Here is a 57,671-nt window from a genome sequence, read left to right on the forward strand (position 1 = left end):
GAAATCTAATGCCCGCCTCATCCTTGGCTATGTATAAAGAAAGGCGTCTTTCCTTTCTTGAGATCAACGGCAGGCAGACTATTTGAATACATTGAAGTCAATCCCGCGTTGACGTCCCCGCTCCTCGAACCAGCTTGCCTCATTCTCAGGGGGAGACACCAGCTCTTCCGGGGTCTTGTGAATCAGTTCAATGGCCTCGGAAGGACAGGTGCTTACACAAAGACCGCAGCCGATGCATTTTTCACGGATGACTTCGTAGTAATCCTTTCTTTCTACAATAGCGTTCACCTGGCAGCGTTCATCGGCGCAGGTGCCGCAGGCGGTGCATTCGTCCGGGTCTATCCTGGCGTAATAGTGAGAATTAACGACGTCTGACGCATTGATCCCCAATTTAGTGATGCCATTTAAAACGCCGCAACAGCACCCGCAGCAGTTGCAGATATAAAACAGGCCAGTCTGCATATTGTGGGTTAGGTGCACGAGTCCGGCCTCTTCGGCTTGATTAAGAATGGCGTAGGCTTCCTCCCTGGAGATAACGCGGCGGCCTTTGCCTGGATCATCGAAAATCCCTGGCACCGGAGCGAAGCCCATGCAGACATTGATGGGATTATCACAGCCCTGTCCCAGCATATGCTTTTCTTTTTTACAGATACATTCTTGAACAAAAAAGGATTTACTGTTTTCAATGAGATTGGAAACCTGCTCATATGGCAGGGCCTCCTGTTTGTTGGGAATCTCTTTTTCGATGGGTATAATCTGGAATTGCTGCGGCTGGTTCTTGAAGAACTGTGGACCAAAGATAGGGTAGTACTCCTCGTTCAGCTCCACAAGCTCCTGGTCAAGGTGAGGAAGCTGCATCTCAAAAATTCCAAAAAGCCAAGGCAGCATCTTGTAAAGCTTGACATCACCCAACGTGAGTCCCCAGAGCTGTCCTCGATCCACCATTGAAGATAATATCTTATCCAACCCCTCCAGGGGACGGCCCGTGCGTTCGGCGATCTGCTCTGCGGTCTCAAAGGTCAACCTCATGTCGCAAAAGAGATCGGCTGCCTCAGGGGTAAAAATTTTCTTCAGCAGCTTGATCTCTATGCCGCTTTCAGTGGAAGGGAAACCGTTTGGAAGAGTATCGAGGACCTTGGCCAGCTTGTGATAAACTTCGTCATTCATGATTTATTACCTTTCTTTATTTGAGGGTTATTAAATTAAATTTTTTTCTTTATCCTTCAGTTTTCAAACATATAAATAAATTGCAAATGATGTGTCCGAGACATCAGGGCCTGGGGCCAAATAGTCACTATTTTCTCAAGGAAATTCATTAATGGCGTTTCTTTGGAGGATACTTCATGACCATCTGCCAGGGGTCAATGGCACTGGAATCTAAATTGTTGCTTCAAGGATATAAAGAAAATTAGAAAAAACGACGTCTCTTGTCAAGCCTATTTAAGTTCACACCCGAAGCTCTCTAGAAAAAGAAGAGTCAGCGGCGGCTGACATTTATATGGAAATTCTTCCGAAGACTTGGCCTAGAGCGAACAATAAGACATTGCCTGCAACGGACTTTTCGGCCAGGACCGTTTTTGCCTTGACCTGATATTATTGGCCGATCCTTGAGCGGGGCCGCTAACAGAGAGTCATGGCTGAAATGTTAAATCAAAGGCTGAGTATTGTCCGAATTTTAAAAAGAAATTGATTTTCAAGATGGATTTTGGGAGAATAGGTCATTATATAAGGTCATAGAAGGTAAACTTATGCTGGAAAATGTATATACAAAATTAGCCTCCCACATGTCTGGCCTAGCCATCGGCCCTCCGAATAATGACTATCTCGTAAAGATTCTTCAGGAGAGCCTGAGTCCAGAAGAGGCCGAGATCCTCCTGACCTTACCGACCGGGATCCCGCCTTTCGAGCCGGTTGCTTTAAACGAAATTACCATGCATATAGACTGCTCTGAGCATGAATTGAAGTTAATTCTGGATAAACTTGCAGCTCAGGGGATGCTGTTCAAAGGTAATGACGGCCACGGTAAAAAAGGATACGCCCTGCACCAGTTCGGTTATGGAATGCCGCAGGCCATTTTTTGGCCAAACGAGGACACGGTATATGCCCGCAAGATGGCGGAGCTTAGCATGAAACATTCAAGTCCGGAAGTCCTCATTCAGGCCTTCGGAGGCCCTGATTCCAAGGTCTACCGCTGGATTCCTATAAACAAGAGCGTTGAATTCAACAAGCAGTCAGTATTACCTTACGCCAGCCTGGAGACAGTAATTGCGAAAACCACAGCTATCGCGGTTGTTAATTGCAATTGCAGAGTCATGTCCCGCCTCAAGGGTCGCGCTCCCTGCAAATACCCTCTCGACGTATGCATGAAATACGACGACCTGGCACAGTACGTTATTGATGTCGGAATCGGACGCCTGGTTTCTAAAGACGAAGCAATGGCCATCAACCTCAAGGCTGAGGAAGCCGGATGTGTTCACTTTGCTGACAACGTCATGGAGGGAGAAATCAAGCATGCTTGTAATTGCTGTCCCTGCTGCTGCTGGTCACTGGGCAATTTGAGTCGTCGCCGTATCCCTCGAGATCTGTTAATGGCCTGCCAGTTTATCCGGGCGACAGATTATGATAACTGCACTGGATGCGGGGCTTGCGTTGACGCCTGCCCCGTTAAAGCTGTTGAGATGAACGATGAGCGGCCGAACGTAGATAATGACTGGTGTATCGGCTGTGGTGTTTGCACCATGTCCTGTCCTAGTGGCGCCATCAGCATGGTCCGCCGGGAGGATATTGAAAAGCCGCTCTCAGATTTCAAGACTTTGAGTCAAAGACGTTTATTGGAGAAGGTTGAACTGTAAATAAGATCAGAATTTAAAAGCGCTACTCACCCAATATCCTGCTTTTACCTTTGAAAAAAAATGGCGGAAGTGCATGGGAATCGAACCCACCGCGGACGTTTCCAGCGCCCGCCACTGGATTTGAAGTCCAGGAGCCCCACCAGGGAACTAAGCACTTCCATATAGTAAGGTTACAATTTCAACCGACCACTGTCAATGCCCACCTACAGCTGACTTTGGATTGAATATCTTAAGGCAATGGTCTATGATAAAATCAGTCCCTGATGATAAGAATTATACTCAAAATGTTCATAATTTCTAAGCGTAAGCCATAACTCGTTTTTTGGTTCCTGGCGCTGCCCGGTCAGGTTGATTACTATGAATACTCATGGATTCAAACTTGGGAGCTTAAGCCTTGATAATCCCCTGGTTTTGGCTCCCCTGTCTGGAGCGACCAATCTTCCTTTTCGCCTCCTGGCCAAGCAGTATGGTGCGGGCCTGGTGGTGACCGAGATGATCAGCGCCGCAGGTCTGTGTCAGGGTGGAGCTAAGACAATCAGGCTCATGCAGAGTGTTCCAGAGGAGCACCCCCTGGCGGTTCAACTCTTTGGAACCAGGTCGGGATGGATGGCTCAGGCAGCGGCGCTGGTTCAGGAGGCCGGAGCGGATGTTATAGATATTAATATGGGCTGTTCGGTGCGAAAGCTTGTGCGCCATGGCGCCGGCGCGGCCTTGCTTAAGGATTTTGGTCTGATCAAGGAAATCCTGACCCAGGTCCGTCAAGCCGTGACTCTACCACTCACGGTCAAGACCCGAATCGGGTGGAAGCCAGGGGTTGGTGAAATCTTCGATCTGGTGTCCATCCTGGCTGACTGCGGCGTGGACGGGATAACTCTGCATGGCCGCTGGGCGGTCCAGGGATTTTCCGGGAAGGCGGACTGGTCCAAGATCGCTCGGCTGGTGGAGCTTTTTCCCGGCCCGGTCATCGGCAACGGTGACGTAACCTCTCCTGACCAGGTCGTTCGAATGTTAAGTCAAACCGGGTGTGCCGGTGTCATGATCGGCCGGGCCGCGCTTGGCAACCCCTGGATATTTCGTCAATCTCTGGCCCGGCTGGAAAACCGGCCGATGATGGAGCCTGATCTTAAAACTCGTTTCAGAACGGCAGGAGAGCATGCCAGGATGCTTCGGGATCACTTTGGTCTCCCGAAAGCTGTCTTTATGTTGCGCACGATTCTGATGTGGTACACTAAAGGCTTGAGGAATTCAGCGGCCTTTCGAGATCGGATCAATCAGGTCAAGGATTTTGAAGAGCTCATGAACATCCTAGACGAATATTTTGTCGAGCTCGAGGCCGGTCAGAAAATGGATGCGGAGGCCGCGGCGGGATGAAGATTAAGCTGGCCAAGACTTCGGGCTTCTGCATGGGGGTCCGCCGGGCCATGGAGATGATATTGGAGGCCCTCAACAGGCGAGAAGGCCCAATCTACTCTTACGGTCCCCTCATTCACAACTCTCAGGTCCTGGAAATGCTTGAAAATAAAGGACTCATGATCCTTGAGCCTGGCACGGACTCCCTGGCCGAGGTTAATGGTGGTTCCGTTATCATTCGAGCTCACGGCATCCCGCCCGGGGAAGCTAAAGCCCTTGAGGCCGCGGGTTTATCAATCATTGACGCCACCTGCCCTCGGGTGATTCGCGTCCAGACCATCATTCACAAGCAGGCGCAAATGGGCTATACACCCATCATCGTTGGCGACGCTGATCACCCGGAAGTGATCGGTCTGCTGGGGTATGCGGACGGAAAAGGGCATGCGGTGAAAAGCAAGGCCGAAGTCGAAACGCTTCCGGATTTCGATAAGGTGATTGTGGTCGCCCAGACCACCCAGACTAAACGACTTTTTGAGAAGGTGGTCGAGGCGGTGAAGGCCCGCTGGCCCGAGGCCTTGATCTTTACGACCATTTGTGGAGCTACACATCGTCGTCAGGAGGAGGTTCGACGCCTCGCTCATGAGGTTCAGGCCATGGTCGTGGTGGGAGGGCACAATAGCGGCAACACCGCACGCCTGGCTGAAGTCTCCCAGGCAGAGGGCCTGAAAACCATTCATCTCGAAACCGAGGACGAGCTGGATCCTGGCTGGCTGGCCAACGTGGATACAGTCGGGATTTCCGCCGGGGCCTCGACCCCCAACTGGATGATCAAACGGGTCGTCCGGGAGCTGGAGCGGGTAGCCAGCAGTCGGGAGTTATCCTTGCGCAACATTTCTCGCCGCATACTGCGCGTTCTGCTCTTAAGCAATATTTATGTGGCCTTGGGCGCAGGTTCGCTCTGTATGGCCGGGGCCTTGCTTCAGGGTCTGTCCGTCAGCCTTGAGCTTTTCGCCGTAACCTTTTTCTATGTCCACGCCATGCACATGCTCAATCTCTTCCTGGATAAGGAAGCCGGGAAATATAATGATCCGGACCGGATTCTCTTCCTGGAATCTCATAAAATTTTACTTATTAGCTTGGGCATGTTTTCCGGGCTGATTTGTCTGGTGCTGGGTTTTAAGATCAGCCTTGGTGTTTTTATCCTTTTTATGGTTACAGGCGCTGTCAGTTTTCTTTACCCCATTCGGATTATGCCTCGTTTTCTTGGGTCCTATACCAGGGTGACCAAACTGAAGGACATCCCGGCATCCAAGACCTTATCCGTCTCGGCAGGTTGGGCCTTGAGCCTCAGCCTCATACCGGCCCTGGCGCCCGGGGGAGCGGTGACCTGGTCTACGGTTTTGGTCGCTGTGGTTATCTTCCTTCTGGTCTTTATCCGGAGTTCTCTGGGTGGGATTTTTGATATCCAGGGCGACCGGATCGTAGGCCAGGAGACAATTCCCATCATTGTCGGCGAAGAAAGAACCCTGTCTCTCCTGACCGTGACGAATGGTCTCTTAATTGTGGTTCTGGTCGGAGGTTGGCTTTTGGAGTTTATGCCTTCACTGGCCTTATTTCTTCTGGCTTTACCGGCATACGCCGCCTTTTACCTGGCTTTGTACCAGCGGGAGAGGCTCGTTATTGGAACCTTTTTTGAGGCCTTGGTGGATGCCGATTTCCTCCTGGCCGGACTGGTTTCCTGGGTGTGGTGGTTAACCGGATGAGGTGAATGCAAACCTCGTTTAATCCTTTGGCGCTCGTGCAAGATCAACAGGAGGGATACAATGGATATCCATGAGTTAATTCGGTCTCGGCGCTCGGTCCGCCGCTTTCAACCAAAGCCTGTGCCTCTTGAGGTCCTGAAGAAAATGGTGGACGCAGGCCGCCTGGCCCCGTCCGGGGCGAATTTCCAGCCGCTTCGTTACCTGGTTGTAACCGAAGAAAAAAAGCGGGCCAAGATTTTTTCGACCCTCAAGTGGGCGGCTCACATTCGTCCGGATGGCGACCCGCCGCCGGGACATGAACCCGCGGCCTATATTATTCTTCTGATAGACGAGCGGGTGGGGGCCAAGGCAGTTTATAACTATGATGTGGGGCTTGCGGCCGAGAATGTGCTGCTGGCCGGTTTAGCCGAAGGCGTGGCCGGCTGCCTCTTGCTGTCCTTTGGCCGCAAGGAAGTAACGGAGCTCTTCAATCTGCCAGAGCATCTCACGCCGAATCTCGTGATAGCCTTGGGATACCCGGATGAAAAACCGGTGTACGTGGACAGGTCAGATACCTATCGGTACTGGCGGGATGAGAGTGGCGTAATCACCGTGCCCAAAATCCCCCTGGATGAGGTTATGTTCATCAACAAAGTTAAAGCTTAGAAGCGTTGTCTTAATGTCCCCTGCGGTCAGCGTCATTATTCCGACTTACAACCGGGCCGAAATGCTGCCCCGGGCCATAGATTCGGTCTTAAGCCAGACTTTCAGGAACTTCGAGTTGATCGTGGTGGATGACGGGTCAACGGACCGGACGGCTGATGCCCTGGCCGCCTACCAGGACCGTGTGATCCTGCTTACCAGGCCGCACCGCGGCGTGAGCGCAGCCAGAAATCAAGGTCTGACTGCGGCTAGAGGTGAGTTTATCGCCTTCCTGGACTCGGATGATTACTGGCTCCCGGAAAAACTTACGGTGCAGGTAGATTTTTTCCGTCAACATCCTCGATCCTTTATCTGCCAGACCGAGGAGGTCTGGTATCGCCGGGGACAAAGGGTAAATCCCGGGAAAAAGCATGCCAAGCCTTCGGGCGATATCTTCCTTAGTTCTCTGGAACTCTGCCTCGTCAGTCCCTCAGCGGTGATGATCAGGAAAGAGCTTTTTGACCGCGTGGGTGTATTTGACGAAAGCCTTCCGGCCTGCGAGGATTACGATCTCTGGCTGCGCATCGCGGCGCACTATCCGGTCTATCTCCTGGATGAGCCGCTGGTCGTTAAAACCGGCGGTCACTATGACCAGCTTTCTCGGACTACCCCGGCTCTTGATAAATACAGGGTTCAGGCCATACTCAAGCTTTTAAGATCCGGGACTTTATCCCTTCCGCAGGCCAAAGCAGCGCGAGTCGAATTGATCCACAAGGCCACGATCTACGGCCAGGGCTGCCTTAAACGAGGCCGAACTAGGGAAGGACATGAATATCTTGAACTGGCCGCATGGGCGCGCCAGGAATCTGATTCGGCTATTTCAAATTTGGTGGTATAAGCAGGAAGATGATACTCTGCCAGGAAAGCTGTCTGACCTTTTACCGTTTCGAGCTATATGACTCATTCCCCGGATTGGTTCATGGAGTGACTACCAGGGTCGGTGGGATTAGCCCCCAGGGTTTAAACCTGGCCTTTGGGCCTCACGATTCCGCGGCTAACGTTCAAGCCAATCTTGATTTGGTGAGCAGGGCGGTGGGTTTTGACCGTCTGGTTTGTGCCAAACAGGTTCACGGCGACCGGTCCCTGGTGGTTGGAACGGAGTCGGATTGTGATTCCGATTCTGGGGGCGAGGCGTTAGGCGGATTCGACGCGCTCATTACGGCTGATCGAGGCCTTGGACTGCTGGTTACTCTGGCGGACTGTCAAGGAGTGGTGCTTTTCGACCCGGCGAGAAATGTAGTGGCAGTGGTTCATAATGGGTGGCGGGGAAGCGTGGCCGACATTCTGGGCAAAACGGTATTCAGGCTGAAGAAGGATTTCAGGGTCCGGCCGGGAGATCTTTTAGTCGGAATCAGTCCTTCGCTGGGGCCATGCTGCGCTGAGTTCGATAATTATACTGAGGAATTGCCTCCAGAATTCTGGAAGTACCGCATCAGGGACCAGCACTTTGATTTCTGGGACATCAGTCGGGATCAACTGACGGCCGCCGGTGTGCGGTCGGAAAACATCGAAGTCGCTGAGGTATGCACCGTGTGCGATGATGCGTTCTTTTCTTTTCGACGAGAAAAGCTCAGCAACCGTTTCGGCCTGATGGCAGGCCTGGCTTAAGGGGAACAAACTTGGCCGAGGTATTTATCAAAGTCTGCCCCGTGCTGGAAAATCAGCGTTTGGCGGAGCGAACTTTTCTGATGAGGCTTCAGGCTCCTGAGATCGCGGCGGTGGCAAAGCCGGGCCAGTTTATCATGGTTCAGACCGGACCTGGATGGAGGCAGGGCGGCCCCCTGCTGCGGCGACCTTTTTCCTTGCATCGGCTGGGTCCATCGGGTGAAATTTCTCTGCTTTATCGTGTGGTCGGGATGGGGACCAGGCTGATGGAAAGGATGGACCCTGGCGACAAGCTGGAGGTTGTGGGTCCTTTGGGTCGAGGCTTTAATCTGCATCTTGGGGATACTCAGGCCTATCTCGCGGCCGGGGGAATTGGTCTGGCGCCGATGATCGCCCTGGCAGAGGCCCTTACGGGTCAGCCAAGTAAATTCTTTTATGGCGCCCGCACCTCAGATGAGGTGGACGCCTTTCTGGGGCTGCTCGGACAAGCTTCTTACGCCGGGGAGATAATTGTAATATCGGAAGATGGTCTTCGTTTCCCGAAAGGCATGGTGACGGAACCCTTGGCTGCGGCCTTAAAGGCCGGTCCTGCCTCAATTTTTGCTTGCGGCCCCCGGCCTATGCTGGCTCAGGTCGCTGTCTTAGCCAGAGAAGCCGGGTCGCCGGCCCAGGTTTCTCTGGAGGCGCATATGGCTTGCGGACTGGGGGCTTGCTTAAGTTGTGCGGTCGAACTGGCGTCGAGCGGGCGGGACGAGCCGGTTTACGCTCGGGCCTGCGTTGAAGGGCCGGTCTTTTCGGCTGAGGAGGTTAGATGGTAGCTCGACCTGATATGAGTGTGGATCTGGGGAGGCTAGTGCTCAAGAACCCGGTCCTGGCCGCTTCAGGAACTTTTGGTTACGGTCAGGAGCTGGCGGATTTTTGCGATCCTGCGCTGCTGGGGGCCGTGGTGGTCAAGGGCCTATCACTCAAACCCTGGCCTGGGAATCCGCCGCCTCGCATTGTGGAAACCACGGCCGGGATGCTCAATGCCATTGGTTTGCAAAACGTGGGCCTTGAATCCTTTTTAAAGGACAAGCTTCCGTGGCTGGTGGAGCGGGGTGTGACCGTGGTCGTCAATATCTTGGGAGAGTCGGTTAAAGAATACGCTGCCTTGGCTGAAGGGCTTGGAGAAGCCGAAGGGGTGGCCATGATCGAAATCAATATTTCCTGTCCCAACGTGGCCGCCGGGGGGCTGGCCTTTGGCGCCAGCCCTGAAGATACGGCCCGTGTGGTTCAGGCTGTGGTCGAGGCAGCCAGGCAGCCGATCATGGTTAAGCTGACTCCAATGGTTTCAGATATTGTGACAGTGGCTCAGGCCGCGGTTGAGGCCGGGGCTGATGTTATTTCCTTGATCAACACCATCCCGGCCATGGCCGTGGACCTTGAAAACCGGCGGCCCGCCTTGAAAAACGTGGTTGGCGGCCTTTCCGGGCCAGCCATCAAGCCCGTAGCCTTGCGGCTCGTGTGGCAGGTGGCGCAGGCCGTGCATGTGCCGGTGGTCGGAGGCGGAGGCATTATGACCGCCGAGGATGCGCTTGAATTTTTACTGGTCGGGGCCAGGGCCGTCCAGGTTGGCACGGCCAGCTTCGTTGATCCCCGGTCCCCACTCAAGATACTGGAAGGGATAGAAGCCTATTTTAGAAAAAACAATATTCCCGAACTTTCCGTCTGGGCGGGAAGTCTGAACATGGAATAGCTTCGAAACATCTCCGGCTTAAAGGACGATTTTTTTCAGATGGAGTTTTTAAACGGCATTCTCTCTGACGCGCTAAACCGACTCGCCACTCGGGCCGACCTCACTCTTTGATTATCTGGCGCAGGAAAGGTAATAAATCGTTTTTGCAGATCATGTCCCAGACATAATGGCGCATTATATTGCGGAACATATGGTGTGTCTGAATATGGTCCAGATATTCAATAATCCGGCCGGAAATAGAGAGCGGCGGGTCATCCAGTCCAAAGAAACAAATATTTTTTCCCACTTCTTTAAAAGCCGGGATTTCTGAGCAGGCGATGGGCAGCTTTAAGAGGCCCGCTTCAAGGAGCGGTAGCCCAAAGCCCTCGTCTTTGCTCGTCATAAGAAGGAGATCGGCCAGGAGGTAGAAATCGCGGACGATAGCATGCGTCGGGGCCTCAATTTTTCCGCCGTCAGACATTTGTTCGGCCAGGAAGATAATATTGTCATTAAGGCTGAGTTCATTGATCCAGTATTTAAGACGGCGATAGTAAGGTAGAGCCTTGACTTCGTGGGGATCATAGGCCCCGGTCAGGAGGAGAAGTACATTAAGGCCCATTTTCTTAAAGCCGTAAATAATGTGGATTGATAGCTCAATGTCCTTACGAGGCGTTATCCGGGCAGGTTGGATGATGACGAGGTCGCGGGAGAACAGCTCAAATTTTTCCATAATCCTCACGGATTTTGGATCCAGGTAGAAAAGGGTCCTCGGGTCTATCCCATCGCTGATCACCTTCCAGGAGCCTCCGCTTAGTTCTTTGAACATCCGTTTTCGTGACTCTGATATGGTAACGTAATATATGTCTGGATGGATCTGATTGAGGATCGCCCACGGTGGATGGCTCAAAAAATCCGGGGGCGAGGAACTGAAGTATGGGGAGTCGTGGGCCCAGCTAACCACGAGCGGGCTGGTTTTTGAGGCGGCCAAGCGCCTCAGAGCCAGGGCAAGCGGAAGGTTGAAAGGCATCTGAAGGACGTTGTGGGCCAGGATCACGTCAAGCTCACGGGACCAGTCCAAAAGGATTTCATGGATCATAATCGTGGGCTGCTTCAACTCGCTGTGATGTCCGGCCCAGGATTGTTTATGCGCTTTGTTGATTTGATCATTTTGGGAACCGAGCAAGGGTTCGATGCGCACCGGGCAGCCTTGGCACGAGTCCCCGCCCATGCCGGCCAGGATGGAGACCGTCTGGTCTTTGCGGCTGAGCGCTGAGGCCTGTTGCCTGATTACTTCTTCGACGCCGCCTACCACCGGCGGGCAGGAGTAATGCAGGATGCCTATGCGCAAAGTCCTTTCCACCGTCCTATTCACTATCCCCTGGGTTTATGGGTCTGCAAAAACAGCATTTCGATCAAAGGCAGGAGCTTTTTCTCCAGAACCTCATAAGAAAAATATGTTTGACCGAGCTGGTAGTTCTTCTCCAAAAGCTGGTCCAGGTTTTTTTGATCTAGAAATTTCTTGATCTGGTTCACGATTTTTTTGGTGACAAAGGCGTTGAAAGAGATAACTTTAAAACCGCACGGTTCGATGTCTTCGATAAAGATGGTATAGCGATTGAGGACGAGTGGCTTCTTGAAGTAGATAGCTTCTATAAAGGCGTTACCAAAGCCTTCGTAACCTGAAGGGTAAGTCACCAAATCGGCAGCCTGATAGACATCATCAATGGTGTATTTCCCATGAGACCTGGAGTTAAAACACCGGGTTGAATCAACCATGTCACCGATGCATTCCATTTTCACTTTTAAACGCTGGGCGTATTCCATGACCCTTTGCATGTATTGATCCCCTTCGTCACCAATCTTATGTGAGACAATCAGGCGGGGACGTTTTAAGTCCATGAGACTTACCATTTCAATCGCCCGTTCGATCCACTTGCGCGGCACAACCCTGGTCGGCTGAAGCACAAAGAGATCATCATCCTGAAATCCGAGCTCCTCACGGAGGCCTTCCTGCTTGGCTGAGGGTTGAGGCGGGTTGCCGAAATCAAAGACGTTAGGGATAACGACGTTGCTTATTCCGCGGCGATAACTCAGTTCCCGGGAAGCCTTGGAGTTGATAACCACGTGGCGAATGCAGTTGTGGTTTGGAGGGAAAGAATAATCAATGTAATCCTGGACAGCGTTGATTAGAAACCTGTCCCGCTCCCAGGCGAAATCATGGTGATGGGCCACGGTCGGCATGCCTGTTTCGGCAATAAATTCAGTGAGGGCCATGCCTAAAGGGATATGCATCGGAATGGTGAGGGCGTTTTCTGCGATTAAAAGATCAATGTCAAATTCGCGGCAGAATTCGTAAAGCCTCTTCTTAAGGAAATTCCTCAGCTTATGTATCTTCCCGGATAAAGTGGACTTACGGGTCGTGGGGCCGAAACAGTCATCATGCAATTCCGCGATTTCAGGATCGGCAAAATGGGCCTTCGGTTCCAAGAAGGAGTGGTCAGGAGGAGTGTCCAGTTCCCCGGCAAAGGCAAAGCATTCGTATCCATTTCGTTCAAGGACCTGCGTCCATTTGAAGGCTTCCAGAGAAACGCCGTCTGTGCCTGCAAGACGTGTGGAGACGAATCCTATCTTTCTATTCTGCATCACTATTCTCCTTGGCTGCTGCGAGGCTCAATACCTCTGCTGCAAAGCAATCTATTGAGCTGAATTTATAAAGATAACATGAAATCGCGGTCCGGTCAAAAAATCCTGGTCCGCTGGCCCGCCGCATAATCCCTGCCAGCGCTTACCAGTCACTGCCTGCCTTCCTTGCGCAGGATCCGGGTGTCACCCACGCGCATGGTTAGTCCCTGAGCGTCAAAATACTCAAGCAGGGGGATGAGGTACTTGCGGGTAAGACCGGTTATCTCTTTGAACTGCGGCGTGGTTAGTTCTTTGTGGCGTTGAAAATGAGTCAAGAGCTGTTCCCGCGCCTTTACGATTGCCTTGCGATGGAAAAAAAGGTCTGCCTTAACCCTTACCAGGAGGCCTCTTTTCAGCAACAATTCCAGGACCTCCTTCCGCTGATCCGGCGTACCGGGGAGGCTGCGGGAGACATCTTTGTAAAAGGGCGGGGTGAGGCCGGTCTCCTGGTACGCCTTTAATAACCGGGTTTCTATCTCCTGATGTTCTTCGGCCAAACTCGGAAGATGGCCAGCCAGATGAATCTCGTCCCGGTCAACGCCCACCGCCCCGCTCTGGAGCAGGTGATCCAGGACAAAGGTCAGGAGTTTGTTGTCCGCGAGGGGTGGGACGCGAGTTTTCAGTTCTTCCTTGTTTAGTCCCGGACGTAAAGGAAACTCTTCATGGTAGCCTTTTAGTATGTTCAAGACCTGACCGGTCAACCCGTCAAAGGCCGTCCGACTCATCATATTGCCTTGGGTCTTGTCATAGACAATGGCTTCCTGTTGAGACAAAATCTGATCAAGGGCCGTTTTGATTTTTTTCGCTGGAAGATCAATCAAAGCGGCCAGGTCCTGCTCTGATATTCCCTTTGTTCCCGTACCATCAATAAGACTCTTGAGGCTCTCCACCGGGTCACGTTTTTTCAATGTGGCCAGATTTTCCAGGATGGGATCCTGGAAGCGTTTATGGCGCGAGGCATGGGGATGCAAGATCTCGCCACCGGCAATCGTCTGGATCGGGGAGTAACTGCGCATCACGAATCGGTCCCCGGAGAGGGCCGCCGCTTCCTGCTCCAGTTGGATTTGAGCCATTCCAGACTGACCAGGGACCAGTTCTTCGGTGTCAAGAAGAAGGAGGATACCCAGGATTTCGGCGGTGCCCAGGTGAAAGCGCACTCTGGTCCTGTTCTTGAGAGGTTTCTCATTGCCAGACAGGTACTGAACCCACACATCCATCCTCCGGCTCGTGCGCAGGGTATTCGGATGAGCCAGGACCTGGCCTCTTTGAACCTCGTTCCGATTGAGCCCCTGGAGGTTGATGGCCGTTCTCAGACCAGCGCTGACCTGAGAAACGCTCTGGTTATGAACCTGAAGTCCCCTGACCTTGCTCGTCTTTTGACCGGGATAGATCATAACCGTGTCTCCCAGCGACAAGGTGCCGGAGACGGCCGTGCCTGTGACTACCGTGCCGAAGCCCTTCATGGTAAAGACCCGGTCCAGAGGCATCCTGAACAGACTGCCCGCCTGCCGTTCTTTCACCCGAGGCACTACCTGGGAAATGGCAGCCAAGACTTGGTCGGCTCCCTGACCGTTTACCGCAGAAAAATAGACCAAGGGTGCATTTTCCAGGAAAGTATTGCTCACGAATTCACGGATATCCTCCTCCACCAACTGGAGCCATTCTTCATCAGCCAGGTCCACTTTGCTCAGGACAATCAGGCCGTGATCTATCCCTAGAAGCTGACAGATGTCCATGTGCTCTCTGGTTTGAGGCATGACGCCCTCATCAGCGGCGATGACCAGGGCGACCAGATCAATGCCCGTGGCCCCGGCGACCATGTGCTTGACAAACCTTTCATGGCCTGGGACATCAACAATCCCCACCAGCTGGCCGTTTGGCAGGTTCAGGTGAGCAAAGCCCAGTTCAATGGTAATTCCGCGAGCTTTTTCTTCCTTAAGCCGATCGGTGTCAATACCGGTCAGGGCGTAAATCAGGCTGGTCTTGCCATGGTCAATATGCCCGGCCGTACCAAGAATAATGGGTTTAGTCATGCCCGTTGGACTCCCTTAATGTATGATCTTCTGACTTCTGATCTTTGATTTTATTATAATTCCAAGATATAGGGGGTCAAGAGGGAATTGGCAAGTCACTTGCCAAGGAGACGCTGAGGTGTTAGAAAAATCAATGTCAATCCTTTTCCAGGCGGCCGGGCCCGTTATGAAGGCGCCCGCAGGGAGGGTTTTTTGAAGATTATGGGTTTAGATCCCGGGTCCAAGCGGGTCGGAGTAGCCTTAAGCGATGAACTGGGTATGATCGCCTCGGGCTTAACCACCCTGACCTGGGACAGCCAGGAACAGCTCCTGGCCGGGATTCAGAAACTGGTGGCTGAACATAAGGTCGAGAGAATCGTCGTCGGTCTGCCCCGGCGCATGGATGGAACTCTGGGACCTGCAGCTGAGGCGGCCTTGTCTCTGGCTGAAGCGCTCAAGACCATCCAGGGTCTGGAAGTCCTGACCTGGGATGAACGCTTTTCAACAGCGGCCGTGGAACGTGTCCTGATCGAGGCCGACGTGAGCCGCAAGAAGCGGAAAGAGGTTCGCGACAAGGTGGCCGCGGCTTACATCCTGCAAGGATATCTCGATTCCCTGAATGTTTTTTCTTGATTATCGGAGGAATTCCAGATGCGCCGCTTCCTGCTTTGGGCCGGGATAATAAGCCTGATCATACTGCTGGCAACATCCGGTCTGGCGTGGTACCAGGTGAATCTCCTCCTGTCCCCGGTTTCGAGCAACAAGAAGCAGGTGCTTGTGACTATCCCCAAAGGGGCAACGCCAGGCGAGATGGGGAGGCTGCTGGAGGAGGCGAAGGTGATTCGCTCGGCCAAGGCCTTCCGTTACCTGGTGGCCTGGAAAAAGGCGGGCCCCAGACTTCGGGCTGGTGAGCATCTGCTTGATCCCAGTTTTAACACCTCGGAAATCATAGAAAGCCTGATCAAAGGCCGGTTGAAGATGCACCGGCTGACCCTGGCTGAAGGCCTGACCATGGCTCAAATTGCAGTGATGGTCTCCAGGGCCGGGTTGGCCGGGGAGGACAAGCTGTTCAGCCTGTTCAACAACACTGAATTCATCGCCTCCTTGGGGCTCGATGTCCAAAGCCTGGAAGGTTACCTTTTCCCTGAGACCTACTATTTTACTGCCGGAGCTTCTGCCTCAGATATCATCCGGGCCATGGTAGACAGATTTTGGGAGGTCTGGAGCCGCTATGAAGCCCAGGCGCAAACTACGGGCATGACCCGGCATGAGATCGTTACTCTGGCTTCTATCGTGGAGAAAGAAACCGGAGATGGGTCTGAAAGGCCCCTCATTGCAGCCGTATTCCTCAACCGCCTCAAGAAGGGCATGCGGTTGCAAAGCGACCCGACCGTAATTTATGGTCTCAAGGATTTTGATGGAAACCTGACGCGCAGACACCTCGAAGCCTATACCCCTTATAACACCTACCAGATCAAGGCCTTGCCTCCCGGGCCTATTGCGAACCCCGGCGAGGCCAGTCTCAAGGCCGTCCTGGAACCGGCTAATGTCAATTACTTCTATTTTGTCTCGAAAAATGATGGGACACACCATTTTTCTACTACTTTGACTGAGCATAACCGGGCGGTAAATCTTTATCAGCGACGTTATCGCCGCCAGTAAGGCCCGTAAATATCTTCCTTCAGTAAGTCATACCCCCCTCTTTTTGCTTCATTTTTGACACATCTATACATGATGTTGTGGTTTGATGCATTATATCTCCTATATATCGTAGTTTAATTTTCAGCAAAAAATTTAATAATTTCTAAAGGTTCAGTGAATTTTTTCCTTGACAGGTGGGGAAAAGAGGCATAAAGTGGTTCATTAAAGGCACAGAGTGGAAAAAGTTGGCAGAGAGGGGGACCTTGCCCCCAAGGTATGATCAATGTTCAAAGGCAATTTTCAACACACGATTGATCCCAAGGGCCGGATGTCCGTCCCGACGCGGTTCAGGGATTTGATCCCGGATGATGGACACGGGAAACAGCTCGTTATCACCTGGGGGATGACCGGCGAGTGTCTCTGGGCTTATCCTCAGGAGGACTGGGAGGAGATCGAGGAACAGATCAGGCGCACGAAATCCAGCCCTCAGAAAGACGCCTTTGTTCGTAACTTCATCGGGAACGCTCATGAATGCACCCTGGACAAGATGGGTCGTATCTTAATTCCGCCGACATTGCGTGAAAAAGCTGGTTTAAAAAAACATATCGTGGCCGTGGGCGCGTTGCAGAAGTTTGAGATCTGGGACCAGGAACGTTATAAAGCCTTTGAGCAGGGCGAGGTTCCGCAAACCCTGGCCCAGGAGTTTTATGAGTCTGAAGAGATCAGGATATGATTGCACATGAATTACAGTCATCTTCCAGTGATGCCTTTGGAAACGATGTCCGCCCTGAGTGTCGAGGAGGGTGGTCAGTATATAGATGGAACGATTGGTGGGGGGGGGCACGCCCGGTTGATCCTGGAGCGTATTGGACCCAAGGGCCGTCTCTTGGGTCTGGACCGGGATCCGGACGCTATCAGCTATCTCGAGGAGGTGCTCAAGCCTGCCGCATCTAATTTAACGTTGTATCATGGGAATTTCTCCCGGCTGGACATGATCCAGACCAAACTTGGATGGGGGGCCGTGGACGGCATTATCCTTGATTTAGGCGTAAGTTCTTATCAGCTCGAGGAAGCGAACCGTGGGTTCTCTTTTCTGCGGGATGAGAAATTGGACATGCGCATGGATCCCACTTCGGGAGAACCGGCGTCGGTTTTAGTCAACCGGCTTTCGGAAAAGGCCTTGGCCGACCTGATCTTCCGGTATGGAGAGGAGAGGAATTCTCGCCGTATCGCCCGGAACATCGTTCGTGCCCGGGAAAAGAGACCGTTGATCACTTCGTTCAGACTGGCCGAAGAGGTCCGAAAATCTTTTGCCAGGCCGGGAGGCCGAACCCGTATTCATCCAGCCACCCGCACCTTCCTGGCCCTGCGCCTCGCCGTTAACAATGAATTAGAACATCTGGAAAAGTTCCTCGCCCTGGCACCGCAACTGATAAAAGCGGGCGGGCGGTTGGTGGTCATCAGTTTTCATTCTTTGGAAGATCGTCTTGTCAAGAGAGCGCTTGTTCAACCGAAGCGAGCTCGGGAGGGGGAGGCATATTTGACGAGGCTGTATAAAAAACCAATTAGACCCACACCCGAGGAGATCGCCCGCAATCCCAGAGCCAGGAGCGCCAAACTTCGGGCTGGTGAGCGTGTTTGAGGCGTTTGAATGTCAACCGGCGCTTTACAGCAGGCCAGAGGCGGCTCCGTTACGATCCGGAAAGGAAATCGGAAAAAAGCGGTTTCTTTCTGGGCCAAGGGCTACCGGCTTTTCCTCGCCCTTTCGGTGGGGTTTTTAATAACCGTCTTTGCTTTTGCTTTCGTCTGGATTAATCACCAGGCGGTCCAGATTGGCTACGATATCACCAGGCTCAACCAGCAGCAATTGAAGCTCATTGACCTGAACCGGAAGCTCAGGGTGGAGTTGGCCAACCTGACCTCCCTGGATCGTCTGGAGCGCCTGGCCAAAAAAAAGCTCGGTCTGGTGGCTCCCAGGCCGGAGCAGGTTGTGGTTGTGGAATGAAACCGTTTCAAGCCAGATGGACCAGGTTCAGGATTGTGCTGGTTTTTTGCGCCTTTCTGCTGGCGTGGGGTGGTCTGATCTGGCGGGCGGCCGGTCTTCAGATTCATAACCGGGATCGGTTGGTTGGCATTGCCGAACAGGAGTATCTCCGGAAAATCAAGCTTGTTCCTATTCGGGGGGATATTTTTGACAGACACGGGGAAAAGTTGGCCGTGAGTCTTAAGGTGGATTCGATCTATGCGGAACCGATCAGGCTTGATAACCCGGCCGCCCTTGCAACTCAATTAGCTCGTATTCTGGATCTTAATCGGGATTTTATTTTAAAGAAGCTGAGCAGTAAGGCTCATTTTGTCTGGGTGAAACGGCAAGTTGATCCGGACGAAGCGGCTGCGGTCAGGGCTCTTGAAGTAAAAGGAATCGGGTTTATCAAGGAAAGCAAACGGTTTTATCCCAATCTCGGCCTGGCCGCACATGTCTTGGGGTTTGTCGGTGTGGACGCTCAGGGTCTGGAAGGTCTGGAAGTGGCCTATGACGATTATTTTCGGGGTGAGGCGACCTCCCTGCCGGTCATGCGTGACGCCCTGGGCCGCACCTTTCAGGATCGGCTTTCCCGGAGTCGGCCCTGTGTCAAGGGGGCCAGCCTGACCTTGACCATAGACAGGCACATTCAGTTCGTGGTTGAAAAGGCCCTTGGCCGTGCCATGAAAGACTACAACGCCAGCTATGGAATTTCTATCGTTGTTCGGCCCCGGACGGGTGAAGTTTTAGCCCTGGCTGTAGCTCCGGCATACAACCCTAACGCTTACCGCCGTTACAAGCCCAGGCATTGGCGCAATATAGCACTGACGGACATGTTCGATCCGGGTTCGACCTTCAAGATCTTCCTGGTGGCAGCCGCTCTGGAAGAGGGCGCCGTCACGCCGCTTGATCGGTTTAACTGCGGGAACGGCTTTATGACCGTGGGCTCCCGTCTGATTCACGATTCACGAGCCTACGGCTGGCTCACGGTTAATAAAATCGTCAAGTATTCCTCGAATATCGGGGCGGTCAAGATCGGCCAGACGCTGGGTTCGGATCGTTTCTACCGCTATCTCAGCCGGTTCGGTTTTGGCTCCAGGACAGGAATTGACCTGCCCGGTGAGTCGGGGGGCCTTGTCCGGCCTTACGATAAATGGACGGAGATTGACGCCGCCAATATCGCCTTTGGACAGGGAATTTCCATTACGGCCATCCAACTGGTCATGGCCATGTCCGCCCTGGCTAACGACGGCTTGCTCATGCGTCCATTCATTGTTTCCAAGATCATTGATTCTTCTGGAAAAGTGATCAAAAGATATGGACCTCAAATTGTTCGTCGGGTCGTTTCGGAACAGACAGCCAGGGAAGTTCGGGAGATGCTGAGGCTGGTGGTTGAAGAGGGAGGTACAGGGACCCTGGCTGAGCCTGATGGCTACCCGGCCGCGGGCAAGACCGGTACCGCTCAGAAGCTGGACCTGTCCACCCGCAGGTATTCCAAACGGAAATTTGTCAGTTCTTTCGTGGGCTTTATGCCTTACGACGATCCGGAACTGGCCATCCTGGTTGTCCTGGATGAGCCCTGGCCCAAATTCTTCGGCGGCTTGGTTGCGGCTCCGGCCTTTAAAGAGATTGGTGAGAAGGTCCTGCCGATCTTAAATGTAGCTCCCCGGTCCAGACCGTCGGTGTTGACCAGTTCTCTTGAAACGAAAAAGAAAGTAAGGGTATCGGCTCAAAGGAAACCGTTCCTCAGCTTAAGCCCGGGAAACAAATCCTCAAACACCAAACCCATGTCAGGCATTACTCATGTCCACACTCCGGTCCGGGTGTCGCATCCCGGGGCTGAAGTATCGTCCAGGCCGACTGATCTCTCGCGGTGGACCGGCTTAACGCCTCATGGTTAAATCGGAATGGGTTCGAGTTAGAGCCATGAAACTGAAAAAGCTCATAACTGCCAATGAAATTATAGATTTTAACGGTGATCCGGAGACAGAGGTTTCATCAGTCGCCTATGATTCCCGGGCTGTAACGCCAGGGTCTCTTTTTATCGCTGTCAAGGGTCATCTCGATGATGGACGTCGTTATGTGAAGGAAGCGGTGAAGGCCGGAGCGATGGCGATTATGGTTGACGAGCCACTGAGCCAGGACCCCGGAGTGCCTGTGATTATGGTTTCAGATACCAGGCGAGGTATGGCTCTGGCCGCGGCCGAATTTTATGGACATCCCGCCGAGAAGCTTGTCATGATCGGGATTACCGGGACCAAAGGCAAGACGACCACGGCCTTTTTGCTCGAATCAATCCTGAAGCAGGCCGGTCAAGCCACCGGGCTTATGGGAACGATCAAAATCAGTTACGCCGGAAAGGAACGGCCGTCTGTTATCACCACTCCCGAGGGTGTAGATTTACAGAAATACCTCCACGAGATGGTGCAGCATGGCGTGACGCACACTGTATTTGAGGTCTCCTCCCACGCCCTGGCGCTGTCCCGCGTCGCTGGCTGTGAGTTCGATGTCGGCGTCTTTACCAACCTTGGCCGGGACCACCTCGATTACCACCGGGACATGACTTCCTATTATGAGGCCAAACGGCGCCTGTTTTACGAGTTTTTAACCGGCGTGCACCTGGATGGCGGACCCAGAGCCGTCATCAACGTGGATGATGAATGGGGCCGGAAGATGGCCGCTGAGATGGGTCCTGAGGTCATCACCTTTGCCATAGAATCGGAGGCGGACCTGACGGCCCGAGAAATTAAAAATGATCGTCTGGCCCTCTCGGCGCAGCTTGTCATCCCGGCCGGTGAGCTTGAGGTTCATACTCACCTGCTTGGCAGTTTTAATCTCTATAATCTTCTGGCTGCCTCGGGTGCAGCTTTGGCTTTAGGGATCGAGATGGAGCATATTGCGGCCGGTCTGGAGTCAATAGCGAGCGTGCCCGGCCGGCTGGAGAGGATCGGCCATAATGACGATTTCCTGGTCCTGGTTGACTATGCTCACACCACGGAAGCCCTGATCAAGGCCCTGGAATCCGCTCGGGAGCTGGCTCCGGGAAGATTGTTCACTGTTTTCGGCTGCGGTGGGGATCGTGATAAATCCAAGCGGCACCACATGGGCCGGGCCGCCGGAAGGCTGTCCGATCTGGCCGTCGTCACAAACGACAACCCCCGGACCGAAGACCCGGCGGCCATCATTAAACAGATCGAACCCGGGCTGCTCGGTTTGGATCTTCACCGCTGGGAACCCGGCGAAACCAATAGCAGCTATCCCCCGGGTTCTTATGCAATCATTCCGGACAGGCGGAAGGCGCTGCAGCTCGGTGTTCGTCTGATGCGTTCTGGAGATATCCTGCTCGTGGCCGGTAAGGGTCACGAAAGTTACCAGATCATGGGCCGGGAGAAGATTCACTTCGATGATCGAGAGGAAGCCTTGATGGCCTTGAAAATGGAAGGCAAGACTTGAGCGGGTTCAGTCTCACCCTTGCCGAGGTGGCGCAGGCTCTGAGGCTTGAGTCTGAGGCAAACTATGCCCGGCTTACTTTTCCCGGCGTGAGTACGGATACCAGGAATCTAAAAGGCGGTGAACTATTCGTGGCCCTGAAAGGCGAGCGATTTAACGGGCATGATTATCTGAAGCAGGCTTTTGATAAAGGAGCGGCGGCGGCTGTGGTTAATCGGCATGGGGAGCTGAAGGGCCGCCTAATGCTGAGAGTACCTGACACCCTGCGGGCTCTGGGAGACCTGGCGGCTTACCTCAGGCGGCGTCAGACCCTCAAGGTTGTTGCCATAACCGGCTCCAATGGTAAGACCACCACCAGAGAGATGACGGTCAGGATTTTAAAACAGTCATTCAACGTCCTGGCGGCGTCGGCTAACTTCAATAACCTGATCGGTCTGCCGCTGACCCTGTTTAACCTCAGGCCGGAGCACCAGGTGGCCGTTCTGGAAATGGGTACGAACAGGTTTGGAGAGATCAGCCGCCTGACGGAAATCGCCGACCCGGACGTAGCCCTGGTGACCAGCATTGCCCCGGCTCACCTCGAAGGGTTGGGCGGTCTTGAAGGAGTGGCTCGTGCCAAGGGTGAGCTTTATGATGGGTTGAAAAACGGGGCCGTGGCGCTGGTCAACCTGGATGACCCCCTGGTAGTCCGGATCGCCGGGACTTACAGCGGGCCGCGTTTGTCTTTTGGTTTCAGCCGCCAGGCCGAGGTGCAGGCTCGAAAACTCAAGCATCGAGGCCTTAAGGGCTCCGGCTTCGAATTGGTGACCCCCAAAGGATCAGTAACGGTCAGGCTTCCACTGTACGGTCGGCATAATATCAGCAACGCCTTGGCTGCAGCGGCAGTGTCCCTGTCCATGGGAGTTACGCCGGCTCGAATTCGAGACGCCCTGTCCGGGATGAAGCCTTTTCCCGGGAGATTGGAGCTGAAACGGCTATCCGGACCGATTTACCTCCTGGATGACACGTACAATGCCAATCCGGTCTCGGTCGAGGCGGCCCTGTCCGTGCTCAAGCGCCTGAAAGGCCGGGGACGGGCGGTGGCCGTATTGGGAGATATGTTCGAGCTGGGAGCCGAGAGCGAAGCCGAACATGCCCGGATAGGTCGAGTGGCGGCAGAAACCGGTTTGGACCTGCTGGTCGGAGTCGGTCCGCTGGCCAAGGTTCTCATCGGCTCGGCCCGCCGGACTGGTTTGTCCAGGGACAGACTGCACTGGTTTGAAGATCAAGACCAGGCCGGTCTTTGGCTCAAGGCCGAATTACGCCCCCTGGACCGAGTGCTAATCAAGGGGTCCCGAGGCATGCACCTGGAAAGAATTGTCAGCTGTCTTGAAAGGCAGGAAGGAGGCCAGGGGTGATCTATCATATCCTCTATCCGCTCCATACCGTTCTCCCGGTTTTTAACGTCTTTCGTTATATCACCTTCAGGACCATTTATGCCTCCATGACCGCCCTTCTGATCAGTTTCATCATCGCTCCCTGGTTTATTCGGAAGGTCAAACAATATCAGATCCGCCAGTACATTCAGGAGGATGGCCCGGCCGCCCACCAGAACAAGGCCGGAACCCCAACCATGGGCGGGGTCTTTATTTTATTTTCATCCCTTGTGGCCGGCCTGCTTTGGGCCGATCTGACCAATATCTATATCTGGCTTTTGATCTTCGTGGCGCTCGCTTTTGGATTGATCGGCTTTTTAGACGATTTCCTCATGCTCCGCCGCAAGAACAACAGGGGCCTTTCCGTGCGGTCTAAGATTTTCTGGCAGGTTGTTGTCGCGCTGGGTGTGGGGATCTTCCTCTATCTTTATCCTGATTATGATACCCGGTTCGCCGTTCCCTTTTTCAAAGGAGTTCAGCCCGACTTGGGTCTGGGTTATGTACTGCTTGCGGTTCTGGTTATCGTCGGCGCCTCTAACGCCGTCAACCTGACCGACGGACTTGATGGGCTGGCCATCGGGCCTTTCCTGATCGCCATGGGCACTTACCTGATTTTTTCTTATCTCGCCGGGCACGTGAAGATCGCAGAGTATCTGCAGATACCATTTTCTCCTGGCGTCGGCGAGGTCACAGTCCTCTGCGGGGCTCTGGCCGGGGCAAGTATCGGCTTCCTGTGGTTCAACACCTATCCGGCTCAAATCTTCATGGGCGATGTCGGTGCTCTGCCTTTGGGGGCTTTGCTTGGTACGGTGGCATTGCTGGTGAAACAGGAATTACTGCTTATTTTAGTCGGCGGCATTTTTGTCATCGAAACGATCTCGGTCATTATGCAGGTTGGGTTTTTCAAGGCCACTAACGGCAAGCGGATCTTCCGCATGGCTCCGGTGCATCATCACTTTGAGCTCAAGGGTTGGGCTGAGCCCAAGGTTATTGTCAGGTTCTGGATCATTGCCGCAATTTTGAGTCTGATTGCCATCAGCACCTTGAAGCTGAGGTAGAGGGATCAATGGTCAAGGGAATTCGTCTGTTCTGTCAACATTTCTTCAACCCGTTGCATCTTTACTGCCGTTTTCTTGACCTGGGCCTGCCGCCGAGTTTATCACGGCGAGTCTGCTATCTGTATGAACGCTTGCTCATAGCGCGAGGTCGTAACTTGTGATGGTTGAACTCCAAATAGAGACTGCATCGGATCTGGCCGGCCGGCGGGTGGTGGTGGTAGGCCTGGCCCGGACCGGACTGGCCGTGGCCGAGTTTCTGCTCAGCCAGGGTTCAGAAGTGGTGGCCACCGATATTTTGCCTGCCGAAAGATTGGACGAACAGATCAAGACCCTGGCCACGAGGGGCGCGGTCCTGGAACTGGGAGGTCACCAGAATGAGACCTTCCTGGAAGCGGACTTGATTGTGGTCAGCCCGGGCGTGCCGCCGACGATCCAGCCGCTTCAAATGGCTTTGGCCAAGGGTGTGCCCGTCATAGGGGAGCTGGAGTTTGCTTCATTTTATGTTACCGCGCCTCTCATCGCAGTCACCGGCACTAATGGCAAGTCCACCACGACCGCCCTCATCGGCGAAATACTGCAGGCGGCTGGCAGGAGGGTCTTTGTCGGTGGAAACATCGGGAACCCGCTCATGAATGCCGTCAACAGCAGAGAGAAGTTCGATCTGGCCGTGGTTGAGGTTTCCAGTTTTCAACTGGAAGGTGTGGAATCATTCCACCCGAAGGTAGCCCTGCACCTGAACCTGACGCCGGACCATCTGGATCGTCATGTTCATTTTAGCGCCTATGCCGAAGCCAAGGCCCGCCTTTTTTCTCGTCAGACTACGGATGACACGGCGATTTTGAACGCAGACGATGATCAGGTCGCCGCGATAAGGACCCGGGCCAGACGCCTTATGTTCAGCCGCAGGCATGAGCTTGGAAACGGGGCCTTTATTAAAGAGGGAAAGATCGTCCTGGCTCAAGGCGGCCGCCCGCTCGGGGAGCTGCCGCTTGAAGAGCTGAGCCTAACGGGCAGCCATAATCATGAAAACGTCATGGCTGCCTTGCTGGCAGCCTGGGCTTTGGGAATCGAAACAGAGACCACCCTTGAGGCTGCGGCGCGCTTTCAGGGGTTGCCTCACCGGGTTGAATTCATCGGTCGGTATGGCGGCGTGCGTTACTACAACGATTCCAAGGCCACGAATGTCGGAGCGGTTATCAGGTCTGTGGAAGGTTTCAGCGAGCCGGTTATCCTCATTGCCGGAGGGCGGGACAAGGACAGCGACTTCACTTTGCTTCGTCCGGCAGTCCGGGGGAAGGTCCGGTTCATGATTCTCCTGGGTGAGGCTCGAAAGAAGATGGCTCAAGCCCTAAAAGGCACAGGTGATTCCTGTTTTGCCCGGGACATGGCTGAGGCGGTCGCCTTGGCCAGGAAGAAAGCGAAACCCGGAGAGGTGGTTCTTCTTTCACCGGGCTGCGCCAGTTTTGACATGTTCACTGACTATGCTCACCGGGGCCGGGTCTTTACTGATCTGGTCCGGCGCGGGGACGCTTGATGGTTGAGAAGAAAACAGCCGGGCAATGGGATTATATTCTATTGCTGACCACACTGGTCCTGGTAGGCGGAGGTTTGGTCATGGTCCTCTCCGCCAGCTCCTTTATCGCGGAAAAGCGTTTCAACGACGTTTACTTCTTCTTCAAGCCGCAAGTGTTTTATATGCTTGGCGGCCTGGCCTTGATGCTGATCTTGAAAAACATTCCCTACCAGTTCTTCTGCCGCCTCTCGTATTTCTGGCTCCTGCTGGCTGTCATCGGTCTGGTCCTGGTTTTCGTTCCCGGGGTGGGGCATAAAGTCAGCGGGGCTTCCCGCTGGTTGCGCCTGGGCATATTCTCTGGACAGCCATCGGAGTTCGCCAAGTTCGCCCTGGTGACCTTTCTTGCCTCTTCACTCGCGGCTAAAAGGGACAAGGTCAAGAGTTTTGCCTATGGGCTGGCGCCTCATTTAATCATTTTAGGGATACTGGCCGGATTGATCGTGGTCGAACCGGACTTGGGCACTGCTATCACCCTGGTCATCATTACCATGATCTTGTTATTCGTGGCTGGAGTTCGTGTTTCGTACCTTCTCTCCCTGCTCGGTCTGTCTGTTCCGGTGATCGCCTTTTTCATCATGCGGCACGGTTATCAGCTCAAAAGGATTTTCGCTTACATCGCCCCTTGGGACGACCCCTTGGACGCCGGTTATCACATTATTCATTCCTTTTACGCCTTTGGTCTGGGCGGGCTGACAGGAGTCGGGCCTGGAGCGGGCCGTCAGAAGCTGTTTTTTCTGCCCGAACCTCACACCGATTTCATTTTTTCCGTAGTCGGTGAGGAACTGGGTTTTATCGGGGTAGTGGCTCTTTCTCTCCTTTTTCTGTGCTTGATCTGGAGAGGCATCGTCATCGCCTTGAACGCCTATGAACTGGAGGGGACCTATCTGGCCTTAGGGCTGACTTTGATTATCGGAGTTCAGGCCTTCCTGAACATGTATGTTGTGACCGGGCTTTTACCGACCAAGGGAATGGCTCTGCCTTTTTTCAGTTATGGGGGCTCTTCCTTGATTATGAGCTTCTGCTGCGTCGGGATCATGATGAACGTGGCTTCTCAGGGGAAAAGGGTGAGGGGAACCGATGTTTAGGCTGCTCATGGCCGGAGGCGGAACAGGCGGGCATCTTTTCCCGGCAGTAGCTGTGGCCGAAGAATTCATGCAGCGCCGGGCGGAGATAGAGGTCCTTTTCGTGGGCACTGGCCGTCCGGTGGAAAAGGAAGTCCTCGGTCCACGCGGCCTGGCCGTTCGTAAAATCATTGCCTCAGGATTCATGGGCAAGTCCTTCCCGGCCCGTTTTCTTTCACTGGCTCAAGTGCCTGTCGGTCTAATCCAGTCCGCGTATATTCTCCTGAGTTTCAGGCCGGACCTCCTTTTTTGCCTCGGCGGCTATGCTTCAGGGCCGGTAGGTCTTACCGGCCGAACCTTGGGCTTCCCCACGGCCGTTCACGAACAGAACTCCATTCCGGGAGTGACCACTCGATTCCTGGGCCGCCTGGCCGACTTGATCTTCATCAGCTTTGACTCCACCCGGAAGTTCTTCCCGCCGGACAAGACCTATCTGACTGGTAATCCAGTCCGGCAGGAGATAGCGCGGCTGGGCGAAGTCGAGGAAGAAAATAAACCAAACGGCTTCAGCCTGCTGGTTGTCGGCGGAAGCCAGGGAGCTCACGCCATCAATGTAGCCGTGATCGAATCTATGCGCGTGCTGACCGAGAAGCGGGCGGCTCTCTCCATCGTCCACCAGACCGGTACGGCGGATTATGAATATATCCACCGCGCTTATGACGCCATGGGACTCGAGGCAGAGGTCCATCCCTTCATCCATGACATGGGGCAGGCTTACCGGAAAGCGGATCTGGTCGTGTGCCGGGCCGGGGCCCTCACGGTGGCCGAAGTGACGACCCTGGGTCGGCCGGCCATCTTCATTCCTTTACCGACTGCGATCAAGAACCACCAGGAGATCAACGCCTTGTCTCTGGTTGAGGCCGGGGGAGCCGAGATGATCAGGCAGGGGGACCTGACCCCGGAATTACTGGCTCAGAAGCTGACCGGTTTTATGGACGATCGGGCAAGGCTGAAAAGGATGGGGCAGCAGGCCCAAAAGTCGGCCAGGCCTTTTGCGGCGCGTGAGATTTATGACATTTGCATGAGATACCTCGGAAGCAGGAAGGGAGGCCGCAAGGCCCGCTGAGATATGTTTAACAAGAAACAGCACATCCACTTTGTGGGCATCGGCGGCATCGGCATGAGCGGCATTGCCGAGGTCTTGATCAATCTGGGTCACCGTGTCAGCGGCTCTGACCTGAAGGAGTCTGAGAGAACCCGCAGCCTGGCTGCTTTGAAGGCTGAGATCAATTATGAACACCGACCTGAGAATGTGGCGGGGGCGGACGTGGTCGTGGTTTCTTCTGCCGTGAGCGAAGACAATCCCGAGGTCCAGGCTGCACGGCGTGAGTTTATTCCGGTTATTCCTCGAGCTGAAATGCTGGCTGAATTGATGCGCTTAAAATACGCCGTGGCCGTGGCCGGTTCCCATGGCAAGACCACCACCACCTCCCTCATTGGGACCATCTTTGAGGCAGCCGCTCTGGACCCGACACTGGTTATTGGAGGCAAGCTGGCCAGCATTGGCTCCAGCGCGCGGCTGGGTAGCGGCGATTTTCTGGTGGCCGAGGCAGACGAGAGCGACGGGTCTTTTCTCCTCCTTTCGCCAACCATAGCGGTCGTAACCAACATTGACCTGGAGCATCTGGATTATTATCAGGACCTGGATCATCTCAAAGAGACCTTCTTGGCCTTTGCCAACCGCGTGCCGTTTTATGGCGCGGCTGTACTCTGCCTGGATGACGCCAATGTCCAGAGCCTGATTCCCAGGCTCAAGAAGCGCTATCTGACTTACGGCTTCTCCGCCCAGGCCGACATTCGGGCCGTTGATCTCGTTTCCCAGGGCCATCGCAGTAGTTATGAGCTTGTTTTCAAAGGTGAACACCTGGGCCGGATTGCTCTGAGCCTGCCCGGTCGGCATAACGTTCTCAACTCCCTGGCCGCCGCTGGAGTGAGTCTGGAGCTGGAAGTTCCATTTGAGGCCATCGCCACGGGGATGGATCAGGTGGGGGTCATTCATCGTCGCTTCGAGATTAAGGGCGAAGCAGGCGGCGTCGTGGTCATTGACGACTACGGTCATCATCCCACGGAAATCAGGACCACGCTGGCGACCCTGAAAGCATGCTATCCGAATCGTCGGGCCGTGGTCGTCTTCCAGCCGCATCGGTACTCCCGGACCAGCGCCTTGTTTGAGGAGTTTACGACGGCCTTTAACCAGGCCGACCGGGTCATTCTAACAGAGATCTATGCGGCCGGTGAAAAACCAATCACGGGGATAACCGGGCTGGCGCTGTTTGAATCTATTCGCGCCCATGGATATCGGGAGGCGCTCTTTGAGCCGGACCTGGACAGGCTGGCGGCCGTGGTCGTGTCCGGCCTGAACTCTGGTGACGTGGTCCTGACGCTGGGAGCGGGCAGCATCTCCCGCACCAGTGATGAAATCCTGAGGTTACTCAAGGATGAGGCAGGAAGATAAGATGAAGCTGAGTCAGCTGGCGCCGGGTCATGTGAGGTTCGACGTGCCTCTGGCCCCTTTGACGACCTTTGGCCTTGGCGGGACAGCCGGGGCGCTGGTGGAACCGGATTCAGTCTCAGAATTGACTGAAGTTCTCAAGCTGGCGCAAAGCAGGCGCTGGCCCGTTTTTTTGCTCGCAGCCGGGAGCAATGTTCTTTTTCGGGATGGAGGTTTTCCCGGTATGGTCGTCAAGCTGGGCCCCGATTTTTCAAAGCTTGCGGTTTTTAAAGTCGAAGGCGATCAAGTCCTAGTCGAGGCCGGTGCAGCCGTACCTCTGGCTCGCCTCATTAATCTGGTTCAGGAGGAAGGTATTTCAGGTCTGGAATTCTTGGCCGGTATTCCCGGGACAGTCGGCGGCGCTCTGGCCATGAACGCCGGGGCCTTTGGCGGCGAAATCGTTGGGTCCGTGTCCAGGCTGGAAATCCTGAACCCGGATGGCCGCGTCGAAGAGCGGCCTCGAAGCCAGATCCGCGCCACCTACAGACGCCTTGACCTGCGTGAGGGGTCCATCATTCTCAAGGCCTTTTTTAACCTGACCCGATCCACACCGGATCAGGTTAAGGCCAAAATCCAGGAGTGTTTGGAGCGTCGTTGGGCGGTTCAGCCGACTGGGGTAAGGAGCGCCGGTTCCATCTTCAAGAACCCGCCTGCTGAACCTGCTGGCAAATTAATTGATAAGGCCGGACTTAAGGGCCTGAGTGTAGGCAAGGCCTGGGTCTCCGAGAAGCACGCTAACTTCATCGTTCACCAGGGGGAGGCCAGGGCCAGCGATGTCATTGAGCTGATTAATCAGGTGCGGGGTGAGGTGAGGAAGAGGTTCGGGGTGGATCTCGAGCCTGAGATCAAGATAGTGGGTGTGGACAGGGAGGTCGAGTCAGGATGAAACGCACCCAGACAGGATTTGACTTTTTCGGCCGATACCGAGCCAACCAGTACAATGGCCGGAAGGCTAAAAGCATAACGTCTCAACATCCGGTCGCCAGGTTTTTCATCGGCCTCTGGAGGCTCGGAAAGATTGTTTCCGCCGTCTCTTTCGGCCTGGCTGCAGTGGGGGCTATTTCTTTCATCCTGATCCTGGGCTACCACCAGGTAGTCCATTCGTCTTACTTCCAGGTCAAGAAGGTGATTCTAAAGGATTTGAACCAGGTCAGCCAGAAAGAGGTCCTTGATCTGACCGGCCTGGATAAGCCGGTTAATATCCTGGCCTTGAAGTTGAGGAACATGGCTGAAAATCTTCGGAGCCATCCATGGATTAGTGACGTCAATCTGGCTCGAAAGATGCCCGATACGATCATTATTGAGGTTGAGGAACGCCGGCCCATGGCGCTGATCCGCCTCGGAGAGCTTTACTATCTGGACAGATCTGGGACTCCCTTTCAGAAGGTCAACCCTGAAGACAAAATCGTTCTTCCGATTATTGCCGGATTCTCGCGGATGGATTTCGTAAAGCGACCGGAGTCAGTTCATCAGGAGCTTCAGGATGTCTTTCAGTTCCTGGTCGTCGTGGGGGAGAGAAACGACCGATTTCGTCTGGAGAATATCGCTGAAATCAGCTTTGATTCGGTTCGAGGACTGACCCTTTTTACGCGGGAGCCCAAGCTCGAGGTCAGGGTAGGGTTCGGCGATTATCAAATAAAATTCAGACGCCTCGGCCGGGTCCTAGCCTATCTCAAGATCAGGGGGCATGAGCAAGGACTGGTTTATGTGAACCTGGAATGCGGTCCGCGGGTCATCATCCGCCGTACCGTAAAAAGCTGATGAAATTAAAGGGGGAGAAAATGCATCAGAACAAGCGTCCTTCCGGAACCATGACAGGTTTCGGTCGGAAGTCGGATACCTCTTGGAAAGGGGGTGGATCACCTTGAAAGAGCAACTTATCGTCGGGCTGGACATCGGCACGGTAAAGATTTGCTGTGTCGTTGGTGAAGTAAGCGTTACCGGAGTTGATATTGTGGGCATCGGCATGCATCCTTCCGTGGGTTTGCGCAAGGGAGTGGTGGTCAATATCGAGAATACGGTTAATTCCATCAAGCGAGCGGTCGAAGAGGCGGAATTGATGGCTGGCTGCGAGATCTCCAGTGTTTACGCTGGCATAGCGGGGGGACATATTAAAGGCTTCAACTCACACGGGGTCATCGCCGTCAAGAACCGTGAGGTTGCCAGCCAGGATATCGAGCGGGTCTTGGAGGCGGCCGGCGCAGTGGCCATCCCCATGGATCGCGAGGTGATCCATACTATCCCTCAAGAATACATCGTTGATGATCAGGGCGGCATCATGGACCCCCTGGGGATGGCCGGGGTGCGCCTGGAGGCCAAGGTCCATATTGTCACCGGAGCGGTTACCTCGGCTCAGAATATCATCCGCTGCGCTCACAGTGCCGGGTTGGATGTCTGCGACATCGTACTGGAGCCTCTGGCTTCTTCCGAGGCCGTTCTTTCCCCGGAAGAAAGGACGCTCGGGGTGGCCTTACTGGACTTTGGCGGGGGAACCACGGACCTGGCTATTTTTTCTCAGAACAGCATCAGACATACAGCGGTTCTGGCGCTCGGCGGGCAGAATTTGACCAATGACATTGCCATTGGTCTGCGCACCCCCTTGAAGAATGCTGAGGAAGTAAAGAGGAAGTATGGCTGCTGTTTGACCAGTATGATCAAGAGTGATGAAGTCATTGAGGTGGTCAGTGTCGGGGGGCAGAAAAACAATACCGTTTCGCGGCAAATACTAGGGGAGATTCTCGAGCCGCGGGTGGAGGAGATCTTTACACTGATCAACCGGGAAATGCTCCGGTCTGGATATGAAGACGAGGTCACCGCCGGGCTGGTGGTAACCGGTGGTTCGGCCATGCTGGAAGGGGTGCCTGAAGTGGCTGAACAGGTCTTTAATCTTCCGGTCCGCCGGGGTTATCCCATGGAGGTAGGCGGGCTGAGAGATGTGGTCAACAGCCCTCAATTTGCCACGGCCGTGGGCCTTGTTCTCTATGGGGTTAAGCAGGAGAAAGAGAAGGTTGAGAAGTTCTTCCGTATTCGGCAGAGAAATCTCTTCAACCGGGTATCCTCCCGGATGAAGAGATGGTTCAAGGAAGTAATATAACCAGGTATAACAGGGGAGGGTAAATTATGGATTTTGAGTTTGTAGAAAACCAAAACATGGCGAGAATTAAGGTGATTGGTATTGGCGGTGCTGGCAATAATGCGATCAATAATATGATCACATCAGGCCTGGCCGGTGTGGGCTTCATAGCGGCCAACACAGACCTTCAGGTTCTGGAAAACAACAGCGCTCCTGCGAAATTGCAGCTAGGGCAGAATTTGACCAAGGGGCTCGGATGCGGCGCTAACCCTGAAATCGGAAGGGACGCCGCCCTGGAGGACGTGGACAAGATCCGGGAGATCTTGAGCGCCTCTGATATGGTGTTCATCACGGCCGGCATGGGCGGCGGCACCGGGACGGGAGGCGCGCCAGTGGTGGCTGAGGTCCTCAAGAATATGGAACCGTCACCCCTAACTGTGGCGGTGGTTACCAAGCCCTTTCATTTCGAAGGCAAGAAAAGGCTTCGCCAGGCTGAGGAAGGGATCGAAAAACTCAAGGGATTTGCCGACACTATCATTACCATTCCCAACAATCGTCTCATTTCCATGGCCCCCCGGGGATGCGGGTTGAAAGAGGCCTTCAAAATGGCGGATGACGTCCTGCTTCAGGCGGTAAGAGGAGTTTCGGACCTGATTTTAGTTCCGGGTTTGATCAACCTGGATTTTGCCGATGCGCAGACGGTTATGGCTGCCAAAGGCATGGCTATGATGGGCACCGGTACGGCTTCGGGTCCGGATCGAGCCACGGTAGCGGCTGAAAAGGCCGTATCAAGCCCGCTGCTGGATGATATCTCTATCAAAGGCGCTCAGGGACTTCTCATCAATATCGCCAGCGCAGAGAATAATATCGCACTGGATGAAGTGGATGAAGCATGCACCAATATCCAGAAGGAGATCCATGAAGACGCTACGGTTATCTTTGGTGTGGCTTGGGATAATTCCCTGGGTGACAATATCCGGATCACGGTTATCGCCACCGGTATCGGTGGGCAAAAGGAAGATGGGCTAAGACTTAGTATCCAAGATGCCAAGGCCGAAAGAGGACACATCCCCAGCCTGGAAGATGTTCACAAGGACAGGACGGGAGAGTATGATCGCCCCGCCGGTGAGCGGGCAGCCAAAGGAATTGGCAGCGCCTTCAAGCAGCCGCGCTACAGCGATTATGACAATGTCTTCCCCGAAGCGGAAGAAGACCTGGAGAGGCCGACCTTCATGCGCCGTCAGGCGGATTGATTCGGTCAGCTGACATACTGACTTCACTGGCGGGCGTTTAGGCATGGCTTGGAGTATTATTACTCAATACCGTCAACTTCTCGATCAGGAGCGCGGGACTGTGGTCAAGGACTGGGGCGGGAGGATTCCTGTCGCCTTGGCTTTTCCCAACACCTATTACTCCGGTATGTCCAACCTGGGTTTTCAAGCGATCTATGGCCTGTTCAATGCCAACCATGATGTAGTTTGTGAGAGAGTATTTTTGCCCGAGGCAAATCTGGCCGCAGAATATGCCCGCACTAGCACGCCCCTCCTTTCCCTGGAATCGCAGCGGCCTGTGACAGAGTTTGAGCTAGTGGCCTTTTCTTTGTCTTATGAGAATGATTATCCGAATATTCTTAGGATGTTGAGTCTGGCAGGCCTTGCCTGGCGCAGCGAAGATCGCAAGGAAAATGATCCTCTTGTTCTGGCCGGCGGGGTCACCATGCGGTTAAACCCTGAACCTCTGGCCGAGTTCCTTGATCTGATTTTTATTGGCGACGGGGAACTCCTGGTCCCGGACCTGCTCCGGGTCTGGCGCGAGGTGCGATTGGAACCCCTCCCCAAAAAAGAGCGCCTTTTGCACCTGGCCCGGAGCATGACCGGGGCCTATGCCCCGGTCTTTTATGAGGCGGCTCTGGACTTGCGGGGCCGTCTCAAATCTTTTAAGCCCATTTCTGAGGACCTGCCCGAAACGGTGACCACGGCCCGAATTCCAGAACTTTCTCGACCGGCCTTAACCACGCAAGTTTTAACTCCCCAGACGGAATTTTCTTCAACACGGCTGATAGAGGCTGGCCGGGGCTGCGGGCGCGGCTGCCGCTTCTGTGTGTCCGGCTTTGAGTATCGCCCCCCGCGGCTGGTCTCCTTTGACAACATCCTGACGACCCTGGGCCCGCCAGGGCCGGCCCCGGAGCGTGTTGGCCTGGTCGGTTCAGCCGTGGGAGATCACCCGGAAATAAGCGGAATTGTTAAGGCCCTGACCGATCAGGGGCGGGAAGTTACGCTTTCATCCCTGCGAGTTGACGCCCTGACCGCGGATCTGGTGGAGTCCCTGGCAAAGGGGGGCCTCAAGAGCGTGGCCATCGCTCCCGAGGTTGGATCGGAGAGGATGCGGCAGTTTATCAACAAAGGCATAACAGAACTTCAGGTTCTTGATGGGACTCAGCTGCTCGCCGAAGGCGGCATAAAAAGGATCAAGCTTTACTTCATGATCGGCCTGCCTACCGAGACCGATGAGGATATCCGAGCCATCGTGGACCTGGTTAAAAAGATCAAGGACCGTCTCCGGCGCACCACTCGGGGCCGAAGGCTCTTACCCGAACTGACACTCGCCATTAGCAGTTTCGTCCCCAAGGCCTCCACCCCTTTTCAGGCCGCACCTATGTCTGAGGTCAGAGAGCTTAAGGCCAAAGCCAAACTCATTCGAAATGCGCTTAAAGGAACCAGAGGGCTGCGCATACACTTTGATGTGCCCAAATGGGCTTATCTTCAGACTATCCTGTCTCGCGGGGACCGGCGGGTTTCCACCCTGGTTGAAGCCCTGGTACACTCGCAAGGCAGCCTGGATCGGGCCAAAAGAGAAGTCGCCTTCAATCCCGATTTCTTTGTGACCCGTCCCTGGGAAAAGGAAGAACTCTTTCCTTGGTCCTTTATTGACCGCGGTTTTTTCCCGGATTATCTTCAGAAGGAGATGGATCGGGCGCGGGCTGGAAAGATCAGTTCAAACTGCGACCTCGAGTCCTGCCATCGCTGCGGCTTGTGTCCGCCGCGAACCTAAGGTTCGATTCGGGCGCCGAGGATATTTTTCATCCTTTTCAGCGCAAATTCGTGGCTTTCTGGATCAAGATCAGCCACGGCTTTTTCGTGAACGATAACCGGATAATCCCGGTTCCTCAGATCGGACACGGTTTCCATCACACAGATGGAGGTGCAGACCCCGCTGAGATGGACCTCGGAGACGCCCTCCATCTTTAAAATATTTTCCAGGTTTGTGCCATAAAAGGCGCTGAAGCGGGTTTTGGGCACCAGATATTCTCCGTCTTTGGCCTCAAGTTCCGGGATTAGGGCGGCGCCAGGAGTTCCGGCGATACAATGCGGAGCAAACATCTCGAACTCCTTATCGTCCGGCTTATGGCTGTCCATGGGGAAGATGATGATAGCATCTGACTGACGCAGCTTTTCAAGCAGGTCCTTCACCGTGGGTATTATCTTCCGGGCCTCGTCCCCACAGTAAAGAGCCCCGGAAGGGTCTAAGAAGTCGTTAAGCATGTCAATGACCAGGAGGGCTTTGCGACTCATTTTTGTCTCATCCTCTGCATGAATTCGATGATTAAAAGATATCTGATTCATGGATTATGTCAATAGCGCTTCTATGATAAATTATATTGATTGTCAGGGCGTACTCGGATTATTCTTTAGAGTGGCAGGGTCAGGACAGAGCGCTTGGCTAGAGGGTTTACTGCAGCTGATCTAAGATTTATACCCGCGGCGTGGCACAGAGCTGGCCTTTGGCCCATGAGGTGAGAGAGTGAAACGGTATTATCGGTCAAGAGGGTTTTCCCGAGCTGACCGTCCGCCGGTGCGGTTCAGCCTGATTCTCTTGCTCGTGTTTGTCATGCTCATGAGCGCCGCAGCCGTTTGGTTCAAGTTTCATCCCCAGGACTGGGCCGTGCTTTCCGAAAGGATCTGGCCGGTCAAGCCAGTCGTGAAATACATGCAGGTAGAAGTTAACGGCCGTGAGATGGTGCTCAAGCCCGGGGAGACCATGCACCTTCATCCAAATGACTCTCTGGCCAGGATTTCTTTTTCCAGTAACCGCCCCTTTAATTATAAGCTGAGATTTTATTCAAAGGAACTGGACGTCTATGCCCTTGAAGAGCCCGTTACGATTTCCGAAGTTCTGCCAGGGGAGGACTTTGCTAAGCCTCGTGAAATCGTTGTTCAGGTCAAGGAAGGTCCTGAAGTTCTGGCTGACTTTATCTTCCTCGTCAGGGTGACCGCCTTTGATATGGAAGCTCAGGCGGACCGGGCGACAGACATTAATAAGGCCATCGCCCTTTATCGTAAGGCCTTATCTCTCGATCCGGATAACGAGGACATCAACAAAAAACTGGTTGTTTTACTTGAACAGATCGGCGATTATCGAACCGCGGCCGATATGTACGAGCAGATGATTCGCGGCAAGCCGGATGCAGATATCTTGAAAAAGCTGCTGTCCGTCTACCAGACGTCCATGAACTACCGGAAGCTGGTCAGTACATATCATCGTTTGATTAAGGTCAGTACCAAGCCAGAGGCCAGGCTTTATTTATACCGACTGGCTCAGCTCCAGGTTGACCTGCGCCAGTATGACGAGGCCATCGCGACCTTTGAAACACTCAAGGCGAAACTTCCGGAAGATCAACGCGCGGACATTCTGAAGAAGCTCGGCTACCTTTATGCTCAGACTCAGAAATCAAAAAAAGCCGTCAAGGCCTATGAAGAGGCGGCCCAGATTGATACAGCCGACCCCAACGTTTTTTATAATCTGGCCCGTCTCTATCAGAACCAAGGAGACATAGCTGGCTATCACAGCAGTCTGGCCAGGGCACTTAAAGCCAATCCGGCTGATCTCAAAACGCGGCTTAAGCTGGCAAAATCCTATGCGGCGGCGGGTGAATTAGAAAAGGCTGAAGATGAGTTCCGGCGGCTGCTGGCGGCCGATTCTAATCACATTGAGGCCAGGCTCGACCTGATCAAAGTCCTGGAAAAAAGCGGGCAGGTCGGGCCGCAGATTGAGGAGTATGAATTTCTTCTGGCCAAGGATCCAAAAGATAAGGTCGTCCGCTACAACTTAGGTGTGCTATATTTTGAGGTCGGCAAACTCGATCAATCCATGAAGCATATGGAAGAGCTGGTCCGTCTCAACTCCAGGGATCATGAGGCCAGGCAGTATCTTTTTGAGATATACCGGAGACAGAAGAAGGAGAAAGAGGCATACAGACTGGCCAAGGAGTTGACGCGTCTGGCGCCTGAATTCGAGCCGTCATATGATTATATCTTTGATTATCTGGACCGCCGGGAGTATTATCAGGATTTGGCTGGCCAGGCCCGGCAGTGGATCAAGATGCGGCCTCAAGTCGTCAAATTCCGGGAATACCTGGCCTATGCCCATATTAAGCAGAACAAGTTGAACTCGGCTGTTCAGGATTACGAAGCCATCCTTAAATTAACGCCTAAAGACACTGATGTCATGTTCAAGATGGCCAAGATTTACGAAGCGGTGGGGCGGATGGCCGACGCCATAAAGATGTATGACCGCGTACTCAAAATCAAACCAGGCCATGAGCAAGCCGCCCAGGCTCGCCTGAGGCTCTCCCTGGAGCGCCTTAAAGTCAGGCAGAAAGAGTAACTTTTACGGCCCATGGTAATTAAGCTTGAATCTGATTGTGCCTTAACCCTGAGTGTTCGCTTCATGGATAAAGGTGAGCTGTAAAAAAGGGCCGGGTTCGTCAATGGTTTGAACTCACCCGATACAAGGAGAAATAAATAAATGAAAAGGAATCAAGGCCCACGGCCTTGTGAAAAAGAGCGCCTTCAGGTCAGCGCCGCCTTGATTTTTAATCAGGACAAGATTCTGATCACTTCATGTCGCGCTGGCACTCGATGGGAGTTCCCGGGCGGAAAGCTTGAACCTGGAGAAACTCCTGAGAATTGTGTGGTGAGGGAAATCAAGGAGGAACTGGGTCTTGACATAAACGTGCTCCGGTACTTCATGGGTGTGGATCATGAAGATGACGAGATTTCATTCACCCTGCATACCTTCATTTGCCAGATAAAGTTCGGCGAGCCTTTATGCACGCCCGGCGAAACTTATATCTGGGCCGGAGTGGCTGATCTGGAGCAGTACGATTTTCTCCCGGCAGACAGATTAATCATTCAAGCCCTGTCTTCAAAGGATTACGATTTTTCAGGATCAGCCGAGGAGAAACAGTGAGTAAGAAACAGGCCTTAATCGGGTTTGGCGTCAGTGCCTTTTTTCTTTATCTAGCCTTCAGAAAGAGCGATCTGGGACAGATTGTGAGTCAGGTAAAGGAGGTTGACTACCGGCTTCTTCTAATCGGCCTGCCGGTCCTGATTCTGTCTTACCTGTTCAGGGCGCTCAGGTGGCGTTACCTGCTTTTAAAAACAGGGGGTCGGCTCAAGGTCAGCTCCGTGTTCGGCGCGACCATGATCGGATTTATGTTTTTAAACCTGCTGCCATTCAGGCTGGGCGATTTGGCACGGGCTTATGTTCTTGGCCGTCGCGAAGGCTTGTCCAAGAGTGCGGTCTTTGCCACTGTTGTTATCGAGCGGCTCTTCGATGGCTTTACCTTACTTATAATACTGCTGACTTCATTATTTTTCCTGCCTCTCCCGCTGAGGCCGGAGGTTATGAGCTGGGTCAGGGCCTTTTCCTATCTGGGTGTGGCTCTCTTTGCTTTAATCCTGGCTCTGGTGCTGCTGATCAGTTTCAAGCGCTCTCTTATCATTCGTCTGGCTGAGAGTCTTCTTACCCCGCTGCCGCAGGTTAAAGACAGGGTGGTGGAAATAATAGATTCCTTTACCACTGGTCTCACCACTGTCAGCAGTTTCAGGCTTTTCATGATTGTCTCTTTTTATTCACTACTAATCTGGGGGGTTCATGCTGTTTACTACTGGGTGATGATGTTCGGTTTTCTTTCTTCCGAGGGTACGAATCTGGGTCTCCAGGTTGGGTTTTCCGGAAGCCTTTTCGTGGTCGGAACCATCGCCCTTGGCGTTATGATTCCGGCTGGTCCAGCCTTTGTCGGTACTTTTGAGCTGGCCTGCATCATGGCCTTGAGCGCTCTTGGGGCTGCGGGCGCCACAGCCGAAAGCTACGCCATTGTGGCCCATACCTTCCAATTCTTGCCCGTCGTTATGATTGGGATCATTTACCTTTATGTCCAGCAATTCACCTTCAAAGAGATCAGTGCAGGCGAGGAAGCGGCTTAAAATTTTCATGACTCTCTCCCGGAGCGAGGTGGCCCGTGCAAGGTCAGGCCGGGCGTGTCAGCCGCGTCCTTAATATGCGAGTATTAATGAGATTATTATTTTCACCAAAAAGGGACCAAGCTTATCCGGAAATCAAGTTTGGGTTTGGCTTCTGCCTGGATTTTTGTTAATATCCATAACGGTTGGGTGCAAACCTTATTTTTCAAAGCAGGAACTTTGACCATGATATTTTATCTTAGTGCGAACTTTACAATCTGTCTCTTGCCTGGAGGCAGCCATGCTTGAAGTGAAAAACCTGATGAAGAGCTTTGGCGGGTTTCAGGTGGTTTACGACTGTTCCCTTGTGGTCGAGAAGGGGTCAATAACTGGCTTGATAGGGCCAAACGGCGCGGGCAAGACAACCCTCTTCAACCTGATGACCGGCTTTCATAAACCTGACAGTGGAGAGATTTATTTTATGAAGGAACGCATTGACGATCTTCCTTCACACAAGGTCTTTCATAAAAAACTTTACCGCACGTTTCAAATCCCCAGGGAGTTCGCCCAAATGACCGTAACGGAGAACCTCATGCTCATTCCGGGTCAGCAGCTTGGGGAAAGGGTCTGGAATACATGGTTCAGGGCAAAGACGGTCAGGAAACAGGAGAAGGCCATCCAGGAAAAGGCCCTTGAAGTTTTGGAATTCGTGGAGTTGATAGATCTGAAGGATGAATACGCCGGCTCACTTTCAGGGGGGCAAAAAAAACTGCTGGAGCTCGCAAGAACGCTCATGGCGGACCCCGAGATGGTCCTGCTGGACGAACCCGGCGCAGGCGTGAACCCGACCTTGATGAAGAAACTTGTTGATAATATCAGGAAGCTATCTGAGCAAAACGGGATCACTTTCTTCTTGATCGAGCACGATATGAACCTGGTCATGAACCTCTGCAATCCGATTGTTGTCATGAGTGAAGGCAGAAAAATCGCTGAGGGAGCCCCGGAGCAGATCAGGAATGATCCGGTGGTCCTGGAAGCTTATTTGGGCGGACAGTATAGATGAACCTCCTTGAGGTTGAAGGCGTAACAGCAGGGTACAGCGAAGTTGACGTCCTGCACCAGGTGAATTTTTCCATAAAAGCCGGAGGCATCGTATCAGTCATCGGGCCTAACGGGGCGGGGAAATCTACCCTTTTAAAGACCATCTTCGGCCTCCTGAAGCCCAGGGCGGGCAAGGTATCGTTCAAGGGTGAAGACATAACCGGTCAAAAGCCGGAAAAAATTGTCAGAAAAAGCATAAGCTATGTGCCTCAGGTGGAAAACGTCTTCCCCTCCTTAACCATCCGGGAAAATTTAGAGATGGGAGCCTTTATCAGGACAGACAATTTTGCTCACAAGTTCGAAGAGATCTACGCCCTTTTTCCGATCCTAAAGGAACGGAGGAAGTATAAAGTAGCCCAGCTTTCTGGGGGGCAGCGTCAGATGGTAGCCATGGGCAGGGCCCTTATGCTCGACCCCGAGATCCTTCTGCTCGATGAACCATCAGCCGGCCTGGCGCCCCTGTTCGTATCCAATATCTTTGAGATGATAAAAGAGATTAATGCCAAGAAGGGAATCGCTATCATCATCGTGGAGCAAAACGCCAAGCAGGCTCTGAAGATGGCTCATCATGCTTATGTGCTCGCCATGGGAAAAAACGTTCTTGATGATACGGGCGAAGCCCTTTTGGCCAACGATGAGGTGGGGCGTCTCTATTTAGGTGGTTGAGGATGCTGGAGTTAATTGTCTATGGGATTGTGTTGGGCAGCATCATCGCCCTGGGGGCCATAGGTCTTACTTTGATTTATGGTATCTTAGGGTTCGCCAACTTTGCTCATGGAGAGCTCATGACTGCCGGGGCCTATGTGACGCTCTTTCTGGTCACCGGTCCTTTTTTGTGGCTAGGAGTGCCTGACAGTAGCTTTGGGTCGCTCTCCTTTGGATGGCGCACGACTCTGGCCTTTCCATTTGCCATGATCGTGATTGCTGCCTTGGCCATTCTTATGGACCGTGTTCTGTTTCAAAAGCTTCGCCGTAAAGCGAGTGGGGCCGTGATGCTGGCTATGTCCGCCTTGGGCGCGTCTTTCATCATTCGCATGACCGTGATCATCATCTGGGGGGCAGATTTCCGGTTTTATAAACCCGGCCTCATGCGTCCGGCTCTGCTTTTGCCTGGCGGAATAAAGATCAGGCCGGATCAAATCCTTATTCTGGGTGTGGTTGTCCTGCTGGTAACCGTGCTGCACCTGTTTTTACAAAAAACCAAAATGGGTAAGGCCATGCGGGCCACGTCCGACAACATGGAACTGGCTCGAGTTTCCGGTATTGACACCGAAAGGATCATCATTTGGACCTGGGGAATCGGTGGAGCCTTGGCCGCCGCCGGAGGCATTCTCTACGGAATTGACGTTCAGGTCCATCCCGGGATGGGGTGGAACTTCATCCTGCCTCTTTTCGCAGCTGCCATACTGGGCACCATCGGCAACATATACGGCGCCTTAGTGGGGGGACTGGTTATCGGTGTCATGCAGCAGGTCTCCACGGCTTTTCTCCTTCCGACCTACAAGCCAGCCGTGGCCTTCATTATCATGATAGTCATCCTATTGATTCGACCTCAAGGCATATTCGGAGGGAGCCGGAAGTAATGGAAATCGGCGGGATCGTCGCTTATTTAATCTCTTTTGCCATTATGGCCGGCATTTACGCCATTTTTTCCCTGGGCTTAAACATCCAGTGGGGATACACCGGCCTGTTTAACATCGGTATCGCCGGATTTTTCTGCATCGGAGCCTACACCTCGGCCCTTCTAACCACACCCAAGCCCACCGGGATATACGCCCATTATGTTAAGCAGATCTTTGGCTTGGACCTCCCGTTTGTAATGGGACTGGCAGGAGCGGCCCTGGTTTGCGGCCTGGTGGCCTTTCTTATCGGTGTGTCTACACTAAAGCTGCGAGAAGATTATCTCGCTATCGCCACGATTGGTATCGCTGAAACCTTTCGGCTGATCTTCAACAACGAGCACTGGCTGGCCAATGGGCCGCGAGGATTGATGGGGCTGCCGCAGCCCCTGGCAGGACTGGTGGACCCTAGATACTACAACTACATCTACCTTGTTATCGTGATAATCGTAATGGTTCTTGTTTACCTGGCCATAGAACGCGCCATCCGATCTCCCTGGGGGCGTGTCCTGAGGGCGATTCGTGAGGACGAAATCTCCGCATCCATGAGCGGAAAGAGTATCTATAACTTCAAGATGCAGTCCTTTATTTTCGGGTCCATGGTCATGGGCATTGGCGGGGCGCTCTATGCCCATTACACCATGAGTATTTCTCCAGACGTTTTTACTCCTCTGTACGGCACCTTTATCATCTGGGTTATGCTCATGGCCGGAGGAAGCGGCAATAATAAGGGCGCTATTCTGGGCGCTTACGTCGTGTGGGGAATCTGGATCGGAACCAAGTTCCTCACCGATTTCCTTCCTTTCGCCCTCAAGGCCAGGGGGCCCTATTTCCGGTTTCTTTTGATCGGAATTCTCCTGGAAATTATCCTGATCCGCAGGCCACAGGGCCTTTTGGGAGAAGAAAAAAAGGTTTCCAAAATGCTGGATTGATGGAGAGGCATGAATGGAACGATGAAGGGGGCCTTTTATAAAAAGCCCCCTTTTTGTTACCCAAGATATTTAATTATTCACCTTATTATTCCATGCGAACGCTTACAATTTGGCCTCCCGAAAACTTCCAGACTTCAATAGGCGTAACCACATCACCGTTCTTATCGAAATCAACGGCTCCAGCCGCGCCTTCGTAATTGATGGCCTTGCCTTGTTTCAGTAAGCTGAAGGCCTTTTTGAATTCACCGGGCAGGATAATCTCTCCAGGCGGGTTAGCGACCATACGCATCTGATCCCGGATGTTTTTCGAGGTTAAGGGCAGGCCCTTGACCTTGGCCGCATAAGCCGCCAGACCGATAGTGCTCATGCCATCGTAGGCATTAGTGATGAAAGGCAAAGGCGGTAGTCTGCCAAATTCCTTCTTAAAAGCGGTGTTAAAGGCATCAAGAGCTTTACCGCCAACAGTGCCTGGCGCCGTGCCTATCAAACCCTCCACGTTCTTGGGCCCGAGAGCCTTGATGATCACCTCTGATTTCGTGCCATCGCAGAAGTAGAAGTTCTTGTAATTGAAAAACTCGATGGCCTCCTTAAGATAAATCTTGGCGTGCTCGGGGTAACTAAAGGCCGCCAGCGCCCCAGGCTTTCCGGCCAGAGCCTTTTTTAACTCCGCGGTGTATGATTCAGCCGCTTTTTCATCATGAGGCACCATGGCCAGGACCTTGCCTCCATTCTTTTCATAGGCCTTTTTAAACCATTCTGCCAGTCCCTGCCCGTAAGGATTGTTCACGTACAGAACGGATATGGTTTTGTACCGGCCAGCCGCCACCTTGCCGGAGACGACTCCCTGCAGGGAATCAGAGGGGCAGGTTCGAAACAGGAAATCTTTTCCCTGGTCCGCGGGCAGCACGGTGAGCAAGGGTGATGTGGACGCGGGTGAGATCATGATGACACCCTTGGGGCAGATTACAGACGAGGCCACAGGCATCGTCACACCACTGGACAGGGCCCCGATGATAGCCACGACCTTATTAATTTCCACCAGCTTTCTGGCGGCGTTAGTCGCGGGAATAGCCGAGGTCTCACTGTCCTCGTGGATAAGCTTGATCTTTAAACCAGCCGCGGTTAACTGTTTCGCGGCTAAAATGGCTCCGTTCCCAATATTGGGGCCATACTCCTTCAAGGGACCTGTAATGGCCAAAAGAGTCCCGACCTTGATTTCTTGACCCAGAGTTACCGAAGCACTGGTGATGCAAAATACAAACATGAGCGCAAATATAACAACTCTTTTCATAATTAATTCCCCCTTCTTTCAAGACATATCTTTAATGTGCTACTTGACCTCCTATGAACCGAATAAAACCATCACCTCCTTTTTCTTATAAGCTTAGGATCGGACATCAAAGGCACGATCATCGAGATGCGATAAACAAGATTTGAGGACCGAATATGTAATAGGTAAAAGGCCATCTGACCCTGTCACCCCCAAAGTTATTTTTCAGGATCTTTTGGTGATATGGAAAGAAAATCAAGATATCAGATAAAAAACAAACTCCTCCATCTCTATGTGCTTCCTGATTTAAAAAGACACATCTCTTTCATTATGATAACTCATTGTTATTACAATAAAATTAGACTGTTAAGACAGTAAAAAAAACCAGAGCCTGTCATCTGCACAGAGAAAACATACAGCACATGAACGTGTTTTACAAGTGAAAAAATTAAATGATGAAAACGGGGTGCAGGTATCAGGCTGAAAAGAATGAGGCGGCCTGCTGTTGTCAGCCTGAGCAGTTTGTGGCCGCGCTGCCGCCTCAAGGCTGAGAATCATAATGATGTAATTCGTTTTTCTTCCGCTTCTCTGAATCGTTTTATATATCCATCAGGACCGTGATATGCGGCAACATCTTCCGGCCGGGGGTTAACCGGTTTTTTTTTCTTTAGTATTTCGCTGGTGAGCGATTCGATGTCCACCGGCTCCTGTCTGCATTGAAAAAAGGCATAGGCCCCGGCAACGGCCGCACCCAGTGCTGCCCCGCCTTTTTCCACCGGCACGGCCGGTCTGTTCCATATGGCTGCCGCTCTTCTCATTATTTCACGGCTGCCAGCGGCCCCGCCCGAAACATATAAAGGCTCCCCGGTTTCTCTGGTGAAATTTTTCGAATGGAAATAAACGGCGGTCAAGGAGGAGTCAATAATGCCGCTGTAATCAGCTTTGAAGCCGGGTTCTTGGTAATCAATCCTGGTTTGTCCAAGCTGGCTTGAACAGGGGAAAGATTCGTTTTCCGGCTGCCAAAAAAAGAGATAACTGCCAGGAGCCGATTTTCGCAAGACTTCTTCCGCAGGTTTATATACCTCTTTTTTCATTCCATAATCAGCTCGAATTCTGTCCCAGACCATGGCGCCGTTGGTTCTGCATCCAAACATAAAAGGTCTAGCGACGCCATCGTACATGGCGTTGGCAAAACCGTTCATATCCAGGGTTTTCCCGTCCGTGGCCACCATGTTGACCAGGCTTGTGCCCAGGCTCAGTAAATTCCCTTTGACTAAGACCTTTGTCTGCGGATTGTCGCCCGATCCCGCCGCTATCTGGCAGTTAGGGTTTAGGCCGTATTTTTTCACGAAATACCTTGCAATTGTTCCGACCATGCCTTCAGGAGCCACCAGGCCGGGCAGTTTTGCCTTGAGCGCCTTTCCTCCCCCAGGGAGGCCATAAGCGGTCGCCTTGACCAAATCCCTGGACCAGACTTTTCTCCTGTAGTTCATGAGCGACATGCCGCTGGCGTTTCCAAAATCTATGGGAACATCTGAGTTGCCAGTGAAAAGCGCGGTGATTAAAGAACTAATCAATTGAACTTTATAGGTGGCTCGGTAGGCCCCGGGAAATTCTTCTCCCACTCTCCTGACCACCGCACCGGTGAACCTCAAGGGTGCGTTCGAGCCTGACAGGAGGATCATCCTTTCCTGCCCGCCTAGGAAATCCCTGACAAAATTCGCCTGGTCAACGGTGTTGGAAGTCCTCCAAATAGGGGCCGTTCCATAGGCTAATGCCCCGGTCATCAGGGAAGTGAGATCTTTGATCTCGTCAGGAGCTTCTTTATTTAGACTCGAAAAAATATCCGGCGCATTGCGGTTCAGGTAAACATGACCGTGCTGCTGGCTGGAGTTATTAATGACAAGGATATCAGAGATTCTTGGTCCTTCTGCCTTCAAGTCGGAAAGCATCAGGTCAAGCGATTTAAAGAATAATTCAGGCGGCTGATCTGCTTCACCTGGAACCCTGGGCGGAACAATAAAGTCATTCCTGATACCAAGTCCTCTCAATCTTTCATCCTTTATGTAATCCAAGGTATGAGAAAAAACCTCTTCCCTGGCGTCAATATCCAACAGCTTGGCTGTCAAGCTCTGCGTGCTAAAATCCAACCCCAGTGATAATCTCGCCATTTTCAAGCCTCCCGCAGGCTGAGGCGCCATCTTGATCTATATCTGCTCCTCTTGGCCATGGCCATGAATTCTGGCGCAATGCCTGTTAAGCGCGCCTGGAAAGATACTTCATGAGGAAGCCCTTGCCTCTGATGATTAGGGTATTGGACAAGCCAGTTCGCAGGCCCTGCAATATTTGACGATTTCGCCCGGTGAATCATTTTGCATCGTTTTTGGAGGAGCCGACTTATTGGCTTCATTTTCGGTCATCTGTATCTGACAGAGGGCCCGGCTGTATGAACCGGGAGCAAAGGCTTTCTGAGGACAAGCCTGCCTGCAAGGCATATCGCAGGCAGCGCACGGCGTAAAATCCAGCGGCCCGGCGGGGGTCAATTCCGCGTCCAGTAACATGGCTCTCAAGCGAACGCGGGTACCAAACTCAGGGGTGATGAGCAGGTTATTCCGGCCGATGACTCCCAGACCCGCGAGCACCGCGGCATCCTTAAGAGGCATACCGCCCTTTTCGATATGATAAGGCAGAGAAGAAGCCTTTATTTTGAACTTTTCACTCAACCACGGTTGCAGAATTTCCATGGTGCTTTGCAGGCTGCGGTTGCCTCTAGTCCCTCCTTTTTCCCCGTCCCACCAGTCAAGTTCCGGACGAGCCTCCTCATGCAGCAGGGCCAGTACGAGAACCGATTTCGCTTCCTCAGGCCAGTTAGCCTCACCCCGCGTCTGGTAGTAAGGTGACTTCAGCAAGGAGGCGATGCTTGTTAACCCGGCTAAAGAGGCTCCGGATGATTTGGCCTTGTCAATAATCAAACTGCTCAGGTTTGTTTGCGTGCGGGAAGCCATGGGAAACCTCCTGAATGGTCAACCGGATTTGGTTTGAAGGGAAACGAAAGGGTGGTTATTGTCCTCATTAATAGCTCAAAGGAAGCAAACTGGCCTAGATCGCTACGAGGGGTCAAGATTTTTCATCAATCCACGCCTCGATTTTTACGACGGCCTGCTTGACTTTATCCAGATCAGCGCCCTGAACTGTTTCAATCAATCCCTCGGCCTTGTCCTCCTCGATGCCGAGTTGCTTAGCTACATAAAAGCTGTCTATTGATTCTTCCGGGTGCCCGGTCCCGCAGCCTGTGAAAGCCCCAACCAGCCCCTCGTCTGCAAAAATAGGCACCACGAACCTTAAAAGACCAAGCTCACAAAAATCAATGAGAGATTCTTTCGTTTTTTCCACCTCCTTGAGCATCCTCTGGCTCGTCAGGGAACAGATGAATTTGAGGGAGTCCTCCTTGTCCCTGATCAATGCGCAGAGAGGATTATGAGTGCCTCCATTCAGTAGTATTGTCCCCTGCGGATCAACGTAACTGGTGGTCATCTTGAGTTCTTCTGAGACCTCATCTAGCAGGGCCTGAATTTCCTCGTTTGAACGCCATAGATTCATCTCTGACGCTTGCTCCTTTTCATTGAAATACTATTCTTTTCTTACAGAACGGCTAGCAAATTCATGGGATCAAGTCAAGAGGAAATTTCGTAAACCTCGATTCAGCTAGCCCACCCGAGGACGCGGTGCGCAGGATTTAGTGGGTTGAGGCATAGGTCATGAAGTAGTGATAAAAGGCGGCAATAACCAGGGCGTGGGTAATATCACCCTGGGCGATCATCCTGGGAATCTGATCCAGGTTGACCTTAACCAGTTCGAGGTCCTCAGTTCCATCCAGCTTGGTTGGAGCGCCCGGAGCCGCCGGAATGACGTCTTGAGCGAGAAAGGTGTAGCAATAGTTGTCAAATAAGGCCGGATTAGGTTCGACTCGCCCTAAAGGAATGATGGCTGAACCTTGGTAACCCGTCTCTTCGATTAATTCTCTGGCGCCGGCTTCTGCGGGCGTCTCCCCCGGGTCAACCATGCCGCCCGGTATCTCGAGGGACATCATCCTGGTCCCATGTCTGAATTGTCGGACCAGAAGAATTTGCCTGTCTTTAGTCAGGGGAATGATATTGACCCAGTCTCCGGCCTCGAGCAGGTAAAAGTCGTGTTCCCGGCCGGTTACGGGTGAGGTGAACGTCTCTGTTTTCAAGGTAAAGATGGGGTTTTCAGATACGATCCGTGAGCGGGTACTGACCCAAGGGCGAGGTTTGGTGCTATTTCTGGTAGACATTTAATTTACTTTCTCTTGTCGCTGATCAGACATTTCATGGGACCGGGGCCACTCTTAAGCCTCATCCATAGCCTCATCCATCCCAAAATGGCCTTAGCCGAATCCGAAGAGTTCAAGTAGTTGGCTCCATATTTCCTCTTTACCTTCACCGGTTTTGGCGGAAAAAATCAGCGGTAGGTTTGTCAGGTTCAGCTCGCGTTGAACTGCCGCGGCTCGAGCCGGTCTTTTGCCACGGCTGAGCTTGTCCGCTTTGGTCAACACCACCAGCGGCGGCACACCACGATCCTTTAGCCAGGCTAAAAGATTGTGCTCTTCGACCTGCGGTTCCCGGCGGATGTCCAGGATCAAGACAAGGGTTCTTAAATCCCGGTCAGAAAGGAGGTATCCTTCCACCATGGGCCGCCAGCTGGCCTGGACGGTCCTCGGAACCCGCGCAAAGCCATAGCCGGGCAGGTCCACGAAATATATTTCATTGTTTATATCGAAAAAGTTGACGGTCTGAGTTCGACCCGGGGTGCGGCTGGTTCGGGCCAGACTTTTCCGAGCTAGAAGGCTGTTAATCAGGGATGACTTACCCACATTTGATCGGCCGGCAAAGGCTGCTTCAGGCTGGCCTGGAGCTGGAAACTGACCCGGCCTCACGGCGCTGATGAGGAACCTGGCCTCGCGGATGGGATAAGAAGGCGGCATGGCTTTAAAGATTGTCTGCACAAGGGCGACCCTCGAGGTATTCCCCCAGTCGGTGAAGTCCTTCAGCGATGTTCTCAATGGAATTAGCATATGAGAAGCGGAGATATCCTTCAGCATTGGTCCCGAAATCAATGCCCGGGCAAACGCCCACATGGGCTCTCTCCAGAATATCAAAGGCCAAGGCATAGGAGTCAGGGTTCAGGTGACGGGCGTTGACCAGGATATAAAAAGCCCCGGTTGGTTCGACTTTGATTTTAAATCCCAGGTCGCGGAGACCCTGAATGAGGAAGCAGCGTCTTTCATCATAAATAGTCCGCATGCGATCTACGTCCGGCCCGGCTTCTTTCAGGGCGGCCAGACCGGCCCATTGGGAAATGGCGCTCGCTGAAATAAAGAAGTTTTGCTGGATCTTCTGCATGGGGCGAATGAATTCCGCTGGAGCTATAATATATCCCAGACGCCAGCCGGTCATGGCGTAGAGTTTGGAAAAGCCGTTAAGGACCACGGCGTGGTCCGTGAATTCGAGGATGGAATGCTCCTGTTCCTGGCCATAGACCAGACCGTGGTAGATTTCATCGGATACGACCAAGGGGGACATCTCGGCGATTTTGCGTATCCGGTTCGGAGAAAGCAGCTGCCCGGTCGGGTTGGCCGGTGAGTTAATAAAGACGGCCCTGGTTTTGGGAGAGAGCCGTTCCTTAATGGTGTCGGGCCGGTATTGAAAGCCGTCCTCTTCGTCCACCCTGACGAAGACAGGCTTGCTGCCAAAGAAGCGGACAAAATTGGGATAACAGGCATAGTGCGGGTCGGAAATGATAACTTCATCGTCTGCCTCAAGTAGCGTGGCAAAGAGCATGAACATGGCCGGTGAGGTGCCAGAGGTAATGATAATGTTATCTGCGGAGACATTGACACCGTATCGGTTAAAATAATGTTCAGCCACGGCCTCTCTTAGTTCTAGGAGGCCCAGGCTGTGCGTGTAGTGAGTTTTGCCTTCAGTCATGGCCTTACGGCCTGCCTCCAGGATGCACTCCGGGGTGTCAAAGTCGGGTTCACCTATTTCGAGATGGATAATGTTGATCCCGGCCCGTTCCATCTCCTGGGCCTTCTCCATGACATCCATAACGATAAAGGGCGGAATGTCTCTGGCTCGGCAGGTGATCGTGTCCATAATTAAAGCTAATCAGGAAGCTCATTCAGCCTCTGTTGGGCTGATTCGCTCAGGGTGGTATTTGGGGCGATTTTGATGACCTGGCTCAAGGCTTGCCGGGCCTTTTTGCGCTGACCCATCTCCAGGTAAGCCTCAGCCATCTTAAAGTAGGCGATAGCATAATTCGGCGCATACTCGGTCGCCTTTTCAAAGGCCTTGGCAGCCTCTTGATAATTCCCCATAACCATATAGGCTCGGCCGAGGTTGTTGTGCGCGATACTGTAACTCGGGGCAGTTTCAATAGACTTCTTGAAAGCAGCTACGGCCTGGCCGTAAAGGCTCTGTTCAAAGTAAACCAGGCCGATGTTATTGTGAGCAAAGTGCGGGGTGGCATACAAAATGTCAGACAATGCCTGGTTGAATTCAGCCAGGGCTTCAGGATACCGCCTCATGGCCAGATAGACCGTTCCCAGGTTATTGTGAGCGTCAGAAAAATCTTTTCTAAGGGCCAGAGCCTGTTCAAGGTGGGCCACCGCCGCCGGGTATCGCTTCTTGGCCATAAAAGCCAGACCCAGGTGGTTCTGAACATCCGCGTTTTTAGGATTATATTTTTCGGCCATGAGCAGTTCCTTGAGGGCCGGCGTCGTGAGTCCTCTCCTCAAATGCGCGGCTCCCAGACTAAGGTGGGCTCTGGCCTTGGCCGGGTTCTTTTTAATTGGCGCGCCTTCGCCTGTGAGTTCAGGGGAAGAGGCACAGCCGGAACAGAATAAGACCAGCGTCAACGCAATAATGATTCTTTTTACAATCATGGCCTGATTAAATTACCTTGTTGAGCGAGTATTCAATGATACCTTCTGCTCCCCGTTTGATCAACTCGGGGATGAGTTCCCGGACCTTGGCTTGAGATACGATTGACTCTACAGATAACCAGTCGGTTTGATGAAGATGGGCCACCGTGGGCGCGGTAAGGCTCGGTAAAATTTCAACGACTTTTTCGATGTTCTTCTGTTGAACGTTCATCTTCAGGCCGACGAGCCTTTCCGCCCTGAGCGCCCCTTTCAGCAAGGTAGCCATCTCCTGAACTTTATTCTTCTTCCAGTCATCCTCCCAGGCTTGCAGATTCATGATGAGCTGGGTGTTGGTTTCCAGGAGCTCGTGGATGACGTTCAGGCCGTGAGCGCGAAGGGTGCTGCCTGTTTCAGTTACCTCAACCACCGCATCAGCCAACCCGGAAACGACCTTGGCCTCAGTAGCGCCCCACGAGAATTGGACCTTCACATGGATGTTTCGCTCCTTGAAGTAACGCTCTGTGAAATTGACCAGTTCGGTTGCAATTTTTTTGCCTTCCAGGTCCTTGAGCTCCTTGATGTCCGAATCGGAAGGCACGGCCAGAACCCATCGGGCCGGCCGGTCGCTCGACTTGGAGTAAACCAGATCGGTGACGACCTTGACCTTGCTGTCGTTTTCCAGGATCCAGTCCAGGCCGGTCAGCCCCGCGTCCAGCGTTCCCTGTTCAACATATTGAGACATCTCCTGGGCTCGGCAGATGGTGCAGACGATCTCATCGTCATCAATCTCCGGGAAATAATTACGGCTGTTGATCTTGATCTTCCAGCCGGATTTTGCAAACAGAGCTATGGTTGCCTTTTCCAGGCTGCCTTTGGGAATTCCCAGCTTGAGTACTTTGTCGCTCACTTGCCGTAAACCTCCTGAGGGTCGAATATTGGCTGGCCTTCCTTCTGAAAGACTCGACCTGACCAGCGATAATGGAAACAGCTGCGATATCCGGTATGGCAGGCAGCGCCTCCGATCTGGTCAACCTTGACCAGAATGGCGTCGCCGTCGCAGTCGAGGCGGAGTTCCTTCAATATTTGAACGTGGCCGGAAGTTGCGCCCTTGTGCCATAATTCCCGGCGAGATCTGCTCCAGTAATGAACCTCCCCGGTCTCGATCGTCTTTTTCAGTGCTTCTTTATTCATGTACGCCACCATCAGGACCTCCCCGGTTGCGGCGTCCTGAGCAATGGTCGGGATGAGGCCTCCGCTTTTTTCAAAGTCAGGCTTTATTGCTTCTTTTTCTTCCCCTGCCAATTATTGATCCTCCAGTGAAGTACCAGGTTCAAGTATTGAATTAATCCTAAGTGACGGTGAATTGTCAAGATGAATAATCGCCAGGAGTTTTTTCTTTAATTTCAAGACCCGACCAGCTGCCCGCAGGCGGCGGAGATATCCTGCCCCTTGCTCCGGCGGATAATCGCGATGTAGTGCTTTGCGATCAGAGCCTTCTGGAAAGCCATGATCCTGTCCTCAGGCGGGGCTTCAAATTCAGCGCCCGGATATGGATTAAAAGGAATGAGGTTCACCTTGCATCGAAGTCCGCTCATAAACCTGGTTAGCTGCCGGGCGTGCTGCTCCGAGTCATTCACTCCTGAAAGCAAAACATAAGCGATGGTAATCATGCGTCGTGAAGGAAGGGGGAAGGCTGCCAGCGCCTGGTGAAGTTCATCCAGAGGATAACGCCGATTCACGGGCATAAGAAAATCGCGGGTCTTATCATCAGCAGCGTTAAGAGAAACGGTCAGACTCACGGTCACTTCACTAGCCAGGCGTTTCAGCTCCGGGACAAGACCGACCGTAGAAAGGCTCACACGCCTTTTAAAAAGGTTCATCAGACCGGGTTCAGTCATAACCTTGATGGCCCGGACGACATTCTCGCGATTGGCCAGCGGCTCGCCCATACCCATAAAGACGATATTTTTCAATTTCTTATTATTCGGAAGGCTCTCCCGTACGCCGAGAATCTGGTTGACGATCTCCGCCTGGGTCAGATTACGCCTGAGCCCCAGCATGGCAGTGTGGCAAAAACGGCAGCCCATGGCGCAGCCAACCTGGGTGGACAGGCAAAGGGTCAAATAATCCCGCTCCGGAATAAGGACACTCTCTACCCTGGCCCCGTCGTCCAGTTCCCACAGAAATTTTCGGACGCCATCCTCAGATTGCTCTATTTTTAAACACCTGGCGCGGCTGATGCGGGCCGTTTTACTGATCCGGGCACGTAAATCCCTGGATAGATCGGTCATGGCCTCAAAGTCATGAACTCCGACGTTGAAAAGCCATTTCCTGATCTGACGGGCTCGAAAGGGCTTTTCACCCAGGGCGGCGGTAAATTTTTCCAGCCCCTCAAGATTCATCTCTTTCAGATCCTTCATGATCATGGCTTCAGTCACGGCCTGTCCTGAGTTTAGCCAGTTCCCAGACGTAATCGTAAAGGTGAAGGCCCTTGGAAGAGGCGATTATTTCGCCGTCTGTCACACCAATCTCACCGGCCATGTACTCCTTGAGGAGTTGAAGTCCCCCCAGGTTGGCTGGAAAGCCGTTCCATAAATCCCAGGAGCGGAAGTAGACCATGAAATGGAGCTTGCCATAACGGATACGGGTATCAACGCCACGCAAGCAGGGTGGGTCAGTCGAGGTGATCATCTCTGGCCCCCCCACGGCCATGTAGGCCTGGTTGGTCTCATGGCCATCTTCACGATACATGCGGATGACCTTTTCGATCTGGGGTTCGAGATATTCGCCATAGGTGTATTCCTCACCCGGACTCTTAACTGAAGTCATGAGATAGGGAAGGTACTCCTCCAGATAGCCGTCGGCCACAGGATTAGGGATGCCCAGAGCCGGTGGAATATCCGGCAGCAGGGGCCTGGTGCTCGGGTATTTGATCCTGACTGTAACATAATCAAACTCCAGCCTTTTCTGGCCGGTATAACTTCCACGGTCAATAGTGTACTCGTAACCCTTATCCAGAATGGCATACACACACTGAAACCAGGCATCGGGCAGATCACGGGCTTCGATATAGCAAATCTGCAACTCATGTCTGTCAGTCATTCTATTCCTTTCAGTCCCTCCCACAGGGCTCGCTCCAACGTCAGTCCCTCCAAGGCACTGGCCGCGCCCTGGGATAGATGCCAAACCGATCCGAAGGCAATATGGGTCAAACGGGCTTCGGCCTCGGGGCTGGCGATTCGACTCAAGGCCTGAAAACAGGTTTTGAGCATCAGGTCAGAAGCGTCCGGATGGTTGATAATTTCTATCAGTAGAGGCACGGCCCCGGCGTATTTGGCCTGGCCGAAAAAGTCAGCCGCCTCCCGGAACATGGCCTGATTCCCGGTAAGATCATTAATTTTGTGTTGAACTGTTTCAAGAATCCGGCTCCACATGCCTTTTCCATTAAGCCTGGTCAAGGCTTCCAGGGCGGCGCGCCGGATGAAGTGGGCCTCTCTGGGCTGCGGCCACTTACGCGACCAGAGCTCAAAGATCGCTTCTTCTGAAGCCTGGTCTCCGAGACGGCCAAGCGATCGGATCACTTCGGCCACCAGGTCGGCCTGGCCCGAACCCAGTTTATTTTCGGACAACATCCGAGCCAGAAAGGCGCGAAAGGCCGCCGGAACTTGCGGTTCCTGTCTGAAATTCCCGAGAGCCCGGACGACCAGGATTGGATCCGGGCCGGTTTTTTCACTCACTTTTTTTTGCGGCACCGGATGAAGGGGAATCCTCTCCAGTTTTTCCGGTGAAAGCTTGTGAGGCGGAAGCCTGGATTCTTTAACTGAAGTTTTAAAGGCGGTCAGCAGAATGGGGAGAGCCTTGGTCAGGTTCAGGGCTCCGGCCAGGCGAACTATTTCAGGCCCCAGATTCCCTTGCTCGAGTTCATGCAGGATTATGGAAGCGGCCCAGGTATCGTCAGTGGACAGGGCCTTGAAAAACAAGTCCTGACTTATGGCCCTCTCTTTCATGGCCTTTGAACCTTGAAGCGCGATCAGGAGAGTGGCAGCTTCCAGTTTTTCTTCCGAAGAACCGTGTTTCAGGTTTTTTACCAAGGTATCTATTTCCTGGTTGATGAATTCCTCATTGTCCAATGTTTCTAAGGCCCGGGAGAGAAGGAGAACGATGCCTTTTTTTTCATTTATTGCCGTTTCAGGCGAATGCAGGCGAAACCGAAGGATTTGATTTGCGGTATAATTCTGCCCCAGGCGGCCCAGGAGGGCCATGGTGTGCTCCATGAGAGTGGTTTCCGCCTCGCTCAAGGCCGCGTCCATTTTTTTGAGGTTTAGTTCACCAGATAGAGCCAGAAGGATCCAACAGGCCTGATCGAGGAGTTTGACACGAGCCGCTTCTGATTCCAGCCAGGCCGGGTCCACATCATAAGCCCCAAGGGAACGCATTTTCTGTAACTGAGTCACATGAACCGGAGGCAGATAGGCCTCATGCTCTGCATGGTAAGCCTTTTCAATTTTCTTCAGAAGGGGGGAGGAAGAAGCTATGGCCTTAATTTCCGCTCCAGTCAGGCTGGGAAGAACGATTTCCGTATTCAGGTCCATGAGCAGCCCGGCCTTCACCTCCGGCTTAATCCGCACTTCACTGAAGACACGATCCAGCCAGGCCAGCTTGACGTACTTCGGCAGGTACCCCAGCTCCGGGTCCTGGCAAATTTGAAAAAAAATTCTTTCTGTCAGCCGAGGTAAAGCAGCACGCCCAAGGCTTTGGCCGTCTTGGTGAGATCGGGAGAAGCCCTTATAGAGGTCGCGATCAGACACGGCGGATTCTTTCTCCTCGACCTCATAAGTTTTGCTGAAAATGAGGCCGCCGCCTTTGAGACTGAGGATGTTAAGCTCAATCTCAAGGGTGTAGCTGATCTCACCGGCAGGGATCAGCCAGCCGCCGAGATCGAAATGGCCGTGGCTGATAAGGGTGCCCAAGGCGGAAAACGGAAGGAAAGCCGCGTCCAGCAAGGCGCGTGGCGCCATAAAAGAACTCCTGGCCGTTTTCTTTATATCCAGCCTTTTTATCTCCAGACCCAAAGCCAGGTCCGTGTCCAGTCCGCGCAGAGGAAAGGCTGACCACTTGAAGCCCGACTGTTCTGGCAGCGGCCCGGTGTAAGTCCTGATGGCAGAAAAAAGGCTCTGGCGTAAAAAGATCTTTTTACCCGGAGCAGTTATTTCCTCGGCCGGAATGATGATGGTGGCCCGGTTCTCCAGGTCAGGAAACTCATCATCGCCCGGATACTTTCTCGAATCCAGAACCGGCAGGAGGGTGACCTCCAGACCGGTGCGCTGGTAAGCGGCCGTTTCCAGCAGAGAAGGGGGCCTGACCTGTCTCGAAGCACAGGCAGGAAGCAGCATCATGACTGGAAGTATGATGACAAGGAGTCTTTTCAATTGAGACCGCCCTTCCCCAAAAAAATGATGAGATTTGAACCTGATTATACCTGTCTTTCTGTGCGGGAACAAGGTTGGTGACGAGGACGCCGTTCTTTCATCAAACATGGGCGAGGATAATCCCCGCCCATTGAAGTATTAACCAGTTATCTGATTTCAGGCCGTTTAAAACGGTCGGCTCAGCAAGGCGGCTGCGCCCAATTCCTCTTCAATCCTGAGAAGACGGTTGTATTTGGCAATACGCTCCGACCGGCTGAGAGAACCGGTCTTGATCTGGCCTGTGCCCGCAGCCACGGCCAGATCGGCAATAAAGGTGTCCTCGGTCTCGCCGGAGCGATGGGAGACCACGGCCGTGAAACCGGCTTGATGGGCCATCTCGACCGCCTGAAGCGTTTCAGTCACCGTCCCGATCTGATTGAGTTTGATCAGAATTGAATTAGCAGCCTTTTCTTTAATCCCCCGGCTCAGCCGCCTGGTGTTGGTGACAAAAAGGTCGTCCCCGACTATTTGAATCTTTTGGCCCAGCTTTTTATTCATGGCGCTCCATCCGTCCCAGTCGTCTTCGTCCAGACCGTCCTCAATGGAGCGAATGGGGTATTTTTCAGTCCATATTTTATAAAGCTCGATCA

The 57,671-nt window shown here is 53.1% G+C and carries 52 protein-coding genes and 1 tRNA gene (1 of these 53 running past the window's edge); 33 read left to right on the top strand and 20 right to left on the bottom strand.

Features of this window, described 5'->3' with window-relative positions:
- Nucleotides 1-78: 78 nt before the first annotated feature.
- Nucleotides 79-1,167 carry a 4Fe-4S binding protein gene (locus JRI95_01185; GenBank protein MBW2060156.1) on the bottom strand — a complete coding sequence of 363 codons (1,089 nt, stop codon included), beginning with the start codon at nt 1,165-1,167 and terminating at the stop codon, nt 79-81.
- 581 nt (nt 1,168-1,748) lie between these two features.
- Here JRI95_01185 and JRI95_01190 point away from each other — a divergent pair.
- On the top strand, nt 1,749-2,852 hold the full coding sequence (locus JRI95_01190; GenBank protein ID MBW2060157.1) for a 4Fe-4S binding protein: 1,104 nt from the start codon (nt 1,749-1,751) through the stop codon (nt 2,850-2,852).
- A gap of 61 nt (nt 2,853-2,913) precedes the next feature.
- Here the strand turns inward: JRI95_01190 and JRI95_01195 are convergent.
- Nucleotides 2,914-3,011, bottom strand: a tRNA-Sec gene (locus tag JRI95_01195).
- Between the two features lie 198 nt (nt 3,012-3,209).
- Between JRI95_01195 and dusB the strand changes: the two genes are divergently transcribed.
- Genes dusB through JRI95_01230 form a run of 7 tightly spaced genes read left to right on the top strand, consistent with a single transcriptional unit; the run spans nt 3,210 to nt 9,986 of the window.
- Entirely contained in the window at nt 3,210-4,223 is a 1,014-nt protein-coding gene (gene dusB / locus JRI95_01200; protein ID MBW2060158.1) for a tRNA dihydrouridine synthase DusB, read from the top strand.
- Entirely contained in the window at nt 4,220-5,965 is a 1,746-nt protein-coding gene (gene ispH / locus JRI95_01205; protein ID MBW2060159.1) for a 4-hydroxy-3-methylbut-2-enyl diphosphate reductase, read from the top strand. Before dusB ends, ispH begins: the two co-directional genes overlap by 4 nt.
- A gap of 60 nt (nt 5,966-6,025) precedes the next feature.
- Complete coding sequence (locus tag JRI95_01210; GenBank protein MBW2060160.1) at nt 6,026-6,610, top strand: nitroreductase family protein; 585 nt, start codon at nt 6,026-6,028, stop codon at nt 6,608-6,610.
- Nucleotides 6,611-6,623: 13 nt separating this feature from the next.
- Nucleotides 6,624-7,484, top strand: coding sequence for a glycosyltransferase (locus JRI95_01215; GenBank protein MBW2060161.1), 861 nt, complete (start codon nt 6,624-6,626; stop codon nt 7,482-7,484).
- Nucleotides 7,485-7,492: 8 nt separating this feature from the next.
- Nucleotides 7,493-8,254 (top strand): laccase domain-containing protein, encoded by a 762-nt coding sequence (locus JRI95_01220; GenBank protein ID MBW2060162.1) that lies wholly within the window; start codon nt 7,493-7,495, stop codon nt 8,252-8,254.
- Nucleotides 8,255-8,265: 11 nt separating this feature from the next.
- Nucleotides 8,266-9,069: a dihydroorotate dehydrogenase electron transfer subunit gene (locus JRI95_01225; GenBank protein MBW2060163.1), complete on the top strand. Its 804-nt coding sequence runs from the start codon at nt 8,266-8,268 to the stop codon at nt 9,067-9,069.
- Nucleotides 9,063-9,986 carry a dihydroorotate dehydrogenase gene (locus JRI95_01230; protein MBW2060164.1) on the top strand — a complete coding sequence of 308 codons (924 nt, stop codon included), beginning with the start codon at nt 9,063-9,065 and terminating at the stop codon, nt 9,984-9,986. The genes JRI95_01225 and JRI95_01230 overlap by 7 nt, the downstream gene beginning before the upstream one ends.
- 100 nt (nt 9,987-10,086) lie before the next feature.
- Here JRI95_01230 and JRI95_01235 read toward each other — a convergent pair whose 3' ends face one another.
- The 3 genes from JRI95_01235 to selB form a co-directional block, all read right to left on the bottom strand.
- The gene (locus tag JRI95_01235) at nt 10,087-11,325 is read right to left on the bottom strand and encodes a glycosyltransferase family 4 protein (protein MBW2060165.1); all 1,239 of its coding nucleotides are present in this window, start codon (nt 11,323-11,325) and stop codon (nt 10,087-10,089) included.
- An 11-nt stretch (nt 11,326-11,336) separates the two neighbouring features.
- Nucleotides 11,337-12,608, bottom strand: coding sequence for a glycosyltransferase family 4 protein (locus JRI95_01240; protein MBW2060166.1), 1,272 nt, complete (start codon nt 12,606-12,608; stop codon nt 11,337-11,339).
- A 149-nt stretch (nt 12,609-12,757) separates the two neighbouring features.
- A complete protein-coding gene (selB, locus tag JRI95_01245) occupies nt 12,758-14,680 on the bottom strand; it encodes a selenocysteine-specific translation elongation factor (protein ID MBW2060167.1) in 1,923 nt (640 codons plus the stop codon).
- A 192-nt stretch (nt 14,681-14,872) separates the two neighbouring features.
- Here selB and ruvX point away from each other — a divergent pair, with 192 nt between their 5' ends.
- The 18 genes from ruvX (at nt 14,873) to JRI95_01335 (ending at nt 35,555) form a co-directional block, all read left to right on the top strand.
- Entirely contained in the window at nt 14,873-15,292 is a 420-nt protein-coding gene (ruvX, locus tag JRI95_01250) for a Holliday junction resolvase RuvX (protein ID MBW2060168.1), read from the top strand.
- Between the two features lie 18 nt (nt 15,293-15,310).
- Nucleotides 15,311-16,321, top strand: coding sequence for an endolytic transglycosylase MltG (mltG, locus tag JRI95_01255; GenBank protein MBW2060169.1), 1,011 nt, complete (start codon nt 15,311-15,313; stop codon nt 16,319-16,321).
- Nucleotides 16,322-16,583: 262 nt separating this feature from the next.
- Nucleotides 16,584-17,033: a division/cell wall cluster transcriptional repressor MraZ gene (gene mraZ / locus JRI95_01260; GenBank protein ID MBW2060170.1), complete on the top strand. Its 450-nt coding sequence runs from the start codon at nt 16,584-16,586 to the stop codon at nt 17,031-17,033.
- Entirely contained in the window at nt 17,034-17,942 is a 909-nt protein-coding gene (rsmH, locus tag JRI95_01265; protein ID MBW2060171.1) for a 16S rRNA (cytosine(1402)-N(4))-methyltransferase RsmH, read from the top strand.
- Nucleotides 17,943-17,951: 9 nt separating this feature from the next.
- Nucleotides 17,952-18,305: a cell division protein FtsL gene (gene ftsL / locus JRI95_01270; GenBank protein ID MBW2060172.1), complete on the top strand. Its 354-nt coding sequence runs from the start codon at nt 17,952-17,954 to the stop codon at nt 18,303-18,305.
- Complete coding sequence (locus JRI95_01275; protein ID MBW2060173.1) at nt 18,302-20,224, top strand: penicillin-binding protein 2; 1,923 nt, start codon at nt 18,302-18,304, stop codon at nt 20,222-20,224. The genes ftsL and JRI95_01275 overlap by 4 nt, the downstream gene beginning before the upstream one ends.
- Nucleotides 20,225-20,249: 25 nt before the next feature.
- A complete protein-coding gene (locus tag JRI95_01280; GenBank protein MBW2060174.1) occupies nt 20,250-21,776 on the top strand; it encodes a UDP-N-acetylmuramoyl-L-alanyl-D-glutamate--2,6-diaminopimelate ligase in 1,527 nt (508 codons plus the stop codon).
- The gene (locus tag JRI95_01285; GenBank protein ID MBW2060175.1) at nt 21,773-23,170 is read left to right on the top strand and encodes a UDP-N-acetylmuramoyl-tripeptide--D-alanyl-D-alanine ligase; all 1,398 of its coding nucleotides are present in this window, start codon (nt 21,773-21,775) and stop codon (nt 23,168-23,170) included. The genes JRI95_01280 and JRI95_01285 overlap by 4 nt, the downstream gene beginning before the upstream one ends.
- Complete coding sequence (locus JRI95_01290; GenBank protein MBW2060176.1) at nt 23,167-24,246, top strand: phospho-N-acetylmuramoyl-pentapeptide-transferase; 1,080 nt, start codon at nt 23,167-23,169, stop codon at nt 24,244-24,246. Before JRI95_01285 ends, JRI95_01290 begins: the two co-directional genes overlap by 4 nt.
- A 160-nt stretch (nt 24,247-24,406) precedes the next feature.
- Nucleotides 24,407-25,780 carry a UDP-N-acetylmuramoyl-L-alanine--D-glutamate ligase gene (gene murD, locus JRI95_01295; GenBank protein ID MBW2060177.1) on the top strand — a complete coding sequence of 458 codons (1,374 nt, stop codon included), beginning with the start codon at nt 24,407-24,409 and terminating at the stop codon, nt 25,778-25,780.
- Complete coding sequence (gene ftsW, locus JRI95_01300) at nt 25,780-26,904, top strand: putative lipid II flippase FtsW (GenBank protein ID MBW2060178.1); 1,125 nt, start codon at nt 25,780-25,782, stop codon at nt 26,902-26,904. The genes murD and ftsW overlap by 1 nt, the downstream gene beginning before the upstream one ends.
- Entirely contained in the window at nt 26,897-28,006 is a 1,110-nt protein-coding gene (gene murG / locus JRI95_01305; protein ID MBW2060179.1) for an undecaprenyldiphospho-muramoylpentapeptide beta-N-acetylglucosaminyltransferase, read from the top strand. Before ftsW ends, murG begins: the two co-directional genes overlap by 8 nt.
- Before the next feature lie 3 nt (nt 28,007-28,009).
- The gene (locus JRI95_01310) at nt 28,010-29,395 is read left to right on the top strand and encodes a UDP-N-acetylmuramate--L-alanine ligase (protein MBW2060180.1); all 1,386 of its coding nucleotides are present in this window, start codon (nt 28,010-28,012) and stop codon (nt 29,393-29,395) included.
- A 1-nt stretch (nt 29,396) separates the two neighbouring features.
- Nucleotides 29,397-30,317, top strand: coding sequence for a UDP-N-acetylmuramate dehydrogenase (gene murB / locus JRI95_01315; protein MBW2060181.1), 921 nt, complete (start codon nt 29,397-29,399; stop codon nt 30,315-30,317).
- Nucleotides 30,314-31,192 (top strand): FtsQ-type POTRA domain-containing protein, encoded by an 879-nt coding sequence (locus JRI95_01320; protein ID MBW2060182.1) that lies wholly within the window; start codon nt 30,314-30,316, stop codon nt 31,190-31,192. The genes murB and JRI95_01320 overlap by 4 nt, the downstream gene beginning before the upstream one ends.
- A gap of 103 nt (nt 31,193-31,295) precedes the next feature.
- Entirely contained in the window at nt 31,296-32,525 is a 1,230-nt protein-coding gene (gene ftsA, locus JRI95_01325) for a cell division protein FtsA (GenBank protein ID MBW2060183.1), read from the top strand.
- 26 nt (nt 32,526-32,551) lie between these two features.
- Nucleotides 32,552-33,757 carry a cell division protein FtsZ gene (gene ftsZ / locus JRI95_01330; protein MBW2060184.1) on the top strand — a complete coding sequence of 402 codons (1,206 nt, stop codon included), beginning with the start codon at nt 32,552-32,554 and terminating at the stop codon, nt 33,755-33,757.
- Between the two features lie 43 nt (nt 33,758-33,800).
- A complete protein-coding gene (locus JRI95_01335) occupies nt 33,801-35,555 on the top strand; it encodes a radical SAM protein (GenBank protein ID MBW2060185.1) in 1,755 nt (584 codons plus the stop codon).
- Here JRI95_01335 and JRI95_01340 read toward each other — a convergent pair.
- On the bottom strand, nt 35,552-36,076 hold the full coding sequence (locus tag JRI95_01340; GenBank protein ID MBW2060186.1) for a cysteine hydrolase: 525 nt from the start codon (nt 36,074-36,076) through the stop codon (nt 35,552-35,554). The genes JRI95_01335 and JRI95_01340 overlap by 4 nt on opposite strands.
- A gap of 229 nt (nt 36,077-36,305) precedes the next feature.
- Between JRI95_01340 and JRI95_01345 the strand changes: the two genes are divergently transcribed.
- The 7 genes from JRI95_01345 to JRI95_01375 all read left to right on the top strand — a co-directional run bounded on the left by JRI95_01345 (nt 36,306) and on the right by JRI95_01375 (nt 43,400).
- Entirely contained in the window at nt 36,306-38,168 is a 1,863-nt protein-coding gene (locus JRI95_01345) for a tetratricopeptide repeat protein (GenBank protein MBW2060187.1), read from the top strand.
- Between the two features lie 141 nt (nt 38,169-38,309).
- A complete protein-coding gene (locus JRI95_01350; protein ID MBW2060188.1) occupies nt 38,310-38,753 on the top strand; it encodes a (deoxy)nucleoside triphosphate pyrophosphohydrolase in 444 nt (147 codons plus the stop codon).
- Nucleotides 38,750-39,772 carry a flippase-like domain-containing protein gene (locus JRI95_01355; GenBank protein ID MBW2060189.1) on the top strand — a complete coding sequence of 341 codons (1,023 nt, stop codon included), beginning with the start codon at nt 38,750-38,752 and terminating at the stop codon, nt 39,770-39,772. Before JRI95_01350 ends, JRI95_01355 begins: the two co-directional genes overlap by 4 nt.
- Nucleotides 39,773-40,049: 277 nt before the next feature.
- Complete coding sequence (locus JRI95_01360) at nt 40,050-40,811, top strand: ABC transporter ATP-binding protein (GenBank protein MBW2060190.1); 762 nt, start codon at nt 40,050-40,052, stop codon at nt 40,809-40,811.
- Nucleotides 40,808-41,515: an ABC transporter ATP-binding protein gene (locus tag JRI95_01365; protein ID MBW2060191.1), complete on the top strand. Its 708-nt coding sequence runs from the start codon at nt 40,808-40,810 to the stop codon at nt 41,513-41,515. The genes JRI95_01360 and JRI95_01365 overlap by 4 nt, the downstream gene beginning before the upstream one ends.
- 2 nt (nt 41,516-41,517) lie before the next feature.
- Nucleotides 41,518-42,432, top strand: coding sequence for a branched-chain amino acid ABC transporter permease (locus JRI95_01370; protein ID MBW2060192.1), 915 nt, complete (start codon nt 41,518-41,520; stop codon nt 42,430-42,432).
- Complete coding sequence (locus tag JRI95_01375) at nt 42,432-43,400, top strand: branched-chain amino acid ABC transporter permease (protein MBW2060193.1); 969 nt, start codon at nt 42,432-42,434, stop codon at nt 43,398-43,400. The genes JRI95_01370 and JRI95_01375 overlap by 1 nt, the downstream gene beginning before the upstream one ends.
- Before the next feature lie 85 nt (nt 43,401-43,485).
- Here JRI95_01375 and JRI95_01380 read toward each other — a convergent pair whose 3' ends face one another.
- The 14 genes from JRI95_01380 to eno all read right to left on the bottom strand — a co-directional run.
- Nucleotides 43,486-44,691, bottom strand: a complete 1,206-nt coding sequence (locus tag JRI95_01380) for an ABC transporter substrate-binding protein (protein ID MBW2060194.1) — start codon at nt 44,689-44,691, stop codon at nt 43,486-43,488.
- 533 nt (nt 44,692-45,224) lie between these two features.
- Nucleotides 45,225-46,841 carry a xylulose kinase gene (locus JRI95_01385; protein MBW2060195.1) on the bottom strand — a complete coding sequence of 539 codons (1,617 nt, stop codon included), beginning with the start codon at nt 46,839-46,841 and terminating at the stop codon, nt 45,225-45,227.
- Between the two features lie 135 nt (nt 46,842-46,976).
- A complete protein-coding gene (locus JRI95_01390) occupies nt 46,977-47,675 on the bottom strand; it encodes an epoxyqueuosine reductase (protein ID MBW2060196.1) in 699 nt (232 codons plus the stop codon).
- 112 nt (nt 47,676-47,787) lie between these two features.
- Nucleotides 47,788-48,270 (bottom strand): PocR ligand-binding domain-containing protein, encoded by a 483-nt coding sequence (locus JRI95_01395; GenBank protein ID MBW2060197.1) that lies wholly within the window; start codon nt 48,268-48,270, stop codon nt 47,788-47,790.
- A gap of 136 nt (nt 48,271-48,406) precedes the next feature.
- Nucleotides 48,407-48,985: an NUDIX hydrolase gene (locus JRI95_01400; GenBank protein ID MBW2060198.1), complete on the bottom strand. Its 579-nt coding sequence runs from the start codon at nt 48,983-48,985 to the stop codon at nt 48,407-48,409.
- Nucleotides 48,986-49,078: 93 nt separating this feature from the next.
- Nucleotides 49,079-49,675, bottom strand: a complete 597-nt coding sequence (locus JRI95_01405) for a YihA family ribosome biogenesis GTP-binding protein (protein ID MBW2060199.1) — start codon at nt 49,673-49,675, stop codon at nt 49,079-49,081.
- 4 nt (nt 49,676-49,679) lie between these two features.
- The gene (locus JRI95_01410; protein MBW2060200.1) at nt 49,680-50,846 is read right to left on the bottom strand and encodes a pyridoxal phosphate-dependent aminotransferase; all 1,167 of its coding nucleotides are present in this window, start codon (nt 50,844-50,846) and stop codon (nt 49,680-49,682) included.
- 8 nt (nt 50,847-50,854) lie between these two features.
- Nucleotides 50,855-51,634, bottom strand: coding sequence for a tetratricopeptide repeat protein (locus JRI95_01415; protein MBW2060201.1), 780 nt, complete (start codon nt 51,632-51,634; stop codon nt 50,855-50,857).
- Nucleotides 51,635-51,641: 7 nt separating this feature from the next.
- Entirely contained in the window at nt 51,642-52,520 is an 879-nt protein-coding gene (locus tag JRI95_01420; GenBank protein ID MBW2060202.1) for an ATP phosphoribosyltransferase, read from the bottom strand.
- Entirely contained in the window at nt 52,517-52,891 is a 375-nt protein-coding gene (hisI, locus tag JRI95_01425; protein ID MBW2060203.1) for a phosphoribosyl-AMP cyclohydrolase, read from the bottom strand. Before hisI ends, JRI95_01420 begins: the two co-directional genes overlap by 4 nt.
- Before the next feature lie 125 nt (nt 52,892-53,016).
- On the bottom strand, nt 53,017-54,039 hold the full coding sequence (gene rlmN / locus JRI95_01430) for a 23S rRNA (adenine(2503)-C(2))-methyltransferase RlmN (GenBank protein ID MBW2060204.1): 1,023 nt from the start codon (nt 54,037-54,039) through the stop codon (nt 53,017-53,019).
- A gap of 4 nt (nt 54,040-54,043) precedes the next feature.
- A complete protein-coding gene (locus JRI95_01435) occupies nt 54,044-54,697 on the bottom strand; it encodes a thymidylate synthase (GenBank protein MBW2060205.1) in 654 nt (217 codons plus the stop codon).
- A gap of 14 nt (nt 54,698-54,711) precedes the next feature.
- Nucleotides 54,712-57,042, bottom strand: coding sequence for a hypothetical protein (locus JRI95_01440; protein ID MBW2060206.1), 2,331 nt, complete (start codon nt 57,040-57,042; stop codon nt 54,712-54,714).
- Nucleotides 57,043-57,207: 165 nt separating this feature from the next.
- Nucleotides 57,208-57,671: the 3' end of a phosphopyruvate hydratase gene (gene eno / locus JRI95_01445; protein ID MBW2060207.1), read on the bottom strand. Its footprint extends 811 nt past the window's final position; only the last 464 of its 1,275 coding nucleotides appear in the window; the start codon falls outside the window, past its right edge — the gene reads right to left on this strand; its stop codon occupies nt 57,208-57,210.

The organism is Deltaproteobacteria bacterium, from assembly GCA_019308995.1.
Taxonomy (GTDB): domain Bacteria; phylum Desulfobacterota; class Desulfarculia; order Adiutricales; family JAFDHD01; genus JAFDHD01.

Excerpts from the sequence above, each read along its gene's own strand:
- JRI95_01375 (MBW2060193.1), top strand. The coding sequence starts at position 42,432 with ATGGAAATCGGCGGGATCGTCGCTTATTTAATCTCTTTTGCCATTATG.
- JRI95_01390 (MBW2060196.1), bottom strand. The coding sequence starts at position 47,675 with ATGGCTTCCCGCACGCAAACAAACCTGAGCAGTTTGATTATTGACAAG.
- JRI95_01350 (MBW2060188.1), top strand. The coding sequence starts at position 38,310 with ATGAAAAGGAATCAAGGCCCACGGCCTTGTGAAAAAGAGCGCCTTCAG.
- ispH (MBW2060159.1), top strand. The coding sequence starts at position 4,220 with ATGAAGATTAAGCTGGCCAAGACTTCGGGCTTCTGCATGGGGGTCCGC.
- selB (MBW2060167.1), bottom strand. The coding sequence starts at position 14,680 with ATGACTAAACCCATTATTCTTGGTACGGCCGGGCATATTGACCATGGC.
- ftsW (MBW2060178.1), top strand. The coding sequence starts at position 25,780 with ATGGTTGAGAAGAAAACAGCCGGGCAATGGGATTATATTCTATTGCTG.
- dusB (MBW2060158.1), top strand. The coding sequence starts at position 3,210 with ATGAATACTCATGGATTCAAACTTGGGAGCTTAAGCCTTGATAATCCC.
- JRI95_01395 (MBW2060197.1), bottom strand. The coding sequence starts at position 48,270 with ATGAATCTATGGCGTTCAAACGAGGAAATTCAGGCCCTGCTAGATGAG.
- JRI95_01230 (MBW2060164.1), top strand. The coding sequence starts at position 9,063 with ATGGTAGCTCGACCTGATATGAGTGTGGATCTGGGGAGGCTAGTGCTC.
- JRI95_01240 (MBW2060166.1), bottom strand. The coding sequence starts at position 12,608 with ATGCAGAATAGAAAGATAGGATTCGTCTCCACACGTCTTGCAGGCACA.
- rlmN (MBW2060204.1), bottom strand. The coding sequence starts at position 54,039 with ATGATCATGAAGGATCTGAAAGAGATGAATCTTGAGGGGCTGGAAAAA.
- JRI95_01380 (MBW2060194.1), bottom strand. The coding sequence starts at position 44,691 with ATGAAAAGAGTTGTTATATTTGCGCTCATGTTTGTATTTTGCATCACC.
- JRI95_01360 (MBW2060190.1), top strand. The coding sequence starts at position 40,050 with ATGCTTGAAGTGAAAAACCTGATGAAGAGCTTTGGCGGGTTTCAGGTG.
- JRI95_01210 (MBW2060160.1), top strand. The coding sequence starts at position 6,026 with ATGGATATCCATGAGTTAATTCGGTCTCGGCGCTCGGTCCGCCGCTTT.
- JRI95_01280 (MBW2060174.1), top strand. The coding sequence starts at position 20,250 with ATGAAACTGAAAAAGCTCATAACTGCCAATGAAATTATAGATTTTAAC.
- JRI95_01400 (MBW2060198.1), bottom strand. The coding sequence starts at position 48,985 with ATGTCTACCAGAAATAGCACCAAACCTCGCCCTTGGGTCAGTACCCGC.
- mltG (MBW2060169.1), top strand. The coding sequence starts at position 15,311 with ATGCGCCGCTTCCTGCTTTGGGCCGGGATAATAAGCCTGATCATACTG.
- JRI95_01220 (MBW2060162.1), top strand. The coding sequence starts at position 7,493 with ATGATACTCTGCCAGGAAAGCTGTCTGACCTTTTACCGTTTCGAGCTA.
- murB (MBW2060181.1), top strand. The coding sequence starts at position 29,397 with ATGAAGCTGAGTCAGCTGGCGCCGGGTCATGTGAGGTTCGACGTGCCT.
- JRI95_01365 (MBW2060191.1), top strand. The coding sequence starts at position 40,808 with ATGAACCTCCTTGAGGTTGAAGGCGTAACAGCAGGGTACAGCGAAGTT.
- JRI95_01335 (MBW2060185.1), top strand. The coding sequence starts at position 33,801 with ATGGCTTGGAGTATTATTACTCAATACCGTCAACTTCTCGATCAGGAG.
- JRI95_01190 (MBW2060157.1), top strand. The coding sequence starts at position 1,749 with ATGCTGGAAAATGTATATACAAAATTAGCCTCCCACATGTCTGGCCTA.
- JRI95_01370 (MBW2060192.1), top strand. The coding sequence starts at position 41,518 with ATGCTGGAGTTAATTGTCTATGGGATTGTGTTGGGCAGCATCATCGCC.
- ftsZ (MBW2060184.1), top strand. The coding sequence starts at position 32,552 with ATGGATTTTGAGTTTGTAGAAAACCAAAACATGGCGAGAATTAAGGTG.
- JRI95_01410 (MBW2060200.1), bottom strand. The coding sequence starts at position 50,846 with ATGGACACGATCACCTGCCGAGCCAGAGACATTCCGCCCTTTATCGTT.
- mraZ (MBW2060170.1), top strand. The coding sequence starts at position 16,584 with ATGTTCAAAGGCAATTTTCAACACACGATTGATCCCAAGGGCCGGATG.
- murG (MBW2060179.1), top strand. The coding sequence starts at position 26,897 with ATGTTTAGGCTGCTCATGGCCGGAGGCGGAACAGGCGGGCATCTTTTC.
- JRI95_01185 (MBW2060156.1), bottom strand. The coding sequence starts at position 1,167 with ATGAATGACGAAGTTTATCACAAGCTGGCCAAGGTCCTCGATACTCTT.
- JRI95_01385 (MBW2060195.1), bottom strand. The coding sequence starts at position 46,841 with ATGGCGAGATTATCACTGGGGTTGGATTTTAGCACGCAGAGCTTGACA.
- JRI95_01215 (MBW2060161.1), top strand. The coding sequence starts at position 6,624 with ATGTCCCCTGCGGTCAGCGTCATTATTCCGACTTACAACCGGGCCGAA.
- JRI95_01320 (MBW2060182.1), top strand. The coding sequence starts at position 30,314 with ATGAAACGCACCCAGACAGGATTTGACTTTTTCGGCCGATACCGAGCC.
- murD (MBW2060177.1), top strand. The coding sequence starts at position 24,407 with ATGGTTGAACTCCAAATAGAGACTGCATCGGATCTGGCCGGCCGGCGG.
- JRI95_01340 (MBW2060186.1), bottom strand. The coding sequence starts at position 36,076 with ATGAGTCGCAAAGCCCTCCTGGTCATTGACATGCTTAACGACTTCTTA.
- JRI95_01275 (MBW2060173.1), top strand. The coding sequence starts at position 18,302 with ATGAAACCGTTTCAAGCCAGATGGACCAGGTTCAGGATTGTGCTGGTT.
- JRI95_01415 (MBW2060201.1), bottom strand. The coding sequence starts at position 51,634 with ATGATTGTAAAAAGAATCATTATTGCGTTGACGCTGGTCTTATTCTGT.
- JRI95_01405 (MBW2060199.1), bottom strand. The coding sequence starts at position 49,675 with ATGCCGCCTTCTTATCCCATCCGCGAGGCCAGGTTCCTCATCAGCGCC.
- JRI95_01310 (MBW2060180.1), top strand. The coding sequence starts at position 28,010 with ATGTTTAACAAGAAACAGCACATCCACTTTGTGGGCATCGGCGGCATC.
- ftsL (MBW2060172.1), top strand. The coding sequence starts at position 17,952 with ATGTCAACCGGCGCTTTACAGCAGGCCAGAGGCGGCTCCGTTACGATC.